General features: G+C 69.2%; 50 protein-coding genes and 2 riboswitches (2 of these 52 cut by a window edge). Of the genes, 13 read left to right on the forward strand and 37 right to left on the reverse strand.

Annotated features, from left to right (window positions below; genetic code table 11):
* The 3 genes from MWN33_RS06270 to MWN33_RS06280 form a co-directional block, all read left to right on the forward strand.
* Nucleotides 1-774: the end of a mechanosensitive ion channel family protein gene (locus tag MWN33_RS06270; RefSeq protein WP_247199565.1), read on the forward strand. It extends 1,611 nt beyond the left edge of the window; 774 of the gene's 2,385 nt are visible here — the last part of the coding sequence; its start codon lies off the left edge, out of view; its stop codon occupies nt 772-774.
* Between the two features lie 263 nt (nt 775-1,037).
* The gene (locus tag MWN33_RS06275) at nt 1,038-2,018 is read left to right on the forward strand and encodes an HlyD family secretion protein (protein WP_247199566.1); all 981 of its coding nucleotides are present in this window, start codon (nt 1,038-1,040) and stop codon (nt 2,016-2,018) included.
* Nucleotides 2,019-2,020: 2 nt separating this feature from the next.
* Complete coding sequence (locus MWN33_RS06280) at nt 2,021-3,037, forward strand: FUSC family protein (protein WP_247199567.1); 1,017 nt, start codon at nt 2,021-2,023, stop codon at nt 3,035-3,037.
* Here MWN33_RS06280 and MWN33_RS06285 read toward each other — a convergent pair whose 3' ends face one another.
* The 4 genes from MWN33_RS06285 to MWN33_RS06300 all read right to left on the reverse strand — a co-directional run bounded on the left by MWN33_RS06285 (nt 3,038) and on the right by MWN33_RS06300 (nt 8,892).
* Nucleotides 3,038-3,373 (reverse strand): (2Fe-2S) ferredoxin domain-containing protein, encoded by a 336-nt coding sequence (locus tag MWN33_RS06285; protein ID WP_247199568.1) that lies wholly within the window; start codon nt 3,371-3,373, stop codon nt 3,038-3,040.
* 141 nt (nt 3,374-3,514) lie between these two features.
* Nucleotides 3,515-6,694: an efflux RND transporter permease subunit gene (locus MWN33_RS06290; RefSeq protein WP_247199569.1), complete on the reverse strand. Its 3,180-nt coding sequence runs from the start codon at nt 6,692-6,694 to the stop codon at nt 3,515-3,517.
* Nucleotides 6,695-6,733: 39 nt separating this feature from the next.
* Complete coding sequence (locus tag MWN33_RS06295; protein ID WP_425531973.1) at nt 6,734-7,975, reverse strand: efflux RND transporter periplasmic adaptor subunit; 1,242 nt, start codon at nt 7,973-7,975, stop codon at nt 6,734-6,736.
* Between the two features lie 92 nt (nt 7,976-8,067).
* Nucleotides 8,068-8,892: an alpha/beta hydrolase gene (locus MWN33_RS06300; RefSeq protein WP_247199571.1), complete on the reverse strand. Its 825-nt coding sequence runs from the start codon at nt 8,890-8,892 to the stop codon at nt 8,068-8,070.
* Nucleotides 8,893-9,044: 152 nt separating this feature from the next.
* On the opposite strand from MWN33_RS06300, the gene MWN33_RS06305 reads away from it, so the two are divergent.
* The gene (locus MWN33_RS06305; protein WP_247199572.1) at nt 9,045-9,989 is read left to right on the forward strand and encodes a LysR family transcriptional regulator; all 945 of its coding nucleotides are present in this window, start codon (nt 9,045-9,047) and stop codon (nt 9,987-9,989) included.
* Here the strand turns inward: MWN33_RS06305 and MWN33_RS06310 are convergent.
* The 10 genes from MWN33_RS06310 to MWN33_RS06355 all read right to left on the reverse strand — a co-directional run bounded on the left by MWN33_RS06310 (nt 9,986) and on the right by MWN33_RS06355 (nt 22,512).
* The gene (locus MWN33_RS06310) at nt 9,986-10,714 is read right to left on the reverse strand and encodes an amino acid ABC transporter ATP-binding protein (protein WP_247199573.1); all 729 of its coding nucleotides are present in this window, start codon (nt 10,712-10,714) and stop codon (nt 9,986-9,988) included. The two genes, MWN33_RS06305 and MWN33_RS06310, sit on opposite strands and share 4 nt — an antisense overlap.
* A complete protein-coding gene (locus tag MWN33_RS06315) occupies nt 10,692-11,351 on the reverse strand; it encodes an amino acid ABC transporter permease (protein ID WP_247199574.1) in 660 nt (219 codons plus the stop codon). The genes MWN33_RS06310 and MWN33_RS06315 overlap by 23 nt, the downstream gene beginning before the upstream one ends.
* 10 nt (nt 11,352-11,361) lie before the next feature.
* Nucleotides 11,362-12,033: an amino acid ABC transporter permease gene (locus tag MWN33_RS06320; protein WP_247199575.1), complete on the reverse strand. Its 672-nt coding sequence runs from the start codon at nt 12,031-12,033 to the stop codon at nt 11,362-11,364.
* A gap of 212 nt (nt 12,034-12,245) precedes the next feature.
* Nucleotides 12,246-13,049, reverse strand: a complete 804-nt coding sequence (locus tag MWN33_RS06325; protein ID WP_425531957.1) for a transporter substrate-binding domain-containing protein — start codon at nt 13,047-13,049, stop codon at nt 12,246-12,248.
* Between the two features lie 4 nt (nt 13,050-13,053).
* Nucleotides 13,054-13,809 (reverse strand): GntR family transcriptional regulator, encoded by a 756-nt coding sequence (locus tag MWN33_RS06330; RefSeq protein ID WP_247199576.1) that lies wholly within the window; start codon nt 13,807-13,809, stop codon nt 13,054-13,056.
* A 657-nt stretch (nt 13,810-14,466) separates the two neighbouring features.
* Complete coding sequence (scpA, locus tag MWN33_RS06335) at nt 14,467-16,623, reverse strand: methylmalonyl-CoA mutase (protein ID WP_247199577.1); 2,157 nt, start codon at nt 16,621-16,623, stop codon at nt 14,467-14,469.
* Between the two features lie 37 nt (nt 16,624-16,660).
* Nucleotides 16,661-17,029 carry a hypothetical protein gene (locus tag MWN33_RS06340; protein ID WP_247199578.1) on the reverse strand — a complete coding sequence of 123 codons (369 nt, stop codon included), beginning with the start codon at nt 17,027-17,029 and terminating at the stop codon, nt 16,661-16,663.
* Nucleotides 17,030-17,086: 57 nt separating this feature from the next.
* Complete coding sequence (locus tag MWN33_RS06345; RefSeq protein ID WP_247199579.1) at nt 17,087-18,943, reverse strand: methylmalonyl-CoA mutase family protein; 1,857 nt, start codon at nt 18,941-18,943, stop codon at nt 17,087-17,089.
* Nucleotides 18,944-18,951: 8 nt separating this feature from the next.
* Nucleotides 18,952-20,967 (reverse strand): acetyl-CoA carboxylase biotin carboxylase subunit, encoded by a 2,016-nt coding sequence (locus tag MWN33_RS06350; protein WP_247199580.1) that lies wholly within the window; start codon nt 20,965-20,967, stop codon nt 18,952-18,954.
* 9 nt (nt 20,968-20,976) lie between these two features.
* Nucleotides 20,977-22,512: an acyl-CoA carboxylase subunit beta gene (locus MWN33_RS06355; RefSeq protein WP_247199581.1), complete on the reverse strand. Its 1,536-nt coding sequence runs from the start codon at nt 22,510-22,512 to the stop codon at nt 20,977-20,979.
* Nucleotides 22,513-22,654: 142 nt separating this feature from the next.
* Here MWN33_RS06355 and MWN33_RS06360 point away from each other — a divergent pair, with 142 nt between their 5' ends.
* Nucleotides 22,655-24,112, forward strand: coding sequence for a helix-turn-helix domain-containing protein (locus MWN33_RS06360; RefSeq protein ID WP_247199582.1), 1,458 nt, complete (start codon nt 22,655-22,657; stop codon nt 24,110-24,112).
* 6 nt (nt 24,113-24,118) lie between these two features.
* Here MWN33_RS06360 and MWN33_RS06365 read toward each other — a convergent pair whose 3' ends face one another.
* From MWN33_RS06365 to MWN33_RS06390, 6 genes are all read right to left on the reverse strand, one after another.
* Nucleotides 24,119-24,778 (reverse strand): hypothetical protein, encoded by a 660-nt coding sequence (locus tag MWN33_RS06365; protein WP_247199583.1) that lies wholly within the window; start codon nt 24,776-24,778, stop codon nt 24,119-24,121.
* 131 nt (nt 24,779-24,909) lie between these two features.
* The gene (glnT, locus tag MWN33_RS06370; RefSeq protein ID WP_247199584.1) at nt 24,910-26,214 is read right to left on the reverse strand and encodes a type III glutamate--ammonia ligase; all 1,305 of its coding nucleotides are present in this window, start codon (nt 26,212-26,214) and stop codon (nt 24,910-24,912) included.
* Between the two features lie 95 nt (nt 26,215-26,309).
* Nucleotides 26,310-27,647 (reverse strand): FMN-binding glutamate synthase family protein, encoded by a 1,338-nt coding sequence (locus MWN33_RS06375; RefSeq protein ID WP_247199585.1) that lies wholly within the window; start codon nt 27,645-27,647, stop codon nt 26,310-26,312.
* A gap of 12 nt (nt 27,648-27,659) precedes the next feature.
* A complete protein-coding gene (locus MWN33_RS06380; RefSeq protein ID WP_247199586.1) occupies nt 27,660-28,385 on the reverse strand; it encodes a GltB/FmdC/FwdC-like GXGXG domain-containing protein in 726 nt (241 codons plus the stop codon).
* Nucleotides 28,382-29,263 (reverse strand): class II glutamine amidotransferase, encoded by an 882-nt coding sequence (locus MWN33_RS06385; protein ID WP_247199587.1) that lies wholly within the window; start codon nt 29,261-29,263, stop codon nt 28,382-28,384. Before MWN33_RS06385 ends, MWN33_RS06380 begins: the two co-directional genes overlap by 4 nt.
* Before the next feature lie 104 nt (nt 29,264-29,367).
* Entirely contained in the window at nt 29,368-30,036 is a 669-nt protein-coding gene (locus MWN33_RS06390) for a helix-turn-helix domain-containing protein (RefSeq protein WP_247199588.1), read from the reverse strand.
* Between the two features lie 192 nt (nt 30,037-30,228).
* Here MWN33_RS06390 and sthA point away from each other — a divergent pair, with 192 nt between their 5' ends.
* Nucleotides 30,229-31,623: a Si-specific NAD(P)(+) transhydrogenase gene (gene sthA, locus MWN33_RS06395; protein WP_247199589.1), complete on the forward strand. Its 1,395-nt coding sequence runs from the start codon at nt 30,229-30,231 to the stop codon at nt 31,621-31,623.
* A gap of 3 nt (nt 31,624-31,626) precedes the next feature.
* Here sthA and MWN33_RS06400 read toward each other — a convergent pair whose 3' ends face one another.
* From MWN33_RS06400 to MWN33_RS06430, 8 genes are all read right to left on the reverse strand, one after another.
* Nucleotides 31,627-32,013: a type II toxin-antitoxin system death-on-curing family toxin gene (locus MWN33_RS06400; protein ID WP_247199590.1), complete on the reverse strand. Its 387-nt coding sequence runs from the start codon at nt 32,011-32,013 to the stop codon at nt 31,627-31,629.
* Nucleotides 32,010-32,144, reverse strand: a complete 135-nt coding sequence (locus MWN33_RS19005) for a hypothetical protein (protein ID WP_281493575.1) — start codon at nt 32,142-32,144, stop codon at nt 32,010-32,012. The genes MWN33_RS06400 and MWN33_RS19005 overlap by 4 nt, the downstream gene beginning before the upstream one ends.
* Nucleotides 32,145-32,247: 103 nt before the next feature.
* Nucleotides 32,248-33,123, reverse strand: coding sequence for a bifunctional methylenetetrahydrofolate dehydrogenase/methenyltetrahydrofolate cyclohydrolase FolD (folD, locus tag MWN33_RS06405; RefSeq protein ID WP_247199591.1), 876 nt, complete (start codon nt 33,121-33,123; stop codon nt 32,248-32,250).
* 10 nt (nt 33,124-33,133) lie between these two features.
* Nucleotides 33,134-34,003, reverse strand: a complete 870-nt coding sequence (gene purU / locus MWN33_RS06410) for a formyltetrahydrofolate deformylase (protein ID WP_247199592.1) — start codon at nt 34,001-34,003, stop codon at nt 33,134-33,136.
* 99 nt (nt 34,004-34,102) lie between these two features.
* Nucleotides 34,103-34,714, reverse strand: a complete 612-nt coding sequence (locus MWN33_RS19135) for a sarcosine oxidase subunit gamma (protein ID WP_247199593.1) — start codon at nt 34,712-34,714, stop codon at nt 34,103-34,105.
* Complete coding sequence (locus MWN33_RS06420) at nt 34,707-37,685, reverse strand: sarcosine oxidase subunit alpha family protein (protein WP_247199594.1); 2,979 nt, start codon at nt 37,683-37,685, stop codon at nt 34,707-34,709. The genes MWN33_RS19135 and MWN33_RS06420 overlap by 8 nt, the downstream gene beginning before the upstream one ends.
* The gene (locus tag MWN33_RS06425) at nt 37,682-37,975 is read right to left on the reverse strand and encodes a sarcosine oxidase subunit delta (RefSeq protein ID WP_247199595.1); all 294 of its coding nucleotides are present in this window, start codon (nt 37,973-37,975) and stop codon (nt 37,682-37,684) included. The genes MWN33_RS06420 and MWN33_RS06425 overlap by 4 nt, the downstream gene beginning before the upstream one ends.
* A 208-nt stretch (nt 37,976-38,183) precedes the next feature.
* Entirely contained in the window at nt 38,184-39,434 is a 1,251-nt protein-coding gene (locus MWN33_RS06430; RefSeq protein WP_247199596.1) for a sarcosine oxidase subunit beta family protein, read from the reverse strand.
* 194 nt (nt 39,435-39,628) lie between these two features.
* On the opposite strand from MWN33_RS06430, the gene MWN33_RS06435 reads away from it, so the two are divergent.
* The 3 genes from MWN33_RS06435 to dcd all read left to right on the forward strand — a co-directional run bounded on the left by MWN33_RS06435 (nt 39,629) and on the right by dcd (nt 41,547).
* Nucleotides 39,629-40,633, forward strand: coding sequence for a LysR family transcriptional regulator (locus MWN33_RS06435; protein WP_247199804.1), 1,005 nt, complete (start codon nt 39,629-39,631; stop codon nt 40,631-40,633).
* A 99-nt stretch (nt 40,634-40,732) separates the two neighbouring features.
* Complete coding sequence (locus MWN33_RS06440; RefSeq protein ID WP_247199597.1) at nt 40,733-40,990, forward strand: hypothetical protein; 258 nt, start codon at nt 40,733-40,735, stop codon at nt 40,988-40,990.
* Nucleotides 40,987-41,547: a dCTP deaminase gene (gene dcd / locus MWN33_RS06445; RefSeq protein WP_247199598.1), complete on the forward strand. Its 561-nt coding sequence runs from the start codon at nt 40,987-40,989 to the stop codon at nt 41,545-41,547. The genes MWN33_RS06440 and dcd overlap by 4 nt, the downstream gene beginning before the upstream one ends.
* Before the next feature lie 29 nt (nt 41,548-41,576).
* On the opposite strand, the gene MWN33_RS06450 is transcribed toward dcd, so the two are convergent.
* From MWN33_RS06450 to MWN33_RS06465, 4 genes are all read right to left on the reverse strand, one after another.
* On the reverse strand, nt 41,577-42,788 hold the full coding sequence (locus MWN33_RS06450; RefSeq protein ID WP_247199599.1) for a beta-ketoacyl-[acyl-carrier-protein] synthase family protein: 1,212 nt from the start codon (nt 42,786-42,788) through the stop codon (nt 41,577-41,579).
* The gene (locus MWN33_RS06455; protein WP_247199600.1) at nt 42,788-43,057 is read right to left on the reverse strand and encodes an acyl carrier protein; all 270 of its coding nucleotides are present in this window, start codon (nt 43,055-43,057) and stop codon (nt 42,788-42,790) included. Before MWN33_RS06455 ends, MWN33_RS06450 begins: the two co-directional genes overlap by 1 nt.
* Before the next feature lie 144 nt (nt 43,058-43,201).
* On the reverse strand, nt 43,202-44,659 hold the full coding sequence (locus MWN33_RS06460; protein ID WP_247199601.1) for a GH1 family beta-glucosidase: 1,458 nt from the start codon (nt 44,657-44,659) through the stop codon (nt 43,202-43,204).
* Between the two features lie 19 nt (nt 44,660-44,678).
* Entirely contained in the window at nt 44,679-46,013 is a 1,335-nt protein-coding gene (locus tag MWN33_RS06465) for a GntT/GntP/DsdX family permease (RefSeq protein WP_247199602.1), read from the reverse strand.
* 225 nt (nt 46,014-46,238) lie between these two features.
* Between MWN33_RS06465 and MWN33_RS06470 the strand changes: the two genes are divergently transcribed.
* Genes MWN33_RS06470 through MWN33_RS06480 form a run of 3 tightly spaced genes read left to right on the forward strand, consistent with a single transcriptional unit; the run spans nt 46,239 to nt 49,812 of the window.
* A complete protein-coding gene (locus tag MWN33_RS06470; RefSeq protein WP_247199603.1) occupies nt 46,239-47,627 on the forward strand; it encodes a glycoside hydrolase family 5 protein in 1,389 nt (462 codons plus the stop codon).
* Nucleotides 47,624-49,138 carry a malonate--CoA ligase gene (locus MWN33_RS06475; protein WP_247199604.1) on the forward strand — a complete coding sequence of 505 codons (1,515 nt, stop codon included), beginning with the start codon at nt 47,624-47,626 and terminating at the stop codon, nt 49,136-49,138. The genes MWN33_RS06470 and MWN33_RS06475 overlap by 4 nt, the downstream gene beginning before the upstream one ends.
* A gap of 38 nt (nt 49,139-49,176) precedes the next feature.
* Entirely contained in the window at nt 49,177-49,812 is a 636-nt protein-coding gene (locus MWN33_RS06480) for a LysE family translocator (RefSeq protein ID WP_247199605.1), read from the forward strand.
* 6 nt (nt 49,813-49,818) lie between these two features.
* Here MWN33_RS06480 and MWN33_RS06485 read toward each other — a convergent pair whose 3' ends face one another.
* Nucleotides 49,819-50,094 (reverse strand): metal-sensitive transcriptional regulator, encoded by a 276-nt coding sequence (locus MWN33_RS06485; protein ID WP_247199606.1) that lies wholly within the window; start codon nt 50,092-50,094, stop codon nt 49,819-49,821.
* A 72-nt stretch (nt 50,095-50,166) separates the two neighbouring features.
* Between MWN33_RS06485 and MWN33_RS06490 the strand changes: the two genes are divergently transcribed.
* Nucleotides 50,167-52,611 (forward strand): heavy metal translocating P-type ATPase, encoded by a 2,445-nt coding sequence (locus tag MWN33_RS06490; protein ID WP_281493576.1) that lies wholly within the window; start codon nt 50,167-50,169, stop codon nt 52,609-52,611.
* On the opposite strand, the gene MWN33_RS06495 is transcribed toward MWN33_RS06490, so the two are convergent.
* The 4 genes from MWN33_RS06495 to MWN33_RS06510 form a co-directional block, all read right to left on the reverse strand.
* Entirely contained in the window at nt 52,608-53,075 is a 468-nt protein-coding gene (locus tag MWN33_RS06495; protein WP_247199607.1) for an HD domain-containing protein, read from the reverse strand. The genes MWN33_RS06490 and MWN33_RS06495 overlap by 4 nt on opposite strands.
* A 154-nt stretch (nt 53,076-53,229) precedes the next feature.
* Nucleotides 53,230-54,525: a D-amino acid dehydrogenase gene (locus tag MWN33_RS06500; protein WP_247199608.1), complete on the reverse strand. Its 1,296-nt coding sequence runs from the start codon at nt 54,523-54,525 to the stop codon at nt 53,230-53,232.
* 73 nt (nt 54,526-54,598) lie between these two features.
* A riboswitch (glycine riboswitch) is annotated at nt 54,599-54,719 on the reverse strand.
* Nucleotide 54,720: 1 nt separating this feature from the next.
* Nucleotides 54,721-54,822, reverse strand: a riboswitch (glycine riboswitch).
* 272 nt (nt 54,823-55,094) lie between these two features.
* Complete coding sequence (gene nadC, locus MWN33_RS06505) at nt 55,095-55,952, reverse strand: carboxylating nicotinate-nucleotide diphosphorylase (protein WP_247199609.1); 858 nt, start codon at nt 55,950-55,952, stop codon at nt 55,095-55,097.
* Between the two features lie 48 nt (nt 55,953-56,000).
* Nucleotides 56,001-56,597 carry the 3' end of an L-aspartate oxidase gene (locus MWN33_RS06510; RefSeq protein ID WP_247199610.1) on the reverse strand. The gene runs 918 nt beyond the window's last position, so the window shows 597 of its 1,515 coding nt (coding positions 919-1,515); the start codon falls outside the window, past its right edge; it ends in the stop codon at nt 56,001-56,003.

The raw sequence follows: 56,597 nt of genomic DNA on the forward strand, positions 1-56,597 counted from the left end.
ATCGCCCCGCTGCTGGCCGGTGCCGGCGTGCTGGGCCTCGCCGTCGGCTTCGGCGCGCAGACGCTGGTGAAGGACGTCATCACCGGCGTGTTCATCCTGATGGAAGACACCATCTCGGTGGGCGACGTGGTGGAGGTCGGCGCCCATGCCGGCCTCGTCGAGAAGATCACCATCCGCACCGTCCACATGCGCGACTTCGACGGCAATGTGCATTCCATCCCGTTCGGCGAGGTGCAGACGGTGAAGAACATGTCGAAGGACTTCGCCTATGCCGTTGTCGACGTGCGCGTGGCCTATCGCGAGAACATCGACGAGGCGCTGGCGCTGATGGCCGAGGTCGCCGCCGACATGGTGGCCACGGGGCCGCTGGCGGAGACCATCACCGAGCCCTTCGAGGTGGTCGGCGTCGAGGCGCTGGACCCCTCGCACATCCAGCTGCGCGGCCGCTTCAAGACCCGTCCGCTCGGCCAGTGGAACGTGCGCCGCGAGTTCTACCGCCGCATCAAGGCGGCCTTCGACGCGCGCGGCATCGAGATGCCCTATCCGCACCAGACGGTCTATCTCGGCACCGACCGCAAGGGCATGGCGCCGCCGCTGCGCGTGGTGAACCAGAGCACTGACGCCGCCGCCGCGCCCCAGCGCGCGCGCCGCAGCGAGGCCGCCCGCGCCGCCCGCACGCCCGGCCCGATGATCGAGGAGCACCCCGGCGCCCGCGAGCGCAGCGAGGAGGACGAGGAGGCCATGCTGCCGGCCATTGAGGAACGCCGCCACTGAGAGCGAGGGACATTCCTGGGAGTCCGTCATCCCGGCCGGAGCCGAAGGCGGAGAGCCGGGATCGTCTGCGGCGTCTCGTTGCGATCCCGGACAGGGCCTGCGGTCCTTCCGGGATGACGTGGCTGGAGGGTGGGCGCTAACCATAGTCGGCATTCGCGACGCATTCCGCCCGCTCCGGTAGCCGGGGAGGATTGAGCGCGGGCGGCAAAGCCGCGATGATGCCGCCTCCCCGTTCCCCGGCTGCCGTGGAGCCTCGCCCCCTCATGCTCAGCCGCCTGCTGCGACATCCCGTGCTCCTGATCGTGGGGACGGTGGTCGGCCTGTTCGCCCTCTACGAGATCAGCGTGCGCTTCGTCGCCTATACGGGCGACGCCTATGTGATGAGCGACATCGTGGTCATCTCCTCGGAGATCGAGGGGCCGGTCTCGCGCCTCGCGGTGCAGAACAACCAGTCGGTGGCGGCGAACCAGCTCCTGTTCGAGATCGAGCGCACGCCCTATGCGCTGAAGGCGCAGGAGGCGCAGGCCGCGCTGGCGCAGGCGAAGGCCGACCTCGACCTCGCCAATGACGAGGTGGCCGCTGCCCGCGCCAACCTCACCTCCGCCCTCGCCGTGCAGACCAATGCCCAGGACCAGCTCAACCGCGTGAAGACGCTGGAGAAGGAGGGCTATTCGCCCGAGGCGACGCTCGACATCGCCACCCGCGACGTCGCCACCGCCGGCGCCAATGTCGCGGCGGCGGAGGCGCAGCTCAGCGTCGCCACCCGCCGCGTGGCGGTGGCCGGCGCGGTCATCGGCTCGGCTGAGGCCGCGCTCGGCAAGGCGCAGTACGACCTCTCCAAGACGGTGATGAGCGCGCCCGAGGCCGGCCGCATCACCCCCTTCACCGTCCGGCAGGGCGACTATCTGCGCACCGGCACGCCGGTGCTCGCCATCGTCACCGACCGCCGCCGCCGCGTCGTGGCGAATGTGAGCGAACGCCATCTCGCCCGCATCCGCATCGGCCAGCGCGTGCTGCTGACGCTCGGTTCGGACCCGTGGGCGGTGCATCTGGGCCGCGTGAGCGGCATTGCCGGGGGCGTCTCGCGCTCGCCGGACAATCCGCAGGTCGTGCCCTATGTCGAGCCGACCACCGACTGGGTGCGCCTGCCCCGGCGCTTCCCCGTCGAGGTGACGCTGGACGACTGGCCGGAGGGTCTCGGCCTGTTCAACGGCGCCGACGCCCGCGTGCTGATCCGGTTCTAGCCATGGCGGAGGCGCAGGCGGCACCGGCGGGCATCAGCGACATCGACCGTCAGGCCTTCGCCACCGCCTGCGGCGTGCTCGCCGCCGTTTCCATCGCGCTTCTCATGGGGCTGCAGGAACCCTACTGGGCGGCGCTGAGCGTGATGATCATCGCCAATGTCGACCGCGAGGCGCTGTTCACCAAGGGCGTGCTGCGCGTCACCGGCACCTTCGTCGGCGTGCTCGGGGGCTATTACATCGGCCAGTGGGCCGAGGGCTTCGCGGCGATGCAGCTCGCCCTCGTGACCATCGCCGCCGCCGTCGGCACCTATGGCCGGCAGCGCAGCGCCTATGGCTATGCCTGGTTCTACGGCGCGCTCACCTTCATGCTGGTGCTGCTCTACACCATGACGCAGCCCGCCCAGCTCTACGGCTTCGCGCATTACCGCTGCTACGAGATCGTCATCGGCGTCGTGTGCGCCACGCTGGCGAGCTGGGCGCTGGGGCCCAACGCCGGCGAGCTGCACGCCCGGCTGAAGGCGCAGGCCGCCGCCACCAGCGCGCTGAACGCCGAGCACCAGGCGCTGATCGCCGGGCTGGGCGCCTTCACCATCGTGATCATCTGGTTGCTGTTCGACCTGCCGCAGCTGCCGCAGGTGCTGATCTCCAGCCTGATCGTGATCGACAGCGACCCGATCGCCACCCGCCATCGCGGCGCGCAGCGCATCTTCGGCTGCATCATCGGCGGCACGGTGGGGCTTATCGTCATCTTCATCGACGCCACGCATATCTGGTGGTGGGCTGCGATGCTGTTCCTCGGCGTGTTCTCCTTCGCCCGCATCCATCTGGGCACGTCGGCGCAGGCCTATATCGGCACGCAGTCGGCCATCGCCTATCTGGTGACGCTGGTCGGCGCCGGTCCGCCGACCTCGCTCTACCCGCCCGTCGAGCGGCTGGTGGGCATCGTCATCGGGGTGAGCCTCATGACCGTGCTGGTCTGGGCGTTCAATCCGCCCAAAGCCGCCGCCAGCGCAACCTGATCATTCCCCGGCGCGCGGCGGGGCGATCTCGTCGAGCAGCGCGCCGAGGTCCGCCCCGCGCGGCACGGTGCGCCAATGGCCGGGCCGGCCGGCGGGGATCACCACTGCGGCGTTCTTCGGGCAGATGTCGAGGCAGGGAACTTCGACGACGGCGACGCGGGCGCCCTTGCGGCGCGGCTTCTTCATCGGCCTGCCGCCTTCGCGCCGGGCGATCTCGGCCCGCAGCGCCTTGGCGAGCGGCGCTTCGCCGTCGGGGCCGAAGCCGCCGTCCAGCTTCTTCGCGCATTTGCGGCAGACGAGGACCACGTCGGTCCAGTCGGAACGTATCGGCTTCATCGGCGGGGGCGTCCTTTGGCGCTGCATGTGGCATCGCCGGGGCGCTTTGTCGATGCGGGAGCCGGCCGGGAAGCGTAAGGTCGCTGTGTCGAGGGGGCAGAACGACACCTCGACCGGCGGCTTCCCGGCCGGCGACGGGGCTCACTCCGCGGGAAGAGACGCGGGGTGGGCCTCGCCGTGCTGGCGAAGGGCTCGGTTGCCCGTGAGCCTGCGCAGCAGCACGTAGAAGACGGGCGTGAGGAACAGCCCGAAGAAGGTGACGCCGATCATGCCGGAGAACACCGCCACGCCCATGGCGTGGCGCATCTCGGCGCCCGCGCCGGTGGAGAGCACCAGCGGCAGCACGCCCATGATGAAGGCGAAGGACGTCATCAGGATCGGCCGCAGACGCAGCCGGCTCGCCTCGATCGCCGCCTCCACCGGGTTGCGCCCGGCGAATTCCAGCTCGCGGGCGAATTCCACGATCAGGATCGCGTTCTTCGCCGACAGGCCGACCAGCACGACGAGGCCGATCTGGGTGAAGATGTTGTTGTCGCCCCCGCCCATCCACACGCCGAACAGCGCCGCCAGCAGGCCCATGGGCACGATCATGATGATCGCGATGGGCAGTGTCAGGCTCTCATACTGGGCCGCCAGCACGAGGAAGACGAGCAGGATGGACAGCGGGAACACCAGCACCGCCGAATTGCCGGCAAGGATCTCCTGATAGGTCAGGTCGGTCCATTCGTAGTCGAAGCCGGGCGGCAGCACTTCTGCAGCGATCCGCATCGCCGCCTCCTGCGCCTGGCCGGACGAATAGCCCGGCGCCGGGCCGGCATTGATGTCGGCGGTGAGGAAGCCGTTGTAGCGCTGGGCGCGCTCCGGCCCCGCCGTCGTCTCGACCTTCAGCAGCGCGGCGAGCGGGATCATCTCGCCGCTGTCCGAGCGCACCTTCAGCTTGCCGATGTCCTCGGGCCGGGCGCGGTAGGGCGCGTCCGCCTGCACACGCACCGAGTAGGTACGGCCGAACTTGTTGAAGTCGTTGACGTAGAGCGAGCCGAGATAGACCTGCAGCGTCTCGAACACCGCGCGGATCGGCACGCCGAGCTGGCGGGCCTTGGTGCGGTCCACATCGGCGAAGATCTGCGGCACGTTGATCTGGAAGGTGGAGAACTGCCCGGTCAGCTCCGGCGCCGCCATGGCCTTGGCCATGAAGGCGTTCGTCACCTCGGCCAGCGCCTCGTAGCCGCGGCCAGCCCGATCCTCGATCTGCAGCTTGAAGCCGCCGACGACGCCGAGGCCCTGCACCGGCGGGGGCGGGAACATGACGATGTAGGCGTCCTTGATCACCCCGTATTTCTGGTTCAGCGAGGCGGCGATGGCGGCCGCGCTGAGCTCGGGCGACTTGCGCTCCTCGAAGGGGTCGAGCACCGAGAAGACGATGCCGGCGCTCGACGAGTTGGAGAAGCCGGCGATCGAGAGGCCGGGGAAGGCGACGGCGCTGGAGACGCCCGGCTCGGCGAGGGTGATCTCGCTCATGCGGCGGATCACGTCTTCCGTGCGGTCGAGCGTGGCGCCGTCCGGGAGCTGGGCGAAGCCGACCAGATACTGCTTGTCCTGCGCCGGCACGAAGCCGGACGGCACGGCCTGGAACAGCCACCAGGTGGCGCCGAGCATGACGGCGTAGAACACCATCACGACGCTCTTGACCTTCAGCGTGCCGCGCACGCCGCCGCCATAGCCGCGCGAGCCGCGCGCAAACACCCAGTTGAAGCCGCGGAAGAACCAGCCGAACAACGCGTTGATCGCCCGCTGGAGCATGTCGGGCTTGGCGTCGTGGCCGCGCAGCAGCAGCGCCGCCAGCGCCGGCGACAGGGTCAGCGAGTTGATCGCCGAGATCACCGTCGAGATGGCGATGGTGAGCGCGAACTGCCGGTAGAACTGGCCGGACAGGCCCGAGATGAACGCCAGCGGCACGAACACCGCCACCAGCACCAGCGCGATGGCGATGATCGGCCCCGACACCTCGGCCATCGCCTGATAGGCGGCGGCGCGCGGGGAGAGCCCGTTCTCGATGTTTCGCTCGACGTTTTCCACCACGACGATGGCGTCGTCGACCACGATGCCGATGGCCAGCACCAGGCCGAACAGGCTGAGCGCGTTGATCGAGAAGCCGAAGATGTACATCACCGCGAAGGTGCCGACGATGGACACCGGCACGGCGAGCAGCGGGATGATCGAGGCGCGCCAGGTCTGCAGGAACACCACGACGACGATGACGACCAGCAGCACCGCTTCGAACAGCGTGTGCACCACCGCCTCGATGGAGGCGTCGACGAAACGCGTCGTGTCGTAGACGATGTCGTAGCTGACGCCTTCCGGCATCGTCTTCTTCACTTCCTCCATCGTGGCGCGCACGTTCTCGGCGATCTCCAGCGCGTTGGAGCCGGGGGCCTGGAACACGCCGATGCCGACCGCCGCCTTGTTGTCGAGCAGCGAGCGCAGCGCGTAGTCGGCGGCGCCCAGCTCGATGCGGGCGAGGTCGCGCAGGCGCACCACCTGCCCGTCGGCGCCGGTCTTCACCACGATGTCGCCGAACTCCTCCTCGGTTTCGAGGCGGCCCTGCGCGTTGATCGAGAGCTGGAGGTCGATGTCGGGCCCGCCCGGCGAGGCGCCGACCATGCCGGCGGCGGCCTGGACGTTCTGGGCGCGGATCTCGTTCACGACGTCGCTGGCGGAAAGCCCGTGCTCAGCCACCTTCTGCGGGTCGAGCCAGATGCGCATCGAATAGTCGCCGGCGCCGAAGATGTCGATCTGGCCGACGCCGGAGAGGCGCGCCAGCCGGTCCTTCACGTTGAGCACGGCGTAGTTGCGCAGATAGGTGATGTCGTAGCGGTCGTTCGGCGAGATCAGGTGCACGACCATCAGGAAGGTCGGCGAGCTCTTCGCCGTGGTGACGCCGAGGCTGCGCACCTCTTCCGGCAGGCGCGGCTCGGCCTGCGAAACGCGGTTCTGCACGAGCTGGGTCGCCTTGTCCGGGTCGGTGCCCAGCTTGAAGGTGACGGTCAGCGTCATCACGCCGTCGGTGGTGGCCTGCGAGGACATGTAGAGCATGTCCTCGACGCCATTGATCGATTCCTCGATGGGCGTCGCCACCGTGGCGGCGATGACCTTCGGGTTGGCGCCGGGATAGGTGGCGCGCACGATGACCTGCGGCGGCACGACCTCGGGATATTCCGAGATCGGCATCACCCGCAGGGCCAGCAGCCCCGCGAGGAAGATCAGCACGGAGAGGACGCCGGCGAAGATCGGGCGGTCGATGAAGAACTTGGACAGATTCATGGCGTCCTCCCCCAAGGAGGCGATGCGTCGGGGCTGCGGTCAGCGCGCGGCGACGGAGGTGGTCGGGTCCTTCGCGTCGGCGGAGGCGGTGGTTTCCATGGGCACGACTTCCGGGGCGAGCAGGACGCCCGGACGCACGCGCTGCAGGCCGTTGACGACGATGCGCTCGCCCTCCTTCAGCCCGTCGGTGACGACGCGCAGCCCCTCGCTCGGCGGACCGAGCGTGACCTTGCGCCAGACCGCCTTGTTGTCGTCGCCGACCACGAAGACGAACTTCTTGTCCTGGTCGGTGCCGACGGCGCGCTCGTTGATCACCAGCGCCGGCTCGGTCTTGGCGCGGCCCATGCGCACGCGGGCGAACTGGCCCGGCACGAGGCGGCTGTCCTTGTTGTCGAACACGGCGCGCAGCCTGAACGTGCCGGTCGCCGCGTCGACCTGGTTGTCGACGAGCTGGAGATGGCCGCGCACGGTGTTGCCCTGGGTGGTCGAGGTGACGATCTCGACCGGGATGCGGTCGATCTCGTTCAGCGCTTCGTCATGGGCGCCAAGCGTGGCGAGCGCCTCGGCGACAGCGCCCTCGTCGGCGTCGAAATTGACATAGATCGGGTCGACCGAGACCAGCGAGGTGAGCACGGGCGAGGCCGGGCCGGCGGCGACGAGGTTGCCCACCGTCACCTCGATGCGGCCGATGCGCCCGTCGACCGGCGCGCGCACCTCGGTGTAGTCGAGGTCGAGCTGGGCGGTCTGCACGGCGGCTTCCGCCGCGCGCAGATTGGCCTCGGCCTCGCGGAAGGCGTTGGTGCGCTGGTCGAGGTCGCGCACCGAGACGACGCGGTTGTCGACGAGCTGCTTGCCGCGCTCCAGCTCGCTGCGGGTCAGCTCGACGCGCGCGGCGGCCGCCTCGCGCAGCGATTCGGCCCGGCTCAGCGCCGCCTTGAAGGGCTCGGGGTCGATGGAGACCAGGAGGTCGCCCTGTTTGACCAGCGCGCCCTCGCGGAAATGGATCTTGTCGACGGCGCCGGAGACGCGCGGGCGCAGCTCCACCACCTCGACCGCGCGCAGGCGTCCGGAGAACTCGTTCCACTTCATCGTGTCGCGCGCCTTGAGCACCGCCACCGAGACCGGCATGGCCATGGGCGCGGCGGCCTCGGCCGGCGGATCGGTCGCCAGCGCCTGGCTGCTGGGCCAGGCGAGGAAGACGGCGGTGCCGGTGGCGAGGGCGGCGAGGGTGAGGGCGAGGCCCGCTTCCCGCCAGCCGCGCCGGGCGGGGCGCCCCGCCACGGTTGAATCGTGGCCGACTGCGGCGTGCGCGAGGTTTCCGGTTGCGGCGTCGGTGCCGTTTGCTTCATGCGTCATGGCGAATCTCCCGGCCCTCAGGCCCGAACAGTGCGAACAGGTGCGGCGGAGTTCTCCGCCAGGAATTTCCGGAAAAGGTCCCGCAGGACCGTCTCCCAATGCGGATCGGCCTCGATGGCGGCGTCCATGCCGAGGCTCGCGTCATCCGCGTCCTCCAGCATGTGGCTTTCCACCACGACGCCGCAGTCGCGCAGGCGGCGCGCATAGGCGAAGCTCTCGTCGCGCATCGGGCAGTCGTCCGAGGTGACGATCAGCGCCGGCGCCAGCCCGCCCAGCCGGCGCGAGCCGAGCGGCGCCGCATAGGGATGGGCCGCGTGCTCGGCGCCGCCCAGATAGAGGTGCCAGCCGTCGACCCATTTGCAGTGCGCCGCGCCGGCCACCGCCGCGTGGATCGACTGCGTGCACAGGCTGGCGTCGACCATGGGCGAGAGCAGGATCTGCCCGGCGACGGGCGGGGCCTGCTGGTCGCGCGCCATCAGCGTCAGCGCGGTGGCGAGGTTGGCGCCCGCCTCCTCACCGGCGACGAACAGGCGCGCGCCGCGTCCGGCCCATTTGCCGCGCTCGGCATAGAGCCGGCCGAGGGCGGCGAAGGAAAGGTTGAGCGCGGCGGGGAAAGGGTGCTCGGGCGCCAGCGGATAGTCGATGGAGACCACCACCGCGCCCGCTTCCGTCATCAGCCGGCAGACACAGGCGCTGCAGTCGAGATCGCCGTCGGTGAAGGCGCCGCCATGCAGGTGCAGCACCAGCGCCGCCGGGCGCAGAGGCGCGCCGGGACGATAGACGCGCGCGCTGAGCGCGGTGCCCCCGATCTCCAGCTTTTCCTCGGTCCACAAAGCGGTCATAGCGCCCACCATCAGGCTGCGGATGCGATCCGCCACCCGATCCCGTCATCGGTACGTGCTGCAATGCGGCGAAACCTAGGACCGTTTTTTCCTCGGAAAAATAGCCAAATTGGCATAACATTATTCACGAATGGAAATAATGAAGCGGTAGCATGGACCAGATCGCCGCGATGCGCGCCTTCGTCCGGGTGGTCGAGGCCGGCAATTTCAGCCGCGCTTCCGATCTCCTCGACATGCCCAAGCCCACCGTCACCAAGCTGATCCAGCAGCTTGAGGCGCATCTGCGCACGCGCCTGCTCAACCGCACCACGCGCCGGGTCGGCGTGACGCCGGACGGGGCGGCCTATTACGAGCGTGCAGTGGCGCTGCTCTCCGACCTCGACGAGATCGACGCCTCGATGGCTCGCTCGCAATCGAGCCCCTCCGGCCGGCTGCGCGTCGACGTGCCCTCCTCGCTGGCGCTCTATTCCCTCATTCCCGCCTTGCCGGACTTCTTCGCCCGCTATCCCGACATCCGCCTCGACCTCGGCGTCTCCGACCGGCCGGTCGACCTGCTGGCGGAGAATGTCGACTGCGCCATTCGCGGCGGCGACCTCCTCGACCCGACGCTGATCGCCCGCCGGGTCGGCGAGGTGCGGCTGATGCTGTGCGCGACGCCCGGCTATCTCCAGACCTACGGCACGCCGCTGCATCCGCGTGATCTTGAGGCCGGCCACCGCGTCATCGGCTATTTCAGCGCCCGCACGGGCCGGCGCGTGGCCTTCGACATGGAGCGCGGCGAGGAGCGCCACGAGCTCGACCTGCCCTATTTCGTGGCGGTGAACGATTCCACCGCCTATCTCGCCGCCGGGCTGGCTGGACTCGGCATCACCCAGACCATCGAGCCGATGGTGACGCCCTATATCGAAAGCGGCGCGCTGGTGCGCGTGCTGCCGGACTGGCACAGCGCGCCCATCGTGCTGCATGTCGTCTATTCGCCCAACCGGCATCTGAGCAGCCGGCTGCGCGTCTTCGTCGACTGGGTGGCCGAGCGCTTCGCCGGCGGCGGCGCCTACCGCCCCGGCCAGGGCGCGATCCAGCTTCCCGTGCAGCCCTAATGGGTGACGCCGAGGAACTGCTGCAGTTCCGGCGTCTTCGGGCTGGCGAACACCTCCTCCGGCGGGCCGATCTCGTGCACGCGGCCCTGATGCATGAAGACGACGCGCGAGCAGACGTCGCGCGCGAAGCGCATCTCGTGCGTCACCATCATCAGCGTCATGCCTTCGCCCGCCAGTTCCTTCACCACGGCGAGCACCTCGCTGACCAGCTCGGGGTCGAGCGCGGAGGTGATCTCGTCGCACAGCAGCGCAATGGGCTGCATGGCGAGCGCGCGGGCGATGGCGACGCGCTGCTGCTGGCCGCCGGAGAGCTGGTCGGGATAGGCGTCGAACTTGTGCGCGAGCCCGACCCGCTCCAGCTGGCGGCGCGCCATCGCCTCGGCCTCGGCTTTCGGCGTCTTCTTCACCACCATCTGCGAGAGCATCACATTGCGCCCCGCCGTGAGGTGGGGGAACAGGTTGAAGCCCTGGAAGATCATCCCGACCTTGAGGCGCAGCGCCTTGAGGTGCAGTTCGTCCGGCAGGAGCTGGGCGCCCGCCACCGAGATCGAGCCCTCGTCGATCGTCTCCAGCCCGTTGATGCAGCGCAGCAGCGTCGACTTGCCGGAGCCCGACTTGCCGATGACGGCGATCACCTCGCCCGGCGCCACGTCGATATTGATGCCCTTGAGCACTTCGTTGTTGCCGAAGCGCTTCTTCACCTCAGTGATTTCGATGAGCGACATTGAGCTTCCTCTCCAGGATCTGGGAAGACTTGGACAGCGGCCAGCACAGGCAGAAATAGATGAGGGCGACGAGCCCGTAGACCTTGAAGGGCTCGAAGGTGGCATTCGTCACCACCGTCCCCGCCTTGGACAGTTCGACGAAGCCGATGATCGAGGTGAGCGCCGTGCCCTTCACCACCTGCACGGAAAAGCCGACGGTGGGCGGCACGGCGATGCGCAGCGCCTGCGGCAGGATCACGTGGCGCATCTGCTGGATGTAGCCCATGCCGAGGCTGGAGGAGGCCTCCCACTGGCCGCGCGCGATGGCTTCCACGCAGCCGCGCCAGATTTCGGTGAGGAAGGCGGCGCTCCACAGGATCAGCGCCAGCCCCGCCGCGAGCCAGGCCGGCACGTCGATGCCGAACAGGCCGAGGCCGAAGAAGGCGAGGAAAAGCTGCATCAGCAGCGGCGTGCCCTGGAACAGCTCGACATAGGTCTTCACGAAGATCTGCCCGAGACGGCGCTTGCCGATGCGGGCGAACAGCAGGGCGGCGCCGACGAGGCCGCCGCCGATGAAGGAGACAATGGAGAGCAGGATGGTCCAGCGCGCCGCCAGCAGCAGGTTCCGCACGATGTCCCAGGTGGTGAATTCGCTCATGGTTTGCTCCTCACCGTGCCGTGCGTTTTGGGAAAAGCGTCCAGCCGAGGCCGCGCAGCCCCTGCCGCAGCGCGATGGCGAGGGCGAGGTAGATCAACGTGGCGACGAAATAGGTCTCGAAGGCGCGGAAGGTGCGCGACTGGATGAAGTTCGCCGCGAAGGTGAGGTCCTCCGCCGCGATCTGCGACACCGCCGCCGAGCCCAGCATGACGATGACGATCTGCGAGGAGAGCGCCGGCCAGATGCGCTGGAGCGCGGGGATCAGCACCACGTACCAGAAGGTCTGTATGCGGCTCATGCCGAGCGAGGCGCCGGCCTCGAACTGGCCCTTCGGCGTCGCCTGTATGCCCGCCCGCACGATCTCGCAGCCATAGGCGCCGAGATTGATCACCATGGCGAGGTTGGCCGCTTCCAGCTCGCCCATGCGCACGCCGAGCGCGGGCAGGCCGAAGAAGATGAAGAAGAGCTGGATCAGGAACGGCGTGTTGCGGATCAATTCGACATAGGCGGCGACGACCGGGCGCAGCCAGCCCGGCCCGAGCGCGCGCGCCCAGGCGCAGGCGACGCCCAGCGACACGCCGAGCACCCCGCCGACCAGCGTGAGCTCAAGCGTGACCGCGATGCCCTTCACGAGGACCGGCCAGTAGTCGAGGAGCCAGCCGAAATCGAACGCGTAGTTCATGCCCGTGAACTCCCGCTGATAAGAGGGGGATGGACGCCTTTTCCCCGGACAAGCCACGCGAAACGTGGCGCCGATCCGGGGTCCAGGAGAGAAGCGGCGAAGCCTCTAGAACCCTTCGAGGAAGCGCCTTCGGCGGTTCCTTGTGCTGGATCCCGGCTCTGCGCTTCGCCTATGGCTCCGCTGGGCCGGGACACATATTCAGCGCGCTCCGCTCACAGATCCGCCGGCAGGCCGGCGCCGAGCCACTTCTGCGAGATGGCGTCGAGCGCGCCGTCCTTCTTGGCCGCGCCGATGATGGCGTCGACCTTGGCGAGCAGCGCCGGCTCGTTCTTGTTGAGGCCGATGAAGCAGGGCGAGTTCTTGATGAGGAACTTGATCTCCGGCTTCTTCGGCGGGTTGCGCGCGAGGATGGCGGCCGCCACCACGTTGCCGGTGGCGATGACGTCGACCTGGCCCGAGAGGAAGGCCGAGATGGTGCCGTTATTGTCCTCGTAGCGCTTGATGGTGGTGTCGGCGGGAGCGATCTTGGTCAGCTCCAGGTCCTCCACCGCGCCGCGCGTGACGCCCACCGTCTTGCCGGCGAGGCCCGCCGCGTCCTTCACCGCCACATCGGCCGGGCCGAACACGCCGTTGAAGAAGGGGGCGTAGGCGACCGAGAAGTCGATCACCTTCTCGCGCTCGGGATTCTTGCCGAGCGAGGAGATGACGAGGTCGACCTTGTTGGTCTGCAGATACGGAATGCGGTTGGCGCTGGTGACGGGCACCAGCTCCAGCTTCACGCCCAGCTTGGCGGCGATGAGCTTGGCGACGTCGACGTCGTAGCCCTTGGGCTCCATGTCGGCTCCCACCGTGCCGAAGGGCGGGAAATCCTGCGGCACGGCGATGCGGATCACCTTGCTCGCCTCGATGGTGGCGAGCGCATCGGCGGCCGCCGGCAGCGGCATCTGGGTGGCGGCGAGCAGGGCGCCGGCGGCGAGGCCGAGGAAGCTGCGGCGGCGGAAGGTGCGAATGTTCATGCGATCAATCCTCTTTGGTGAGCGGATGGTCGTTGGTGTGGGGATGGCTGTGGGAATGGTGATGCGGCACGGAGGGGGCGTTGCCGGCGAAGGTCGACGGCGACAGCAATTCGCGAAGCCCGGCGAGCGGGTCGGGGCGGGCGGTCAGGTCCAGCCCGGCCTCGACCTTGCCGATGTGCTCGTCCATCAGCCGGGCGGCGAGGCTGAGGTCGCCCGCCTCCATGGCGGCGACGATGTCCTCGTGGTCGTGGCTGGATTCCTCGGCCTTCTCGGTCGGCTGGTAGAGCATCGAGATCAGCGTGGTCCGGGCGGTGAGGTCGCGGATGATCTCGGTCAGCAGCCGGTTGCCGAGCGCATCGGCGAGGTGGATGTGAAAATCGCCGAGCAGGCAGGCGCGGCTGTGGACATCGCCGGTCTCGATGGCGCGGCGCTCGATGGCGACGTGCTCCTTCAGGCTCGCCAGCACGGCGGGCGGAACCTCGCGCACGGTCTGCAGCAGGCCGGTCTCGATAACGCGCCGGGTCTGGAACGCCTCGCGGGCCTCCTCGGCCGAGGGTTCGACCACGTACCAGCCACGCCGGGCGCTGACCTGCACCACGCCGCGCGTCTCCAGCCGCATCATCGCCTCGCGCACGCGGGTGCGCGAAACGCCGAACAGGTCGGCGAGCTTCTGCTCGCCCAGCCGCGTGCCGGGGTCGATGCGGCCGGCGAGGATGGCCGAGAGGATCGCTTCCTCGATATTGGCGGTGGCCGGGTTCATCAGGCTTGCTCACAAACTTGTATACAAGCCTGTAAGCAAGTCACGTGCCAAGGCCGCGGGAGAGAGCACCGTCATGGCCGGGCTTGACCCGGCCATCCACGTCTTTCGCGCGACGCGAGGGTCGGAGAAGTCATGGATCCCCGGGTCACGCCCGGGGATGACGGTGTAGAAGCGGCCCAGCGGCTCCGAGAGAGCACCGTCATGGCCGGACTTGACCCGGCCATCCACGCCTTTCTTCGATGCGTGTGGGCAGGACATGGATCCCCGGGTCACGCCCGGGGATGACTGGGTATGGGCGGCGGCGCAGCACCCGGCGGCCGAACGCACGCGCCGCTTGCATCAAGAATGCTGCTTCTTTGACCAACAGGCTGCGGAATAGGCCCGAAAACCGATCACGGGTCTGCTTCCGGGCCAAAGCCACTAAACGATGAAATAGAGGTGGATGAGCACCGCAACTGCAAGCAGGACGCGCGCAACATCCACCACCAGGACCAGTCGGACCATCGGTCGCTCCTAATGATGATGCTGTTAAATCTGCGCGGTCAGCTTTTGATTGCTGAAACTGCTTCTGATCGCAGTCAGACCGGCTAAGGCAACTCTTTTGATCGAATCGACCTGAGTAGTCCAAGTATACAGGAATTAAGGACGCGCAACAAACTACTCCGCCGCCGCGCGGGCGTGGCCGAGACGCTCGGCCAGCTTGTCGAGGAGCTCGCCGGCGGCTTCCGCGATCACGGTGCCGGGCGGGTAGATCGCCTCGGCGCCCGCAGTTCGCACCGCGTCGTAGTCCTGCGGCGGCACCACGCCACCCACCACCACCATGATGTCGGGCCGGCCCTCGGCGGCGAGCGCCGCCTTCACCTCGGGCACCAGCGTGAGGTGGCCGGCGGCCAGCGAGGAGATGCCGATGACGTGCACGTCGTTCTCCACCGCCTGCCGGGCGGCTTCCTGCGGCGTGGCGAAGAGCGGGCCGATATCGACGTCGAAGCCGAGATCGGCGAAGGCGGAGGCGATCACCTTCTGGCCGCGGTCATGCCCGTCCTGCCCGACTTTGGCGACGAGGATGCGCGGGCGCCGGCCTTCCTCCTGTTCGAAGGTTTCCACCCGCGCGCGGATCTTGCTCACCCTGTCGCTCATCGCCCCGGCCTCCCGCCTGTAGACGCCCGACACCGCGCGGATTTCCGCCCGGTGCCGGCCGAACACGCGCTCCAGCGCGTCGGAAATCTCGCCCACCGTCGCCTTGGCGCGGGCGGCGTCGATGGCGAGCGCCAGCAGGTTAGCATTTTCGCGCGCCCCCGCTTCCAAAGCGGCGAGGGCGGCGGCGACCGCCTGCGGGTCGCGCTCGGCCTTCAGCCGCGCGAGCTTGTCGAGCTGCGCGGCGCGCACCGCCGAATTGTCCACCTTCAGCACGTCGATGGGGGTCTCGCGCGCGGGGCGGTACTTGTTGACGCCGACCACGGTCTGCCGGCCGGAATCGATGCGCGCCTGCGTGATCGCGGCGGCCTCCTCGATGCGCAGCTTGGGGATGCCGGCCTCGATGGCCTTCGCCATGCCGCCCAGTTCTTCTACCTCGGCGATATGGCCGAGAGCCCTGGCGGCGAGGTCGGCGGTCAGCCGCTCCACGAAGAAGGAGCCGCCCCACGGGTCGATGGCGCGGGTGGTGCCGCTTTCCTGCTGGAGGAGGAGCTGGGTGTTGCGGGCGATGCGGGCGGAGAAGTCGGTCGGCAGCGCCAGCGCCTCGTCAAGCGCGTTGGTGTGCAGCGACTGGGTGTGGCCCTGCGTCGCCGCCATCGCCTCCACCATGGTGCGCATCACATTGTTGAACACGTCCTGCGCCGTCAGGCTCCAGCCGGAGGTCTGCGAATGGGTGCGCAGCGGCAGCGACTTGGGATTCTGCGCGCCGAGCTCCTTCATCAGCTTGGCCCAGATCAGCCGGGCGGCGCGCAGCTTGGCGACCTCCATGAAGAAGTTCATGCCGATCGCCCAGAAGAAGGAGAGGCGCGGCGCGAAGGCGTCGATCGGCAGGCCGGCGCGCTGGCCGGCGCGCACATATTCCACGCCATCCGCCAGCGTGTAGGCGAGTTCGAGATCCTGCGTCGCCCCCGCTTCCTGCATGTGGTAGCCGGAAATCGAGATCGAGTTGAAGCGCGGCATGTTCGCCGAGGTGAAGGCGAAGATGTCGGCGATGATCCGCATCGAGGGGCCGGGCGGGTAGATATAGGTGTTGCGGACCATGAACTCCTTGAGAATGTCGTTCTGGATGGTCCCGGAGAGCTGGGCCGGCTTCACGCCCTGCTCCTCCGCCGCCACGACATAGAGCGCGAGGATCGGCAGCACCGCGCCGTTCATGGTCATCGATACGCTCATCCGGTCCAGCGGGATGCCGGAGAACAGTGTGCGCATGTCATAGATGGAATCGATCGCCACCCCGGCCATGCCGACATCGCCGGCGACGCGCGGGTGGTCGCTGTCATAGCCGCGATGGGTGGCGAGGTCGAAGGCGACCGACAGCCCCTTCTGGCCCGCCGCGAGGTTGCGGCGGTAGAAGGCGTTGGAATCTTCCGCTGTGGAGAAGCCGGCATATTGCCGGATCGTCCAGGGCTGGGTCGCGTACATGGTGGGATAGGGCCCGCGCAGGAAAGGCGCGATGCCGGGGTAGCTGTCGATGGCCGCAAGGCCGGCAACATCCGCCGGCCCGTAGAGCGGCTTCACCGCGATGCCCTCGGGCGTTTCCCAGTCTGGTGTTCTTGCAAGGGGCGCAGCGAGGCGGGGCGGGCGCCAATCCACGCCGGCGAAATCCGGGATGCGGCTCATCGGAAATCCTCCTGCGGCCCGCCAGCCGCCCGGAGTGTCAGCTCCGGTAAGCCACCCACGAGCCGGTGCAGTTCTTGGCCGGCGAAACCCATTCGCCCGAGGCCCGCTCGCCGCGCACCAGACCCTTGGCCGCGACCGTTTCCGATCCGCGCACCACCCGGATGCGGATGACGCCGAGCGCATCCACCGAGCCGCTGGCGTCGACCGGGAGATAGCCGGCATAGCTGATGCGGCCGTCCTCCACGGAAAGCGAAAATTCCTGGCGTTCCGAGCACGGGCCGGTGGCCGGCTCGGCGGCGACGCGCCAGATGCCGTCGTGCAGCCCCCCGGCGCCCCGTGCCGGCAGGCTGAGTGCAAGCGCCCCCCACGCCAGTGCGCCGCACAGGGCGACGTTCAGCGTTTTCATGGCTCTTCCCTACAGTGATCGCGGCAAAGCCGCCTGTGGGAAAACGGGCGGGCGCGCTCATGGTTCCGCTCCCGCGTTCAGACCAAGGCGGCGGTGGACGTCCTCCAGCAGCGCGAGAAGGTCGCCTCCGGCCGACAGATACAGCTCGATGCCGGCCGCGCGCCACGCGGCCTCCCGTTCGCCGGGGCGGCCGGCAAGACAGACCACCGGCGCGCCGGCCTCTTTCAGCACATGCGCGGCGTCCTCGGCCGAGGCGGCATACATCTCATCCGACGCGCACAGGCAGGCGAGGCGGGCGCCGGAGGCGCGGAAGGCGTGCGCCAGCGCGGCCGGGTCGGTGAACCCGTCACCCGAGATCGCCCTGATGCCGCCCGCCTCGAAAGCGGCGCGCGCGAAACCGTTGCGCGCGGTGAAGTCGGCCGGCGTGCCGAGATTGGCGAGGAACACGGATGGCGCCGGGCTTGCCCCGGCGGCGGCTTCGCGCAGCCGCTCGAACGGCTCGGCGAGGCGGTGCCCGCGCAGCGGCTCGCACAGCAGCGCGCCCTCCGAAGGCGCGGGGGCCGGCGCGCGGCGGGCCGGCGCCAGCACGGCGGGCACGCTTTCGCCGAGGAGCGGGAATTCCGAGGTGCCGGTGACCGGCAGCCGGCGCGTCGCGATCTCCTTCGCCCGCGCGGCGCGGGCGGTGGCGAGGCGCGCCTGCCAGGCGCCGGAGGCGAGGCTCTCCACCATGCCGCCCTCGCGCTCGATCTGGCGGAACAGCTCCCACGCGGCGGCCGCCAGCGTCTCCGTGCGCTCCTCGATGGCGCCGGCGCCCGCGGAAGGGTCGGCGACCCTGTGCACGTTGGATTCCTCGATCAGTATCGCCTGCGTGTTGCGGGCGAGACGGCGGGCATCGGCATCGGGAAGGCCCAGCGCCTGCGTGAAGGGCAGAACGGTCAGGCTGTCCGCCCCGCCGACGCCGGCGGCGAAGGCAGCGAGCGTGCCGCGCAGCAGGTTCACATAGGGGTCGTGCCGGGTCAGCGCGCGCCACGCGGTCTCCATGTGGATCGCCACCGGCAGGGAGCCTGCGCCGCACGCCTCCAGCAGCGCCGTCCAGAGCTGGCGGAAGGCGCGGGGCTTGGCCTGCGTGCCGAACTGGTCGACATCGGCCGTCAGCGTCACCTCGACGGTGGCGGCCGCTTCCTCGATGGAGAGGCCGGCCGCCTCCAGCGCGCGCAGATAGGCGAGGGCGGTCGCCAGCACGGCGGCGAGCTCCTGCGTGTCGGTGGCGCCCGCCGCGTGGTGAAGCCGCCCGTCGGCGCGCACCATCGGCGCCCTGAGGTCGCGCGCCCGCAGCGCCCCGACCGTCTGGCCGAGCCGGGCGGCGAGGGCCTCCCATTCGATGGGCGCGGCGCCGGAGGCGGCGAAGTCGCCGATGGGATCGAGCCCGAAGCGAAGGTCGAGCGTGGCCGGGTCGTGCGCCTCGTAGAGACGGGCCAGCGCCAGCGCGATGTCGCGGCCCTGGAACCGCCCCGCCTCGACGCGCAGCGTGACGAGTTCCGGCAGCACGCCCTTCAGCGTCGCCACCAGCTCCTCATGGCGCACCGGAAGGCCGAAACCGCCGGCCGAGGGCGCGGAGGCAAAGACGAGCGTCGCCCCGTCCGCGCCGCCGTCGAGGTCTTCCAGAAGCTGCGCATTGGCGCTGGCGGGGTCGTCATGGTCGATGCGGGCGACGATCTTCCACGGCGCTCCGGCCGGGCGGCCGGCGATGGGGGAGGCCTCGCGCCGCCGCTCGGGCAGCGCGTCGAGGGCGATGCCGTCCGACGTGCGCGTCACCATGCGCTTGTCGTAGGGCGCACCCTTCAGCACGCCGTCGACCAGCTTCAGCCAGTCGGCGCGGGTGGCGGGCGGGAAGCTGTCCAGATCGAGATCCATCGGCTCCCTCAGGCGAATTCGAGGATCACGGCATCGACCGCGAGACTGTCGCCCGCCTTGGCGAGCACCTTGGCGACGGTGGCGTCGCGCTCGGCGCGCAGCACGTTCTCCATCTTCATCGCCTCGACGATGGCGAGCGCCTCGCCGGCCTTCACCTCCTGCCCCTCGGAAACCGCGATGGAGACCACCAGCCCCGGCATCGGGCAGAGCAACTGCTTGCCGGCGCCCGCGTGCACCTTCACCGGCATAAGCGCGGCAAGTTCCGCCTCGCGCCGCGTGTAGACGAGCGCGTCGGCCGCCACGCCGCGATGGGCCAGCGCCACGCCGTTGAGGCGCGGCCGCACCTGCACCGCGATGGCCTCGTCGTCGAACACCCCGTTCCACACCGGTTCGCCCGGCTGCCAGCCCGAGCGCAGCTCGTGCGTGCCCGCCGGGCGGCCCTTCTCATCGAGGAAGGTGACGATGAAGCCGCCCGCCGCGCGGTCGACCTCGCAGGGCAAAGCGAGATCGCCGAGCCGCACCACGCGCTGGTGTTCGAACACGACGGGGCGCCCGGCAAGCTGGCCGGAGATTCTGCGCTTGCGCGCATTGCCCACATTGTCGATCACCGCCGCGACCGCCGCCAGCTTGCGGGCCAGCCCCTCGCTCGGCGCGGTGGCGTGGAAGCCGTCGGGGTATTCCTCGGCGATGAAGCCGGTGGAGAGCCTCCCCGCCCGCCAGCGCTCATGCGTCATCAGCGCGGAGAGGAAGGGGATGTTGTGCTGGATGCCGTCGATGGCGAAGGCGTCCAGCGCGTCGGCCTGCGCCTCGATCGCCGCCTCGCGCGTCGGCGCGTGGGTGATCAGCTTGGCGATCATCGGGTCGTAATGGAGCGAGATTTCCCCGCCCTCATAGACGCCGGTGTCGTTGCGCACGGTGATGCCTTCATTCACCCCCTCCGCCGGCGGGCGGTAGCGGGTGAGGCGGCCGATGGAGGGCAGGAAGCCGCGATAGGGGTCTTCGGCATAGACGCGCGATTCCACCGCCCAGCCGTTCAGCCTCACGTCGTCCTGACGGAGCGCGAGGGGCTCGCCGGCGGCGACGCGGATCATCTGCTCCACGAGGTCGATGCCGGTGATCAGCTCCGTCACCGGATGCTCCACCTGCAGGCGGGTGTTCATTTCGAGGAAGTAGAACGACTTGTCCTGCCCGGCGACGAATTCCACCGTGCCGGCGCTGTCATAGTTCACGGCCTTGGCCAGCGCGACGGCCTGCTCGCCCATCTTTCGGCGGGTGGCCTCGTCCAGCAGCGGCGAGGGGGCTTCCTCGACGACCTTCTGGTTGCGGCGCTGGATCGAGCATTCGCGCTCGCCGAGATAGATGACGTTGCCGTGCTTGTCGCCCAGCACCTGGATCTCGATATGGCGCGGCTGGACGATGAACTTCTCGACGAAGACACGGTCGTCGCCGAAGGAGGAGCGCGCCTCCGAGCGGGCGCGCTCGAAGCCGTCCTCCACCTCGTCGCGCGAATGGGCGATGCGCATGCCCTTGCCGCCGCCGCCGGCCGAGGCCTTTATCATCACGGGATAGCCGATCTCGTCGGCGATGCGCGCGGCGTGCGCGACATCCTCGATCACGCCGAGATGGCCCGGCACGGTCGAGACGCTGGCCGCCGCCGCCGCCTTCTTGGATTCGATCTTGTCGCCCATCGCCTCGATGGCCCCCGGATTGGGGCCGATGAAGACGAGGCCGGCCTCCTTCAGCGCGGTGGCGAAGCTCGCGCGCTCGGACAGGAAGCCGTAGCCGGGATGGACCGCCTCGGCGCCGGTGGCCTTCGCCGCCGTGATGATCTTCTCGGCGTCGAGATAGGACTGCGCGGCCGGCGCGGCGCCGATAGGCACCGCCTCGTCGGCCATCTCCACATGCAGCGCGTCCTTGTCGGCGTCGGAATAGACCGCCACCGTCGCGATGCCCATCCTGCGCGCGGTCTTGATGACCCGGCAGGCAATCTCGCCACGGTTGGCGATGAGGATTTTCCTGAACATGGCGCGATCTCAAAGCGGCAGGTTGTCGTGCTTCTTCGCCGGCGTCTCGACCTTCTTCGAGGCGAGCATGGCGAGTGCGCGGGCGATGCGTTTCCTTGTCGAGCGCGGCGTGATCACCTCGTCGATATAGCCGCGCTCGGCCGCCACGAAGGGCGAGAGGAACCGCTCCTCATATTCCTTCGTCCGTTCGGCGATCTTGGCGGGGTCGTCGATGTCGGCGCGGAAGATGATCTCCACCGCCCCCTTGGCGCCCATCACGGCGATCTGGGCGGTGGGCCAGGCATAGTTCACGTCGCCGCCGATATGCTTGGAGGCCATCACGTCATAGGCGCCGCCGAAGGCCTTGCGGGTGATGACGGTGACCAGCGGCACGGTGGCCTGCGAATAGGCGAAGAGCAGCTTGGCGCCGTGCTTGATCAGCCCGCCATATTCCTGCGCGGTGCCCGGCAGGAAGCCCGGCACGTCGACGAAGGTGAGGATCGGGATCTCGAAGGCGTCGCAGAAGCGCACGAACCTCGCAGCCTTCCGTGACGCATCAGCGTCGAGCACGCCGGCCAGCACCATCGGCTGGTTGGCGACGATGCCGACCGTCTTGCCCTCGACCCGGCCGAAGCCGGTGACGATGTTGCCGGCGAAGGCGGCCTGGATCTCGAAGAAATCGCCCTCGTCGACGACCTTTCCGATCAGCTCCTTCATGTCGTAGGGCTTGTTCGGGTTGTCCGGCACCAGCGTGTCAAGCGAGGCGTCGAGACGCTCGCCATCGTCGAAGCTCGGCCATTCCGGCACGCCGGACTGGTTGTTGGCGGGCAGGAAGTCGATCAGCCGGCGCATCTGCAGCAGGCACTCGACATCGTTCTCATAGGCGCCGTCCGCCACCGAGGACTTCGAGGTGTGCACCTTGGCGCCGCCCAGTTCCTCCGAAGTCACGGTTTCGTTGGTGACGGTCTTCACCACCTCCGGCCCGGTGACGAACATGTAGGAGGTGTCGCGCACCATGAAGATGAAGTCGGTCATCGCAGGCGAATAGACGTCGCCACCCGCGCAGGGACCCATGATGACGGAGATCTGCGGCACGACGCCGGAGGCCAGCACGTTGCGCTTGAACACCTCGCCATAGCCGCCGAGCGCGGCCACGCCCTCCTGGATGCGCGCGCCGCCGGCGTCGAACAGGCCGATGATCGGCGCGCGGGTCTTCAGCGCGAGGTCCTGGATCTTCGTGATCTTGGCCGCGTGCGCCTCCGACAGCGAGCCGCCGAACACGGTGAAGTCCTTGGCGAAGACGAAGACGCGCCGCCCGTTCACCGTGCCCCAGCCGGTGACAACGCCGTCGCCGGGGATCTTCTCGGCCCTGTCCATGCCGAAATCGGTGCACCGGTGCTGGACGAAGGTGTCGAACTCCTCGAAGGAGCCGGTGTCGAGCAGCAGTTCGATGCGCTCGCGGGCGGTGAGCTTGCCGCGCGTGTGCTGGGCGTCGATGCGCCGCTGGCCGCCGCCGCGCCGCGCGCCGGCGCGGCGCTGCTCCAGTTCGTCGAGAATGTGCTTCATGGCGTTCTCCCGGACGTTCGTCTTTGCTCGCGGTGCTCTGTAACGCTTCTAGGCCCTTGCGAGGCAAAACATAAGCTGTGAAAATGCGGATCGTGAAACTGTAAAATTTTCACAAAATCGACGAGGGAAGACGAACGCGTCCATGGCCGGCATGTCGAAGAAAGTGTTCGCCGGCCATGCGGTGCGCCATGCGCGCGAGCGGCTCGGGCTGACGCAGATGGATTTCGCCCGCCGGCTGGCGCTGTCGCCGAGCTACATCAACCAGATCGAGAGCAACCAGCGGCCGGTCACCGCCGCCGTGCTGCTCGCCATCAGCCGCACCTTCGACCTCGACATTACGCGTTTTGGCGCCGACGATCTCGACCGTATCGTCGCGGATCTGCGCGAGGCGCTGGCCGATCCGGTTTTCCGCGGGCTGGAGCCGACGCTTCAGGATCTGAAGAACGCCACCACCCACGCCCCGACCTTCGCGCACGCCTTCCTGCGCCTGCACGGCGCCATGCGCCGGCTGGAGGAGCGCCGCGCCGCGCAGGACGATGCCGTGATCTCGGTGGCGCGCGAGGTGGATGGAGGCGCGCCGCCCGACGAGGGGCGCAACCTCGCGCCCTATGAGGAGGTGCGCGACCATTTCCACTACATCGACAACTACGTGGACGGGCTCGACCGCGCGGCGGAGGAGCGCAACGCCGCGCTCGACCTGTTCGCCCGCGACGACGCGGTGGGCGTGCTGGTGCAGCACCTGCGGCAGCGCCACGACATCGTGGTCGACCTTGCCCCCGCCGACCAGCCCGATGCGCCGCTGCTGGCCTTCGACCGCCACCGCCGGGTGGCGACGCTGGCGCGCACGCTGGACCGCGCCAGCCAGGCGTTCCGCCTCGGCGCGCTGATCGCCCGTTTCGAGCAGAGCGAGGCGATCGACCAGCATGTGATCGACGCGGGCTTCCGCAGCGCGACGGCGCGCGAGGTGTGCCGGCTGTCGCTGCAGAACTACTATGCCGGCGCGCTGATCCTGCCCTATCGCCGCTTCGCGCGGCTGGCGCGCGCGAGGCGCCACGACCTCGACCTGCTGGCCGCTATGACGGGCGCCAGCGTTGAGCAGGTCTGCCACCGGCTCTCCACTCTGCAGCGGCCGGGCGAGAAGGGCGTGCCGTTCTATTTCCTGAAGGTCGACCGTGCCGGCAACGTCATCAAGCGTCACAGCGCCACGCGCTTCCAGTTCGCCCGCTATGGCGGGGCCTGCCCGGTGTGGAATGTGCACGAGGCGTTCGAGCAGCCTTCGCGCACGCTGGTGCAGCTCGGCGAGATGCCGGACGGCGTGCGTTATCTGTGCCTGGCGCGGGGAACCTCGAAGCCCGCCATCCGCTACGGCGCCCGCGAGCGCCGCTTCGCGCTCGGCATCGGCTGCGAGGTCTCCTATGCCGGCGAGCTGGTCTATGCCGACGGGCTGGACCTGAAATCCGCCACCGTCGCCCCGCTCGGCGTCAACTGCCGCATCTGCCCGCGCACGGCCTGCCCGGAGCGCGCCTTTCCCCCGCTCGACCGCGAGATCGTGCTTGATCCCGACCGGCGCGGCGTGGTGCCGTTCTCGGTGCGCGACTGAGGGGGCTCAGCCTTCGGCGTTGCGGTCGTCCGGCGTGAAGCTGTGCACCCAGTCCGGGCGCACGATCTCCTCGAAAGTGCGGGTGAAGCTGTCCAGTTCCGGCATCTTAAGGCCCCGGCCCAGCTTGGCGTGGAGATAGGCGGGGTCCTGCGTCAGGCGCGGATACCACAGGAAGGTCGTCTCGATGTCGGCGCGCACGAGATGCTCGACGAGACGGGTGAAGCGCTCGCGCAGCACCTGCGTCTGGTCGGCGGCGCGGGTGGTGTCCCACAGGCCGCCGGGAACGGCGATGCCGCCATCCTCCTGCCCCGTATTCTCCTTCTGCACATGCGCGCGGCTTGCTGCGGCGGCCTCGAAGTTGCGCACCGGCACGAAGACATGGTCGATCCGGATGGCGGGATTGGCCAGAACCTCCTCGATATAGTCGCAGATCCAGGGGCTCTTCACGACATAGGGCGCGTCGGGGCGGCGCGGATCGGTCTCGAAGCCGGCCCGCGCGATCGGGTTGAGATCGGGCACCTTCTTGCTGAAGCCGGTGTCGAAATCGAGCCGGGTCAGGAGCTGCATCAGGAACGACGTTCCCGCCCGCCCCGTGCCGGTGATGAGCACGTGGTGCCGTGGGCCGCGGTTCTTGAACAGCGGCCAGCCCTTACCGAACAGCGACACTCTTTTTCCCGATTCCGGATCTTCGAGGACGGGAAATATTCCCGGCCGCGCGTCCAGCTGGGTCCCTTACAGGCCCGCCCGGCGGGTGTCACGCAACCGGGCGTCGTCCACCGGGCGTGGTGACACCTGCGTCATATATCCAAGGTATTATCGCGCTCCCACTGGGTGAGATGGCGCGAATATGCGTTCCATTCCTCGGTCTTCAGCTTGGTGTAGCCCTCGATCAGCGGGGCGCCGAGGGCGTTGCGCAGCACCGAGGACTTCTCCAGCGCGCGGATGGCGTCCAGCAGGTTCAGCGGCAGCTTCTTGGCGCCGCGCACCTTGTGGCCGTCCGTGTACATGTTGAGGTCGAGCCGCTTGCCGGGATCGCGCTGGTTCTGGATGCCGTCGAGGCCGGCGGCGAGCACGGCGGCGGGGGCCAGATACGGGTTGGCCGCGCCGTCCGGCAGGCGCAGTTCGAGCCGCCCTGCATCGGGGATGCGGATCATGTGGGTGCGGTTGTTGCCGGTGTAGGTGACCGAGCTCGGCGACCAAGTGGCGCCGGAGACGGTGCGCGGCGCGTTGATGCGCTTGTAGGAGTTCACCGTCGGGTTGGTGAAGGCGCACAGCGCCTCGGCATTGTGGATCAGCCCGCCGATGAAATTGTAGCCGATGTCGGACAGGCCGAGCTCGCCGGCCTCGTCCTCGAACAGGTTGGAGCCGTCCGCTCCCCACAGAGAGGTGTGCATGTGGCAGCCCGAGCCGGTGAGGTCGATGAAGGGCTTGGGCATGAAGGTGGCGCGCAGCCCGTGCTTCTCGGCGATGGAGCGGGCCATGAACTTGAAGAAGACGTGGCGGTCGGCGGTGATCAGCGCATCGTCGAAGTCCCAGTTCATCTCGAACTGGCCGTTCGCGTCCTCATGGTCGTTCTGGTACGGCCCCCAGCCCAGCGCCAGCATGCTGTCGCAGATTTCCTTGATGACCTCGTAGCGGCGCATCAGGGCGGACTGGTCGTAGCAGGGCTTGGTGGCGTTGTCGGCGCCATCGGAGATCGCGGTGCCGTCGGGATTGGTCAGGAAGAACTCGCACTCGACGCCGGTCTTCATCTGGTAGCCGATGGAATCGGCGCCCATGATGGTGGTCTTGAGCACGTTGCGCGGGGCCTGCGCCACCAGCTCGTCATTCATCACGAGGTCGGAGGCGAGCCAGCCGATCTCCGGTTTCCAGGGAAGCTGGATCAGGCTGTCGGCATCCGGCACCGCGAACAGGTCCGGGTCGGCCGGCGTCATGTCGAGCCAGGTGGCAAAGCCCGCGAAACCCGCGCCGGCCTTTTGCATGCCGCTTATGGCGGCGGCAGGTACGAGCTTTGCCCGCAGCGCGCCGAACAGGTCGACATAGGAGATCAGGAAGTACTTGATGCCGAGTTCTTTGGCGGCATGCGCAAGATCGTTCGCCATGGTGCAATCCGGTTCCGTGCTGTTCCCCGGCCCGTTGGGGGCTCGTTGGTGGTCATGACGTGCAAACCCCGCGCCGAGGCGCGGGGCCGGGTCGTTCAGAGGCCTGCGTTCCTGCCGGGAATCCAGTCCGTACCGGCCAGCGGCACGTTGGCCATAGCGGCGGCCTCGATGGTGAGCGCCACCAGATCCTCCGGTTCGAGATTGTGCACGTGGCTCTTGCCGCAGGCGCGCGCGATGGTCTGGCACTCCAGCGTCAGCACGGCGAGGTAATTGGCGAGGCGCCGTCCGGCCGCCACCGGGTCGAGCCTCGCCATCAGCGCGGGGTCCTGCGTGGTGATGCCGGCGGGGTCGCGTCCCTCATGCCAATCGTCATAGGCGCCGGCCTTCGAGCCCAGCGCCTCGTACTCGGCGGCATAGCGCGGGTCGTTGTCGCCCAGCGCGACCAGCGCGGCGGTGCCGATGGCGACCGCGTCGGCGCCGAGCGCCAGCGCCTTGGCCACGTCGGCGCCGTTGCGGATGCCGCCGGAGACGACGAGCTGCACCTTGCGGTGCATGCCGAGGTCCTGCAGCGCCTTCACCGCCTGCCGCACGGCGGCCAGCGTCGGGATGCCGACATGCTCGATGAAGATTTCCTGCGTCGCCGCCGTGCCGCCCTGCATGCCGTCGACCACCACCACATCGGCGCCCGACTTCACCGCAAGCGCCGTGTCGTAATAGGGCCGGGCGGCGCCGACCTTCACATAGATCGGCTTTTCCCAGTCGGTGATCTCGCGCAGTTCCTCGATCTTGATTTCGAGGTCGTCCGGCCCGGTCCAGTCCGGGTGGCGGCAGGCCGAGCGCTGGTCGATGCCGACGGGCAGGGTGCGCATCGCCGCCACGCGCTCGGTGATCTTCTGGCCGAGCAGCATGCCGCCGCCGCCGGGCTTGGCGCCCTGGCCGACCACCACCTCGATGGCGTCGGCGCGCTTGAGGTCGTCTGGGTTCATGCCGTAGCGCGAAGGCAGATACTGGTAGACGAGCTGGGTGGAGTGCCCGCGCTCCTCGTTCGTCATGCCGCCGTCGCCCGTGGTGGTCGAGGTGCCCATGGCCGAGGCGCCGCGCCCGAGCGCTTCCTTGGCGTTGGCCGAGAGCGAGCCGAAGCTCATGCCGGCGATGGTGATCGGGATCTTCAGTTCGATCGGCTTCTTCGCGAAGCGCGTGCCGAGCACGACCTCCGTGGAGCACTTCTCGCGGTAGCCCTCCAGCGGGTAGCGCGACATGGAGGCGCCGAGGAACAGCAGGTCGTCGAAATGCGGCACCCGCCGCTTCGCCCCGCCGCCGCGGATGTCGTAGATGCCGGTCGCCGCCGCGCGGCGGATTTCCGAGAGCGTGTACTCGTCGAAGGTGGCGGAGGCGCGGGGCGTGGTGCGCGGAATATTGTTGTGGTCGGTCATCTCGCCGCGCCCTCAGTAGCTCGACACGTTGTCGACGTGGAAATGATAGAGCGTGCGGGCCGAGCCGTAGCGGCGGAATTCGGAGATATCGACTTCGCCGAGAATGCCGGCCGCTTCCAGCTTGGCCGCGAGCAGCGCGCGGTGCTCCTCGCGCATCTCCTTCTCGATGCAGTCGGCCCCCAGCGAGGCGACCGAGCCGCGCACGAACAGCTTCGCCTCATAGAGGCTGTCGCCCAGCGCCTCGCCGGCGTCGCCCAGCACGGTGAGGGTGCCGGCCTGCGCCATGAAGGCGCTCATATGGCCGATCGAACCCTTAACCACGATGTCGATGCCCTTCATCGAGATGCCGCAGCGGGCCGAGGCGTTGCCGTCGATCACCAGCAGCCCGCCATGGGCGGTGGCGCCGGCCGACTGGCTGGCGTCGCCCCTGACATGAATGAACCCGCTCATCATGTTCTCGCCGACGCCGACGCCGGCATTGCCGTTCACGATCACGCTCGCCTGCTTGTTCATGCCGGCGCAGTAATAGCCGACCGGCCCGTCGATCTCGACGATGACCGGCGCGTCGAGCCCGGCGGCGACGGCGTGGCGGCCGGCCGGGTTCAGCACCCGCCAGAACGTCTCGTTGGTGTCGGCGGACAGCTTGTGCAGCGCGCAGTTCAGCTCGCGCAGCGGCTGCGCGGCGAGGTCGAACACGGTTTCGCCGGTAGCGGCGACGGGCTTGATCGAGAGGCTCATGCGGCGCGGTCCCAGAAATACACCTTGGCCGGCTCCGGCTCGAAGACCCGCGCATTGCCGATCCCCGGCAGGCCGGCGAGCGCGCGATATTCCGAGCCGAAGGCGACGTAATCGTCGGTTTCCGCCATGACGGCGGGCTTGCAGGCGATGGGGTCGCGCAGCACGCCGAAGCCGCTCTCGGTGCCCACCACGAAAGTGTAGAAGCCGTCGAGATCGTCCAGCGAGTGGGTCAGCGCCTCGCCCAGCGTGTCGCCGCCGCGCATGCGGTAGGTGAGGTAGGCGGCCGCCACCTCGCTGTCGTTCTCGGTGGCCACGGGCAGGCCCTCGCGGGCCAGCAGGCGGCGCACGCCGGCATGGTTCGACAGCGAGCCATTGTGCACGAGGCACTGGTCGGGGCCGGTGGAGAAGGGATGGGCGCCGTCGGTCGTCACGGCGCTTTCGGTTGCCATGCGGGTATGGCCGATGGCGTGGGTGCCGCTCATCGCCTCCAGCTTGAAGCGCTTCGCCACATCTGCCGGCAGGCCGACCTCCTTGTAGAGCTCCATGCGGCTGCCCGCGCCGACCACGCGCAGCCCGGGGGCGAGGCGGGCGAGCGCGGCGCGCACGGCCGGCTCCTCGGCGGCGGGCACGCTCAGCACGCCATGGGTGTCGCGCGGCGTCACGCGATGGCCGATCTCGGCGCCCAGCGCCTCGAAATCGGTGCCGGCCGGGCCGCGCAGCGTGAGCTTCACGAAGCCGGGCGTGCCGGCGCCATAGACGGCGAAACCGGCCGAATCCGGCCCGCGATCGCACATGATGTCGAGCATTTCCGACAGCAGGGCGCCGAGCTCCGGCTCCAGCTTCGGCTGCTTCAGGAACAGGCCGACAATGCCGCACATGGCGGAACTCCTGGCAGGCGAGGGAGAATAACGTTCCCGCATCTTTTAGGAGCGCGGCGTTCGGGCGTCAATCGACTATGAATAATATTTTCGTCGGAGGAAAATCAGCGTTCCGGCTCGCGGGGGTAGATGATGATCGACAGATAGCTCATCGGCCGCACCAGCAGTTCCTCCGGCCCGTGGCTGGCGGCGCTGTCGAACAGCAGGGAATCGCCGGGCTTGAGGTGATAGGTGCGCTCGCCGTGGCGGTAGACCACCTCGCCCGAAAGCATGTGGATGAACTCCACGCCGTCATGCCGGAAGCCGGTATAGGGCACCGCCTCCTCGCTCAGCGTGATGAGATAGGGCTCGACCGCCACCTCCCCGCCCACGGCATGGCCGAGCAGCTCGTAGAGGTGCCCGACCTTGGTGCCGCGCCGCTCGATGCGCACGCCGCCGCCCGCCTGCACATAGGAGCAGTCGCGCTTCTCCTCGAAGCTGGTGAACAGCGAGGAGATCGGCACGTTGAGCACGGTCGAGATCGCCTGCAGCGTCGCCAGCGAGGGCGAGATCAGCCCGTTCTCGATCTTGGACAGCGTGCCCACCGAGATGCCCGCCGCGCTGGCGAGATCGGACACGGTGAGATCGAGATCGCGGCGCAGCGTCCGCACGTGCTGGCCGAGCGCCTGTTCCAGCGTGCGCTCGCGCGGCTGCGGGGCGCCCGAGCCGGTGGTCAGATCCTCGACGGGCTCCTGCGCCGTCCCGCCCGTCCTGCGCCGTCCGCTGTTCGCCACTCTCGTCGTCTCCGCTGCCCGTCGTGAGGGAACACGCCTTGCGCCGGCAAAAGCAAGCCCGGCGACAGCCCGCGCCGACAGTGTTGCGACGACAGGCTTGCGACAGCCCGGCGCGCCGTCATGCAGGCTTGGCATTCATCGTGCATTGATGGCGGTAGCTTCGTGCCGCCAGCAGAACGGTCCCGCGTCTCCATGTACGATTACGACATGATTGTCATCGGCAGCGGCCCCTCCGGCCGCCGCGCCGCCGTCCAGTCCGCCAAGATCGGCAAGTCGGTTCTGGTGATCGAGAAGGGCCGCCGCGTCGGCGGCGTCTCGGTGCACACCGGCACCATCCCCTCCAAGACGCTGCGCGAGACGGTGCTGAACCTCTCCGGCTGGCGCGAGCGCGGCTTCTACGGGCGCTCCTACCGGGTCAAGCAGGACATCGGCGCCGCCGACCTGATGGCACGCCTGCACAAGACGCTCGACCACGAGGTCGACGTGCTGGAGCACCAGTTCGCCCGCAACGGGGTGAAGACCGCGCGCGGCGAGGCGCGCTTTCTCGACCCGCACACCATCGAGATCACCGGCGAGGCCGGCGAGGTCGAGAAGGTCTCCGGCGCCCATGTGCTGATTGCGGTCGGCACGCGCCCCTTCCGGCCGGACTACGTGCCCTTCAACGGCATGAGCGTGTTCGACAGCGACGAGATCGTCGACCTGCCCAAGCTGCCGCGCAGCCTCGCGGTGATCGGCGCCGGCGTCATCGGCGTCGAATACGCCTCGATCTTCTCCGCCCTCGACGTGGCGGTGACGCTGATCGAACCCCGCAACAGCTTCCTCGACTTCATCGACAAGGAGCTGATCGAGGAATTCACCCACGAGCTGCGCGACCGCAATGTCGGCCTGCGGTTCGGCGCCAAGGTGACCGAGATCACGCTCGGGCCGGACGAGCGGCCGAGCTGCAAGCTGGGCGACGGGCGTGTCGTCACCGCCGACATGCTGCTCTTCGCCGCCGGGCGCGTGGGCGCGACCGATCGGCTGAATCTGGAGGCCGCCGGGCTCGCGGTCGATCATCGCGGACGGCTGGGCGTCGACCCCAAGACGCTGCAGACCTCGGTGCCGCACATCTACGCCGCCGGCGACGTGATCGGTTTCCCCAGCCTTGCCTCGACCTCGATGGAGCAGGGCCGCCTCGCCGCCTGCCACGCCTTCGGGCTGGAGCCGCCGCCGCCGCCCGAGTTCTTTCCCTATGGCATCTACGCGGTGCCGGAAATCTCCACCGTCGGCATGAGCGAGGAGGAGGTGCGCAAGCGCGAGATCCCTTACGAATGCGGCATCGCCCGCTTCCGCGAGACCTCGCGCGGCCACATCATGGGGCTGAACAACGGGATGATGAAGATGATCTTCTCGGTGAAGACCCGCCGCCTGCTGGGCGTACACATCGTCGGCGAGGGCGCAACCGAGCTGATCCACATCGGCCAGGCGGTGCTCAACCTGAAGGGCACGATCGATTATTTCATCGAGAACACGTTCAACTACCCGACGCTGGCCGAAGCCTACAAGATCGCCGGCCTCGACGCCTGGAACCGCATGTCGCGGGGGTGAGGGTCACGCCTCCGCGATAATCATCGCTTCGAGGAGGCGTTCGGCCGGCAAATCCCCGGTCAGAACAGCAATGAACGCCTCGGCGTGACGCGTGTCGTCCTCGTTCAGCATCGCGACGCCGTTCATCGCGAAGAAGGCGAGCATCGCCGCCCATGCGGTGCGCTTATTGCCCTGTCCGAAGGGATGGTTCCGGGCGACGGCCACGGCAAGGCTGAGCCCGAGCAGACCGATGTCATCGACCTGCTCGTAGTGCCATCGATTCTGGGGCACGGCGAGGGCGGATTCGAGCAGCCCCTCGTCGCGCAGAAGGAAGGGCTCGCCGGAAAACTCGACCAGCCGCCGATTGAGTTCTATGGCGAACGCCGATGCAATCCAGCGCGGCTCGATCACTCGCCAAGCTTCTTCATCACCTTGGGCCAGCGCGCCATGGCCGCCTCGGCGAAGGCGCGGGCGTCGAACTCGCCGGCCTCATCCACCTTCACCGCGAAGCCGCCGGCCTCCAGCGCGGCCTGCACGCGCACGGCCCGCTCAGGGAGAGTGCCCGCGACAGGCGTCGGCTGGCTGGGACGTTTGGCTCGGCTATTGGTGCTCATGCCGAGAATATAGGCCTCTGCGCGCGGTTACTCAATCGGCCCCCACCTGCCGCTTCGCCGCCGTCAGCGTGTTGGCGAGCAGGCAGGCGATGGTCATCGGGCCGACGCCGCCCGGCACCGGGGTGATGGCGCCGGCAATGCCTTGCGCCTCGTCGAACGCCACATCGCCGACCAGCCGGGCCTTGCCGTCCACTCCCGCCACCCGGTTGATGCCGACGTCGATCACCGTGGCGCCCGGCTTGATCCAGTCGCCGCGGATCATCTCCGGCCGGCCGACGGCGCCGATGAGGATATCGGCGCGCCGGCACACGCCGGGCAGGTCGCGCGTGCGCGAATGGGCGATGGTGACGGTGGCGTCCTCGCGCAGCAGGAGCTGCGCCAGCGGCTTGCCGACGATGTTGGAGCGCCCGACGACCACCGCCTCCAGCCCGGCGAGCGAGCCGAGCACGTCCTTCAGCAGCATCACGCAGCCGAGCGGCGTGCAGGGCACCAGCGCGTCGAGACCGACCGCGAGGCGGCCGGCATTCACCACATGGAAGCCGTCGACGTCCTTGGCCGGATCGATGGTGGCGAGCACCGCCTGCGCGTCGATAGAAGCGGGCAGGGGAAGCTGCACGAGGATGCCGTGCACGCTGGAATCGGCGTTGAGCGCCCGCACCAGCGCCAGCACCTCGTCCTGCGGCGTGTCGGCGGGCAGCTTGTGCTCCAGCGAGGCCATGCCGGCCTCGACCGTCTGCTTGCCCTTGTTGCGGACATAGACCGCGCTGGCGGGGTCCTCTCCCACCAGAACGACCGCGAGGCCGGGCGTCACGCCGGTCTCGCGCACGAAGGCGGCGACGTCCTCCTTCAGCCGGGCGCGCATGCCCTCGGCGAAGGCCTTGCCGTCGATCAGGCGGGTCTCGACCATCGGGGCCTCCTCAGTCGCGGAAGACGACGGTGCGGTGGCCGTTCAGCAGCACGCGGTCGTCGAGATGCCAGGCGAGCGCGCGGGCGAGCACGCGGCGCTCGATGTCGCGGCCCTTGCGCACGAGGTCCTCGGGCGAATCCTGATGGCTGATGCGCTCGACGTCCTGCTCGATGATCGGACCCTCGTCGAGGTCGGAGGTCACGTAATGCGCCGTGGCGCCGATCAGCTTTACGCCGCGCTCATGCGCCTGATGGTAGGGCTTGGCGCCCTTGAAGCCGGGCAGGAAGGAATGGTGGATGTTGATGCAGCGCCCGGACAGCTTGGCCGACAGCCCGTCGGACAGCACCTGCATGTAGCGGGCGAGCACCGCCACCTCGGCGCCGCAGGACTGGAACAGCTCCCAGAGCTGGGCCTCCTGCTCCATCTTGGTCGCCTTGCTGACCGGCAAATAGTGGAACGGGATGCCGTCGAAATCGAGATGGGCGTAGGTCTCTCGCGGATAGTTGGCGGCGATGGCGGCGATCTCCATCGGGATTTCGCCGATGCGCCAGCGATAGAGCAGGTCGGCGAGGCAATGGTCGAACTTGGAGACCAGCAGCATCACCTTCGGCTTGCGATTGCGCGGCCGCAGGCGCCAGTCGAGCGCGAACTTGCCCGCCACCGCCTCGAAATCGCTCTTCAGCGCCTCCAGCGGGCCGGAGCCGGCGGCGCGGTCGAACATCACCCGCATGAAGAAGCGGCCGCTTTCCGTGTCGTCGAACTGCTGGGCCTCGAGGATGTTGCCGCCCTGCTCGAACAGGAAGCCGGCGACGCCGGCGACGATGCCGGGCCGGTCCGGGCAGGAGAGGGTGAGGACGTAGGGATCGCGGGTGTCGGTCATGTCAGGTCTCGTCGAAACGCCGGTCGCGGCGTTGAGAATGCGCGCCGACAGGCTTCTAGGGGAGATGAGGCGACGGGGGAAGCGCGCGGCGCGCCGCCATCAACCTCGGCCCTCCAGACGAAGGCCGTATTCGGCTCCGGCACCGAGGAGGAAGCGGGTGAAGCTCGCCTCGAAGCTGCGCGCCACCAGCACGCGCCATCCCGTCTCGCCGCTGCGCCACAGGGTGGCGCCGATATGGGCGACGAGCGTGGTCGCCGCGTCGCCGACAGGGAATACACGCGGGTCGAGATCGACCGGCGCGCCCTTAGCGAGAAGGTCCGGCACGCGGGCGCCGGAGAGATCGAAAAGCACGAAGGCGTCGCTCTGCCCGGTGATGGCGGCCTCCGTCCCCAGCACCGCGCGCAGCGTGCCGGGAAGATCCGCCTCCGCGCGCGACAGCACGAGAAAGCGCCCCGGCCCGATGCCGACCACCGTGCTGCCGGAGCCGAAGCCGGCATGCGGGCGGTCGAGGCCCGGCCCGCCGAAGGCGCGGCCCAGCCGCTCGGCGACGCTGGCACCGAAGCCGTTGCGGGCGGCCACCAGCGCGATGAAGGGCTCCTCGGCGGTGGAGACGACGATGCCCGGTTCACCGGTGACGCCATAGGCGCCGGCAGGCGGAACGCGGTCGAAGGCGATACCCGCGAGCGGGTCGTGAGGCGAACGGTCAGCCACGCAGACGCTCCCCTTCCGGGTCGATGAAGCCGGGCGCGCAGATTTCTACTTCGAACTCCTCGCCGCGCACCGGGTCATAGGCGCGCACCCGCTCGCCGATGCGCTCCGGCCCGCGCACGATCAGGCCGAGGCCGATCCAGTGGCCGAGATGCGGGGAATAGGCGACCGAGGTCATGTAGCCCTCGTCATTGGCCGTCTCCGGCCTGGCGCCGAGGGGCAGGAAATGGGCGCCCGCCCGCAGCCGGCTGGAGCCGTTCACCGGGCGGAAACCGGCGAGGCAGGGTCGTGCGGGGTCGACGAGGCCGGGACGGCTGGCCATCACCCGGCCGATATAGTCCTTCTTCGTCGAGGCCATGCGGCCGAGGCCGAGGTCGCGCGCGGTGGTCTGGCCGGAGAGTTCGTTGCCCGACACATGGCCCTTCTCGATGCGCATCACGCCGAGCGCCTCGACGCCATAGGGCGTGATGGCGAATTCCTCGCCGGCCTGCATCAGCGCCTCGGCCAGTGCCGCACCCGAGCGGGCGGGCACCGCGATCTCATAGCCGAGCTCGCCGGAGAAGGAGAGGCGGAACAGCCGCGCCTCTACCCCGCCCATCACCCGTGCCTCCACGGCGCCCATGAAGGGCAGGCCCTCATTGGTCACGTCGACGCCGGTATCGACGATCTTCGCCAGCACCTGCCGGGAGCGCGGCCCGGCAATGGCGATCTGCGCCCATTGCTCGGAGACCGAGGCGAGGCTCACATCGAGCTCCGGCCACAGAACCTGCAGGCAGAATTCGAGATGCTGGTAGACCTTGGCGGCGTTCGCCGTCGTGGTCGTCATCACGTAATGCTCGGGGGCGACCCGCGCCGTGGTGCCGTCGTCCATCACGAAGCCGTCCTCGCGCAGCATCACGCCGTAGCGCGCCTTGCCGACGGCGAGGGTGGAGAAGGTGTTGATGTACACCCGGTCGAGCAGCGTGCCGGCATCCGGCCCCTGCAGGTCGATCTTGCCGAAGGTCGAGACGTCGATCAGCCCCACCGAGGCGCGCACCGCCTTCACCTCGCGCGAGACGGTTTCCAGCCAGTCGCGCTCGCCCTTGCGGGGGAAATATTGCGCGCGCAGCCACGCCCCGGTCTCAACGAACACGGCGCCCTGCGCCCGCGCCCATTCATGCGTCGGGGTAAGGCGCACCGGGCGGAAATCCTTGCCCCGGTGATGGCCGGCCAGCGCGCCGAGTGCGACCGGCGAATAAGGTGGGCGGAAGATCGTCGTGCCCGTCTCGGGAATGGAGGCGCCAGTGAGGCTCGCCATGATGGCAAGGCCGGTGACGTTGGAGGTGCGCCCCTGATCGGTCGCCATGCCGAGCGTGGTGTAGCGCTTGAGGTGCTCGACCGAGCGGAAGCCCTCGGCATGGGCGATGCCGACATCCTTGGCGGTAACGTCGTTCTGGAGATCCACGAAGGCGGGCCCGCGCGATTCACCCACATGCCAGAACGGGGTCAGCGCGAAGGGCGCGTCCTCGACCTGCGGCACGTCGAGCGGCGGCACCGGGAAGCCGAGCGCCCCGGCCGCCTCGGCGCCCTTGCCGGCGCCCTCCCGCAAGGCCGCGCCGAGGCCGAACGTGCCATTGGCGGCGCCCGCCACGGCGAGGCCCGGCGGGGTCGCTCCGGGTACGAAGGCCGCAAGAGCCTCGTTCCACGCCGGCTTGCCGCCATGGTGGCAGGTGAGGTGGACGCACGGCGACCAGCCGCCGGAGACGGCGAGCGTGTCGGCGGCGAGGCGCTCGCGTCCGCCGGGGGAGAGCACGTCGAAGCTGCGCAGCGTGCGCCCCTGCGTGGCGATCACCCGCGCCTCGGTGAAGACGCGGATGCCGCGCGCGCGGGCCGCCTCGACGAGTTCCGGCGCCACGTTCGGACGCACATCGACGACGGTCTCGACATTGGCGCCGGTGGCGGCGGCGTCCAGCATCTCGCGCCAGGCGCCGTCATTATTGGCGAACAGCGCGACGTGCCGGCCCGGCAGCACGGCATGGCGCTGCACATAGGTGCCGACCGCGCCGGCCAGCATCACGCCCGGCCGGTCGTTGCCGCCGAACACGATGGGCCGCTCGGTGGCGCCGGCCGCCAGCAAGGCGCGGCGCGCCACGATCCGCCACAGGCGCTGGCGCGGCTGGAAGGGCGCGGGAACGGCGAGATGATCGGCGACGCGCTCCAGCGCGCCATAGGTGCCCCCGTCATAGACGCCGAACACGGTGGTGCGGGTCATCAGCCGCACATTGGGCAGGCTCGCCAGCTCGGCGGCGACATGGGCGGCGAAGGCGGCGGCCGGCTGGCCGTGAACCTCGCCGGCCATGGTGTTGAGCCGCCCGCCCGGCAGGAAGTCTTCATCGGCGAGGATCACCCGCGCGCCGCTGCGCCCCGCCGCCAGCGCCGCCATAAGCCCGGCCGGGCCGGCGCCGATCACCAGCACGTCGCAGAAGGCAGTCGCCTTCTCGTAATGGTCGGGGTCGGCCTCCCGAGCGGCGCGCCCGAGGCCGGCGGCGCGGCGGATCACCGGCTCGTACAGCTTCTCCCAGAAGGCGGCCGGCCACATGAAGGTCTTGTAGTAGAAGCCCGCGCCGAGGAAGGGCGCGAGGAAGCGGTTGAGGCTGAGCAGGTCCAGCCCGAGCGAGGGCCAGCGGTTCTGGCTGGTCGCTTCCAGCCCGTCGAACAGCTCGGTCACGGTGGCGCGGCTGTTGGGCTCGCGCCTTGCGTCGGCGCGCAGCTCGACCAGCGCGTTCGGCTCCTCCGCCCCGGCCGAGAAGATGCCGCGCGGGCGGTGATATTTGAACGAGCGGCCGACCAACCGCACGCCATTCGCCAGCAGCGCGGAGGCGAGCGTGTCGCCGGCATAGCCGTGGTAGCGATGGCCGTCGAAGACGAAATCGAGCGGACGGGCGCGGTCGATCAGTCCGCCGGCCTCCAGCCGGTTGCGGTTGAGCCGGCTCATGATGCGGCTCCGGGCATATCCGCCTGCGTGGCGTCCCGGCGCGCCGGTTCGGCGGCCTCGATGGCGTGGGTGCGGGTGTCGCGCGTCAGGCGCAGCCACTGGCGGCAGCCATTGGCGTGGTACCACCATTCCTGATGCCGCCCGGCCGGGTTGTCGCGCAGATAGACGTAATCGTGGAACCGATCCGCAGCGTCGGCCGCCGCCGGGTCGGGGCGCGTGAGCGTGGCGTCGCCGAGATAGGCGAACTCATGGGCGTCGCGCGCGCCGCAATAGGGGCAGGGAATGCGCATCAGGCGGCACCTTCGGAAAGGCGGAGGGAAGAGGCAGGGACGCTGCGCGGGGTTTTATGCTGGGTCCCGGATCGGCGCTGCGCCTTGCGCAGCTTGTCCGGGAAACAGGCGATTCGTGTCCCGGGCGAGCGGAGGCGCAGCCGGAGCGAAGATCCGGGATCCAGCAGAGGCTCCGCCGCAGGCGTCGATATCGTAACAACCAGCCCCGTCAATGCAGGTTCGGCTGCGCGCCGACTCCCTTCTCGTCGATGAGGTGGCCGGTGCGGAAGCGGTCCAGCCGGAAGGCGCCGGCGGTCTCGTGCGGTGCGCCTGTCGCGATCAGATGGGCGAAGCACCAGCCCGAGGCCGGCGTCGCCTTGAAGCCGCCATAGCACCAGCCGGCGTTGAGGTAGAGCCCGGGCAGCGGCGTGCGGTCGATGATCGGCGAGCCGTCCATCGACATGTCCATGATGCCGCCCCACATGCGCAGCAGCCGCAGCCGGCCGATGCGCGGCATCAACGCCATGCCGCCCTCGGCGACATCCTCCACCACGGGCAGGTTGCCGCGCTGGGCGTAGGAGTTGTAGCCGTCTATGTCGCCGCCGAAGACCAGCCCGCCCTTGTCGGACTGCGAGATGTAGAAATGCCCGGCGCCGAAGGTGATCACCCCGTCGATCACCGGCTTCAGCCCCTCCGAGACGAAGGCTTGCAGCACGTGGCTTTCGATCGGCAGGCGCAGCCCGGCGAGCGCGGCGACGCGCGAGGAGTTGCCCGCCACGGCCAGCGCCACCTTGCCGGCGCGAATCGTGCCGCGCGTGGTCTCGACGCCGACGATGGCGTCGCCCTCGCGCAGGAAGCCCGTCACCTCGCAGTTCTGCACGATGTCGACGCCGCGCGTGTCGGCGCCCCGCGCGTAGCCCCACACCACGGCGTCGTGGCGGGCGGTGCCGGCGCGGCGCTGCAGCAGCCCGCCCTGAATGGGGAAGCGCGCATTGTCGAAGTCGAGGAACGGGTACATGGCCCGCACGCGGCGCCTGTCGAGCAGCTCGGAATCGACGCCGGCGAGCCGCATGGCGTTGCCGCGCCGGGCATAGGCATCGCGCTGGGCGTCGGAATGGAACAGATTGAGGATACCGCGCTGGCTCACCATCGCGTTGTAGTTCAGCTCCTGCTCCAGCCCTTCCCAGAGCTTCATCGACCACTCGTAGAACGGCTCGTTGCCCGGCAGCAGGTAGTTGGAGCGGATGATGGTGGTGTTCCGCCCGGCATTGCCCGAGCCGATATAGCTCTTCTCGATCACCGCGACATTGGTGATGCCGTGCACCTTGGCGAGGTAATAGGCGGTCGCCAGCCCATGCCCGCCGCCGCCGACGATGATCACGTCATAGGCGGGCTTCGGCGCGGCGTCGCGCCAGGCCGGCGTCCAGCCCTTCTGGCCGGTCAGCCCGTTGGCGAGGAGGCTCAGGAAGGAATAGCGCATGAAGGGCTCGCTGGCGGATACGGCAGAAAGCTATAGATCACCGCCGATCCGGTGATAATATAAGTTTTGGTTATATAGAGCCGTACATTGTCATGGCCGGGCTTGACCCGGCCATCCACGTCCTCGCCGGCAACATCGTGGATGCCCGGCTCAAGGCCGGGCATGACGAAAGTTTTCATTGGATCGCCGCCCGCATGCCCCCCGCCGACACGCTGCCCTTCGACCTGCGCGCGCTGGAGCTGTTCCTCGCGGTGTGCGACGCCGGCACCATGGCGCAGGCGGCGCGCCGGCTGGGGCTGACCCAGCCCGCCGTCTCCCAGTCCATCGCCGACATGGAGCGGCGCATCGGCATCGCGCTGTTCGACCGCCGCGCCCGCCCGCTCGCGCTCACCGCCGCCGGCGGCGCGCTGCGCCAGCGGGCGAGCGCGCTGCTCTCGGAAGCCCGCCAGATCGCCCCGCTGCTGCGCGAGGCCGGCCATGCCCGGCTGCCGCTGCTGCGCGCCGGCCTCGTCGATTCGCTCTCGCGCGTGCTGATGGCGCCGCTCGCCCGCGCGCTCGGCGAGCGGGCCGATCAGGTCTCGCTGCTCTCGGGGCTGACCGCCTCGCATGCCGGGGCGCTGCTGACCCGCCAGCTCGACCTGCTGGTCGGCGCCGACGACCTCGACGAGATCGAGGGGCTGGAGCGCTGGCCGCTCGTCACCGAGCCCTATGTGCTGCTGCTGCCCGCCGCGCTGCCCGCCCCGGCGCGGGTGGCGGACCTCGCCGAACTCGCCCGTCAGGCGCCGCTGGTGCGCTTTTCCGCCCGCTCCAAGACTGGCATGGAGGTGGAGCGGCATCTGCGCCGGCTGCGGCTTGACCTGCCGCGCCCGCTGGAATTCGACACGCCCTATGGCGTCACCAGCGCGGTGGCGGACGGGGCGGGCTTTGCCGTGACCACGCCGCTCTGCCTGCTGGAGGCCGGCCTGCCGCTCGACGGCCTCGCCTGCCATGCGCTGCCCGGGCCGGGGCTGACCCGCCATCTCACCCTGATCGCCCGCCGGCAGGAGCTCGGCCGCCTGCCGCGCGAGGTCGCCGCCTTCTGCCGCGCCCGGCTGGAGGCGCAGCGCCCCGCGCTCGCCGCGCGGGTCGGCGGCGAGCTGGCGGGCGAGTTCCGGGTGGAGGGGGCACAACTGAGCCTGTCTCATGAAACAAAAAATTAACTGTATGTTCATGTTTTGTTCCGTATGTTAACGATCTTTCAACCAAGAGAATGCGTTGATTACGTATCGATTCGATCAGCGCTATAGGGAGACACGGCGATGCAACTCAAGGTGCATGAAGTTGGTGCCGGACTTCACCCGAGTGAGGTAATCATTGCGGTGGAAACTGTGGAGGGAACGCGACGCCTGATTGTATCGAGGCGCTCTATCGAGCAAGAGTATATTGATGTCGGTCTGATTCGTTCGCGTGGTCAAGATGAGCTTCTCATCGAGTTGCCTCGCGAAACACAGAACGGCGAATGGCGTGTTTGGGTGCGTAAGGGACAGGTTCGAAATTTAGAGAAAGTTTCAGCGTGATTCTGACAGATCGCGAAATCCAGATTGCTCTCCAAAAGGGCTTGATCACTATCAACCCGGCGCCGAAGCTCGATGAAGCATTTAGTTCAACGAGTGTAGATTTGCGGCTTGGAGAGCATCTGATTTTGTTCCGAGATACAAAGCCGTATCTGGGAAATAACGCGATCGATCCAACGCATCCTAGTTACGATTACGCAACTGCTCTCTCCGAAATCTCGGATAGGCAGAGTATTCCAGTAGATGGCTTTAATCTCAACCCAGGCAAGTTGATATTGGGTTGGACCGTCGAAGAAATTGATCTGCCGATTACAAGCCGTGTCGCAGCCCGCGTTGAAGGAAAAAGCTCGTTGGCACGCTTGGGTCTCTGCGTGCATATGACGGCGCCGACTATCCATGCGGGATTTCAGGGCTATATCCAGCTTGAAATTGTCAATCAGGGGCCCCGTCCAATCACTCTCAAGGCTGGCATGCGAATTTGTCAGCTGATCTTTGAGACAACCTTGGGCACTCCCTCAAAAGGTTATGATGGCCAATTCATTGGTCAGGCGGCTGTTTAGTCCGCATTTTTTTCCGTTTAGTAGCTAGCCTAATCGTAGCGCTTCAGCGCCAGCACGGCGTTGAGCCCGCCGAAGGCGAAGCTGGACGAGATGGCCGCCTCGATCCGGGCCTCGCGCGCGGCGTTCGGCACGCAGTCGAGGTCGCAGTCGGGGTCGAATTCGCGGAAGCCCATGGTCGGCGGCAGGAAGCCCTCGCGCAGCGCCAGCACCGTGGTCACGAAGTCGAGCGCGCCCGAGGCGTTCATCGTGTGGCCGTATTGCGACTTCGACGAGGAGACCGGCAGCTTGGTCAGATGCGCGCCGAAGACGTGGCGCAGCGCCGCCGTCTCGGTCCTGTCGTTCAGCGCGGTGGCGGTGCCGTGGGCGCTGACATAGCCGACCTGCTCTGGCGCAAGGCCCGCGTCCTCCAGCGCGAAGGCCATCGCCGCCGCCGCGCTCGCCATGTCGGGAGCGGTGATGTCCATGCCGTCGGCGCTCATGCCGAAGCCGACCAGCTCGGCATGGATGGTGGCGCCCCGGGCGCGCGCCCGCTCCAGGTTCTCCAGCACCACGGCGCCGGCGCCCTCGCCGATGACGAGGCCGGCGCGGTCCTTCGAGAACGGGCGGCAGCCGTCGGGGGAGAGCACGCGCAGCGCCTCCCAGCTCTTGAGCATGCCGTAGGTGAGCTGCGATTCCGCCCCGCCCGAGATGGCGACGTCCAGCATGCCGGCCCGCACCATGTGGAAGGCGGTGCCGATGGCGTGCGCCGCCGAGGAGCAGGCCGAGGCGATGGCGAAGGCGGGGCCGTGAATGCCCAGATCCATGGTGATGTGGCTCACCTGCCCGCTCGGCATGGCGCGCGGCACGGTGAAGGGATGCGGGCGCGGGGCGCCTTCGGCGTAGAGCTTGCGGTAGCTGTCGTCGACGGCGTGCGAGCCGACCGAGGCGGCGAAGATGGCGCCGACGCGGTGGCGCGCCGCGCCCTCCAGCACCGGGCCGGCATCGGCCAGTGCCTGCCGGGCGGCGACGACGGCGAATTGCGAGGTGCGGTCGACGAGGCCGAGCTGGCGCGGGTCGAAATGGGCCTCCGGCACGAAGCCGCGCACCTCGGCGGAGATCTTCGTCTTCATCGAGGAGACGTCGACGCCCTGCGTCTCGCCGATGCCGACCGTTCCGGCACGCAGGCCCGCCAGATGCGCCGCCACGTCGTTGCCGAGCGCGGAGAGCGAGCCCAGCCCTGTTACCGCCACCCGCGCGGTCATCAGGCGATCTTGGCCTTCTGCGCGGCGAGCAGGTCGGCAACGTGGTCGACCAGCGTGCCGACGGTCACGTCGTTGCCGTTCAGCGGGCCGTCATTGGGGATCTCGATGCCGAAGCGGGTTTCCAGCTTGAAGATGGTCTCGATCAGGTCGAGCGAGGAGATGCCGAGCTCGGCGACCGGCGTGTCCGGCGTCAGCAGGCTCGAATCGACCCCGACCTCGCCGGAGATGAAGTCGACGATTTCGGCGACGGCGGGATCGTTGGTCTGCATGGTCTGCTCTGTCTCAATGGGCGGCGCGAGGCCGGGAATGCCCTTGGCTGCCGCTATAGAAAGGCGCTTCGGACCGCTGCGTCAAATGACCGACATATGTGTAGGGCGCATGTCACCCGCGTGACCGGCGCGGCCCCGTCCCTCTCACGGCTGCGCGCCGGCGGCATGCGCCTTGATGAGTTGGGAGAGATAGAGGGCGGAGGATTTCGGCGTGCGCTTCTGGGTGGCGAAGTCGACATTGACCACCCCGAAGCGGCGACGCTCGCCCTCCGCCCATTCGAAATTGTCGAGCAGCGACCATGCGAAATAGCCGTTCAGCGCGCAGCCCTGCGCGATCGCCTGGCTCGCGGCCACCAGATGGGCGCGGATATATTCGGTGCGCTCGGGATCGTGCACCAGCCCGGCGGCGGGGGCGGGGTCCTCGTAGCAGGCGCCGTTCTCGGTGACGAAGACCGGCGGGTTGCCGTAGCTGTCGCGCAGCCGCGCCAGCACCTCGACCAGCCCCTGCGCGAGGATCGGCCAGCCCAGCAGCGTGCGCGGCGTGCCCTCCGGCACCGCGCCGTAGCCGGCCTGCGCGAGGAAGGCGGCGGGGTCGTGCTTGATCCAGGAGGGGCCGTAATAGTTCACGCCGAGGAAATCCACCGGCACGCGGATCTGCTCCATGTCGCCGCCCTTCACGAGCTGGGCGAACACGCCGTCGAAGGGCGCGGGGTAGCGGCCGTGGAACAGCGGGTCGAGGTTGATGGTGTTCCAGCAGGCGTCGAAGCGCTGGGCGGCGGCGATGTCGGCCGGGTCCTGCGAGGAGGGGTAGATGGGCTGCAGCGAGAACACTGTGCCGAGCTTGAGGTCGCTCCGGATGGCGCGGATGGCGCGGATGCCGGCGCCCTGCGCCAGATTCTGGTTGTGCTGCGCCATCACATAGCTCGGCCAGCCGGTGAGCCCCGGCGCGTGGTTGCCGAAGCCGTGGCCGAAGATGGCGTGCACCGAGGGCTCGTTCAGCATGGCCCAGGGCTTCACCCGGTCGCCCAGCTTGTTGACCGCCGCCACCGCGTAGTCGGCGAACCACCCGGCCATGTCGCGATTGTGCCAGCCGCCGCGATCCTGCAGCGCCTGCGGCAGGTCCCAGTGATAGAGGCAGGCCATGGGCAGGATGCCGCGCGCCAGCAGCTTGTCGACGAGACGGTCGTAGAAATCGAGACCGGCCGGGTTCACCGGGCCGGTGCCGTCCGGCATCACGCGCGGCCAGGCGATGGAGAAGCGGTAGGCCTGCAGGCCCAGCCGCGCCATCAGGTCGACGTCCTCGGCGTAGCGGTTGTAGTGGTCGCAGGCGACGTCGCCATTGGTGCCGTCGGCGATGCGGCCGGGCGTGTGCGAGAAGGTGTCCCAGATGGAGGGCTTGCGCCCGCCTTCCGTCACCGCGCCCTCGATCTGGTAGGACGAGGTCGAGGCGCCCCACACGAAGCCGCGCGGCAGGCGCGGCGTGCCGGCGGGTTCCAGCGGCGTCACGCCTGTCGGGGCGTCCTGCGCGGCGGCGAGGCCCGGCAGCACGGGAAGCGCGGCGGCGGCCGCGGCGGAAGCGAGGAAGTCTCGGCGGCGAAGCATCGGCGCGGTCCTTCGGTCCTCAGGCGGTGGCGAGGCGCACGGCGATCAGCACGGCGAGCGCGAGAACGCCCTGCGCCAGCGCGCCGAGCGACAGGCGGGCCAGCGTGCCGCCCGGCGAGAAGCGCCCCGCCCGCGTCACCAGCCAGAACAGGGCGTCATTGATCTGCGGCAGCGTCATGGCGCCCGCCCCGACCGCCAGCGCGGCGAGCGTGCGGCCCATCGCGTCGCCGAGGCCGAGCGGCTCGACGAGCTCCATCATCATGCCGGCGCTCGTGATCGAGGCCACCAGCGAGGAGCCTTGCAGCGTCTTGATGATCGCGGCGAGCGCGAAGGGCACCAGCAGAACCAGCGGACCGGCGGTGGGAACGTAGTCCAGCGCCCATTCCGCCATCATCTCGGCCGTGCCGGTCTCCTGCACCACCTTGGAGAGTCCGGCGGCGGCGCCGACCACGAGGAGGAGAGGGGCGGCCTTGGCGAGCGCGCGGGCGGCCCAGCCGCCTTCGCCCAGCCCGCCCGGCTCCCAGCTCCAGCTCAGGAGGACGAGCAGCAGCGGGCCGATCGCCAGCAGCAGCGCCGGGGCGCCGAGCGCGAGGATGAAATGGCGGTCATTGCCGCCGCCGAAGGGTTCGGAGGCGATGTCGCCGAGCGACTGCACGATGAGCAGCCCCACCAGCACGAGGCTGACCAGCAGCAGCGCCAGCGCCCCGCGCCCCGGCGCGACAAGCGTGCCGCCGTCGATGGTGGCGGCGGTGTCCGGCGGGTTGGGCGCCCCGCTCGCGGTGAGGCGGGCGAAGAAGGCGCCGAGCAGCACGGAAAGCACCGCCGCCGGCAGGCCGACCGCCACCGCCAGACCCCAGTCGGCCTTCAATATGGTGAGGCTCGCCAGCACGACCGGGGCCGGGATCAGCAGCCCGTGCGCCGCCGAGAGCGAGAGGCCGAGCGTCAGCGCCGAGCGCGGGCTGTCGCCGCCGATGCCGCGCCGCAGCGGATTGAGCACGGCGAAGACGGCGGCCGGGTTCGAGCCCATGCCGCCGATCAGGCCGAGCAGGGCCAGCGGCGGCGCCCGCCAGCGCCAGCCGCGCGCCATCTGCTGCAGCCGCGCCGTGGCGCCGGTGCCGTCGGCGATCTCCGCCATCAGCGCGCCGGCGATAATGAGAAGCCCGAGCCCGGCCAGAGACTGGCTGAAGCCGAGGCCGAAATTCTTCACCACATAGCTCAGCGACCAGCCGATGCCGGCATTGAAGGCGAAGGCGGCGGCCAGCAAGGCGAGGAAGGGATGCACCCGCCCGCGCGCCGTGACCAGCGCGAAAACGGCCACGACGGCAAGGAAGATGGCGGCGTAGTTCAGATACATGGCGGCTTCGGGATGGCGCTGGGGCGGGGGCGGGAGGGTATTTCGACGGTAGCTGCACGCTTAGCCTGCCCCGGGCGCGCTGTCACCGTGGCAGAGGGGCGAAGACGCTCGCATTTCCGTTAGGTCATCGTCGTATCGTCGCCCGCCGCATCACGGCTGGGCGAGCGGCGCGAAGGGCCGCGTTCCGCCATTGCCGCGCGGCGCGCGCTTTAATAGGTTCCCGGCATGATCGCCCGCCTCGCTCCCCCCGCCGCCCTCGTCGTCGCCCTTCTGGCCCTCGCGTTTGCCGCCGCGCCGCCGGCGTGCGCGCAGACGCCCGATGCCGCCGCCCCGACATCCGCCGCCCCGACATCCGCCGCCCCGACGTCCGCCGCCCCGACGTCAGCCTCCCCCGCGCCCGGCTTCGTGCGCGCCGAGGGCACGCGCTTCGTCCGCCCGGACGGCTCGACCTTCCTCATCAAGGGCATGAGCTTCGGCAACTGGCTGCTGCCGGAAGGCTACATGTTCAAGTTCACGGTCCAGCGCTCGCCGCAGGACATCGAGGACGTGATCGAGTACCTCGCCGGCCCGGAGGAGGCCGCGCGCTTCTGGAAGGATTTTCGCAACGCGTATATTCAGGAGGAGGACGTCGCCTTCCTCTCGGCGGCCGGCTTCACCACGGTGCGCGTGCCGCTGCACTGGAAGTTCTTCCTCGACCCGGCCAATCCCGACAAGGTGGACCCGAACGGCGAGGGCTGGGCGCTGATCGACCGGCTGGTCGGCTGGGCCAAGGCGCACGACATCAAGCTGATCCTCGACATCCACGCCGCCCCCGGCGGGCAGACCGGCGTGAACCATGACGACGGCGTCGGCTATCCGCTCACCTTCTACGTGCCGGAGTTCAAGCGCCGCACCATCACAATGTGGCGGGCCATCGCCGAGCGCTACCGGGACGAGACCGCCGTGCTCGGCTACGACCTGCTCAATGAGCCGATCACGCCCTATCACGACACGGATTTCCTGAATTCGCGGCTGGAGCCGTTTTACCGCGATCTCGTCACCGCGATCCGCGAGGTCGACCCCAACCACCCGATCATGCTGGCGGGCGCCCAGTGGAGCACGAATTTCGACGTGTTCGGCCCGCCCTTCGCGGAAAACCTCGGCTACACCTACCACATGTTCTGGGCCGCCCCGCAGCGCAGCTCGATCCAGAAATACGTCAACTTCGCCAATCGCTGGCAGGTGCCGATCTTCATCGGCGAGACCGGCGAATTGAACGACGAATGGAATGCGCAGTTCCGCGCGCTCAACGAGCGCCTCGGCCTCGGCTGGAGCTTCTGGACCTACAAGAACCTCGACACGCCCTCCACCGTCTCCTCCATCACCCGACCGGCGGGCTGGGACGCCATCGCCCTGTTCGGCAGCGTGCCGAAGAGCCAGTGGCCCTCCATGGAGAAGCCCCCGCGCGAGGAGGTGGTGGCGACGCTGCGCCGCTACATCGAGAATGCGCGCTTCGCCAACACCACGATACGCGGCGGCTACATCGCCTCGCTCGGCCTCAAGGTGCCCTGCGTGAAGGTGGCCGCCATCGAGACGCCCGCCGGGATTTCCGCCACGGACACCGCCTGCCCATGACCAATCACCTCATCGACACGCTCCGCGCCCGCCGGGGCGATTCTTCGCGCCTGTTCATCGAGACGGCGGACGGCGCGCGCCTTACCTATGCCGACGCCGAGCGCCGTTCCGCGCAATACGCCAACGCCTTCGTGGCGCTGGGGCTGAAGCCTGGCGACCGGCTGGTGCTGCAGGCGGAGAAGAGCGTCGAGGCGGTGTTCGCCTATCTCGGCGCGGTGCGCGCGGGCGGCGTGTTCCTGCCACTCAACACCGCCTATACGCCGCCGGAGGTGGAGTATTTCCTCGGCGACGCGCAGGCGGCCATCTTCGTCTGCGATCCCGCCAGCGAGGCCGCACTGGCGCCAATCGCCGCGGCGCAGGGCTGCCCCCGTGTGCTGACGCTGGACGCGCAGGGCGAGGGCACCCTGCGTGACGCGGCGGATGCCGCCGGGACGGATTTCGCCGACGTGCCGCGCGGGCCGGACGACCTCGCCGCGCTGCTCTACACCTCCGGCACGACGGGCCGCTCCAAGGGTGCGATGCTCACCCACGACAACCTCGCCTCCAACGCGCTGGCCCTCGTCGAGACCTGGCGCTTCACGCCGGACGACGTGCTGATCCACGCGCTGCCGATCTTCCACACGCATGGGCTGTTCGTCGCCATCAACGTGACGCTGGCGGCCGGCTCGTCGATGATCTTCCTGCCGAAGTTCGATCCAGAGCTGGTTCTGAAGCTGATGGCGCGCGCCAGCGTGCTGATGGGCGTTCCGACCTTCTATGTCCGGCTGCTGAAATCGCCCGGTCTCACCCCCGAGGCGGCCGCGCGCATGCGCCTGTTCATCTCCGGCTCGGCGCCACTGCTGGCCGAGACGCACCGCGAATGGCGGGCGCGCACAAACCACGCCATTCTCGAACGCTACGGCATGACCGAGACCGGCATGAACACCTCAAACCCCTATGAGGGCGAGCGCATCGCCGGCACGGTCGGTTTCCCCCTGCCGGGGGTGAGCCTGCGCGTCGTCGCGCCGGAGAGCGGGGAAGAGCTGGGCGCCGGCGAGATCGGCATGATCGAGGTGAAGGGCCCGAACGTCTTTAGCGGCTACTGGCGCCTGCCGGAGAAGACGGCGGCCGAGTTCCACGACGGCTGGTTCATCACCGGCGACCTCGGGCTGATCGGGCCGGATGGCTATGTGCAGATCGTCGGGCGCGGCAAGGACCTCGTGATTTCGGGCGGCTACAACGTCTACCCCAAGGAGATCGAGACCGAGATCGACGCGCTGCCCGGCGTGATCGAGAGCGCGGTGATCGGGATCGCCCATCCCGATTTCGGCGAGGGCGTCACCGCCGTCGTGGTCGCCCGCCCGGACGCGACGCTCGACGAGAAATCGGTGATCGACGCGCTGGAGGGCCGCCTCGCCCGCTACAAATGCCCCAAGCGCGTGATCTTCCTCGACGACCTGCCCCGCAACACCATGGGCAAGGTGCAGAAGAACCTGCTGCGCGAGCAGTACAAGGGGCTGTACGGTAGCTGAATGGGCGCCACCGAGGGCGCCTGCGAGGGGAGGGCGGCATGCCGCGCACCGAACTGTTCCTGGCCTTCCTCGCCACGGCGGGCCTTTTCGCCTGCATTCCCGGCCCGGCCATGCTGTACACGGCGGCGCAGACGCTGGCGCGCGGCCGTCTGTCCGGCCTGACGGCGGTGCTCGGCCTGCATCTGGGCTGCTACGGCCATGTGGTGGCCGCCGCCGCCGGCCTCTCCGTCCTGTTCCACGCGGTGCCGCTGCTCTACACGGGCGTGAAGCTGGCGGGCGCCGCCTATCTGGTGTGGCTCGGCATCGGCATGTTCCGCTCCCGCGGGCAGGGCACGGAGGCCGCCGTGCCGGCGCCCGTCGCCAAGTCGGCCCGTCGCGCCTTTCTCGAGAGCGTGGCGGTCGAGCTGCTGAATCCCAAGACGGCGCTGTTCTTCGTGGCGCTGCTGCCGCAGTTCATCGATCCGGCGGCCAGCCTGCCGGTCTGGGCGCAGTTTCTCGTGCTCGGAACGATCGTGAATGTGATGTTCACCTCCGCCGATCTCGTCTGCGTGCTGCTGGCGGGGGCGCTGGTCGAGAGGCTGCGCCGCTCGGGCCGTGCGCAACGCCTCATGCGGCGGGCCGGCGGGGCGGTGCTGGTCGGCCTCGGCACGCATCTCGCCCTGCAGCGAAACTGACCCGCCTCAGCCCTTGAGCTTGCCGAGCACCTCGATCAGCTCGGAGACCTTGGCGCGCTGCTGGTCGGCGTCGCCGGACTGTATCGCGTGCTCGACGCAATGGCCGACATGGTCGCGCAGCACCTGCTCCTCGACCTTCTTCAGCGCCGCCCGCACCGCCGCGACCTGCGTCACGATGTCGATGCAGTAGCGGTTGTCCTCGACCATGCGGGAGAGGCCACGCACCTGTCCCTCGATCCGGCTCAGGCGCTTCAGGCAGGCGGTGCGGGTGTCGTTCTGCATGCTTGCCATATACCCTGTCGGGGTATATATCGCAAGGGTCAGATACCTCATAGGGGTATGCAGGAGGGCGCCATGACGCAGAAGGATCACGATCACGCGGCGCAGGGCCCGAAGGCGGCCGGCGGCTCCTGCTGCGGCGGCGCCCATGATGACGGCGCCCACGGCCACGCCCATTCGCACGATCACGGACATGGTCACGCCCCCGCGGCGACCCCCGCCGCCGGGGCGCACATGGCGAAGGACCCCGTCTGCGGCATGGAGGTCGACCCGCACACCGCGACGCTGAAGGCCGAGCACAAGGGCCTCACCTATTATTTCTGCGCCCCGGGCTGCCGGACCAAGTTCATCGCCAACCCGGAAAAATATCTCGGCGACAGGGCGCCGGCCGAGCCGGTGCCGGAGGGCACGGAATATACCTGTCCCATGCACCCGGAGATCCGCCAGATCGGTCCCGGTAGCTGCCCGATCTGCGGCATGGCGCTGGAACCCTTGCTGGTCAGCCTCGATTCCGGGCCGAACCACGAACTGATCGACATGACGCGCCGGTTCTGGATCGGCCTCGCGCTCACCGTCCCGGTCTTCGCGTTGGAAATGGGCGCCCATCTGGTGCCGGCGCTGCACCATCTCGTGCCGCCGGGCGTATCGAGCATCATCCAGCTCGCTCTGGCCACGCCCGTGGTGCTGTGGGCCGGTTGGCCTTTTTTCGTGCGTGGGTGGCAGTCGCTCGTCACGCGCAATCTCAACATGTTCACGCTGATCGCCATCGGCACCGGCGTCGCCTATCTCTACAGCCTCGTCGCGGTCTTTGCGCCGGGCCTGTTCCCGGCCGCCTTCCGGGGGGCGGACGGCACGGTGGCGGTCTATTTCGAGGCCGCCGCCGTCATCACCGTGCTGGTGTTGCTCGGCCAGGTGCTGGAGCTGCGCGCCCGCGAGCAGACCTCCGGCGCCATCCGGGCGCTGCTCGACCTCGCGCCGAAGACGGCGCTGCGCATCAATGCCGACGAGAGCGAGGAGGAGATCGCGCTCGATCAGGTCGGCGTCGGCGACCGGCTGCGCGTGCGGCCGGGCGAGAAGGTGCCGGCGGACGGCATTGTGGTGGAGGGCCGTTCGGCGGTGGACGAATCCCTCGTCACCGGCGAATCCATGCCCGTCACCAAGGGCGAGGGCGACGGCGTGATCGGCGGCACGCTCAACCGCTCCGGCGGCCTCGTCATCCGCGCCGAGAAGATCGGCCGCGACACCATGCTCGCGCGCATCGTGCAGATGGTCTCGCAGGCGCAGCGCTCGCGCGCGCCGATCCAGCGCCTCGCCGACCGTATCGCCGGCTGGTTCGTCCCGATGGTGGTCGCCTGCGCGGTACTCGCCTTCCTTGCCTGGGCGGTATTCGGGCCGGAACCGCGCCTCGCCCATGCGCTCATCGCGGCGGTGGCGGTGCTCATCATCGCCTGCCCCTGCGCGCTCGGCCTCGCCACGCCGATGTCGATCATGGTCGGCGTCGGGCGCGGCGCGCAGATGGGCGTGCTCATCCGCGACGCCGAGGCGCTGGAGCGGCTGGAGAAGGTCGACACGCTGGTGGTCGACAAGACCGGCACGCTCACCGAGGGCGCGCCCTCCGTCACCGCCATCGTCACCGCCGAGGGGTTCGAGGACGCCGGGGCGCTACGCCTTGCGGCCGCCGTCGAACGTCTCTCCGAGCATCCGCTGGCGCGCGCCATCGTTACGGCGGCGCAGGAGCGGGGCATCGACCTTCCCAAGGTGCGGGGCTTCGACAGCCCCGTCGGCAAGGGCGCCTACGGCCTCGTCGAAGGCAAGCGCGTGGTCATCGGCAGTGCGGCCTTCCTCAAGGAGCTGGGCATCGATGCGGCGCCGCTCGAAGGCCGCGCCGACGAGCTGCGCCGCGAGGGCGCCAGCGCGATCTTCCTCGCGGTGAACGGCACGCCCGCTGCCGCCATCGCCATCGCCGATCCGGTGAAGGCGACGACGCCGCAGGCGCTGGCCGATCTCGCGGCCGAGGGCATCCGCGTCGTCATGCTCACGGGCGACAATCGCACCACGGCGCAGGCGGTGGCCCGCCGGCTCGGCATCGGTGAGGTCGAGGCGGAGGTCGCCCCGGACGAGAAGGCCGCCGTGGTGGCGCGCCTGAAGCGCGAGGGCCGCGTCGTCGCCATGGCCGGCGACGGGGTGAACGACGCCCCCGCGCTCGCCAGCGCCGATGTCGGCATCGCCATGGGCACGGGCACCGATGTCGCCATCGAGAGCGCCGGGGTAACGCTGCTGCGTGGCGACCTCACCGGCATCGTCACGGCGCGCCGGCTGTCGCAGGCGACGATGCGCAACATCCGGCAGAACCTGTTCTTCGCCTTCCTCTACAACGGCGCCGGCGTGCCCATCGCGGCGGGCGTGCTCTATCCCGTCTTCGGCCTGCTGCTCTCGCCCATGGTGGCGGCGCTCGCCATGGCGCTGTCCTCGGTCAGCGTGATCGGCAACGCCCTGCGCCTGCGCGCGGTGAAGCTCTAGGCGCGGGCGTCGCAGGCGGCGAGCCCGGCTTCCAGCAGGAGCCGGGCGGGCTCGTAGCGCGCGGCGAGGCGCTGCGGCCCGTCGGCCAGCGCGGCGACGCGTTCGGGTGCGCGGTTGTCCTCATTGTCGGCCAGCTTCACCCGGATCACCGCGCGGTCGCCGCTGCGCGCCAGCTCGCCGATCCAGTCGAGATAGTCCGAACCCGCCGGGCGCGTCACCGCCGCCACGATGCGGCAGGTCTCTTCCGGCACGCCGAGCGCGCGCAAATCCTGTTCCGTCACGCCGCAATCCTCGATGGCGTCGTGCAACCACGCGGCGGCGATCTCCTCGGCGCCGGCATCCGGCCAGCGGCGGCGCAGATTGGCGGCGACGCTCCGGAGATGGCCGATATAGGGCTGGCCGGCCTTGTCGAACTGGCCTTCGTGCAGCCGGCGCGCCAGCGCGGCGGCGTCCGCCTCGTTCATCCCGCTTCTCCCCAGGGAATGCCGGCACTGTGCGGCACCGCCCCTCGAAAAGCAAAACCCCCGCCCCCGGCGCGAGCCGGGGACGGGGGATGGAGCCGGAAGGGATCGGCTCGGACCCGGACGGCGGGGGCGTCCGGGTGGGGGGCAGGCGGACCTATTCGGCGGCGATGCGCAGCATCGGGGCCGGGGTCTCGATCGGCATGGCATCGGCGACCGTCTCGGCGATGATCTGCGCGGTGGCGCAGGAGAGCGTCCAGCCGAGATGCCCGTGGCCGGTGTTGTAGAACACGCCCGGCCGCTTGCCGGCGGCCACGCGCGGCATCATGTCCGGCAGCATCGGGCGCAGGCCGGCCCAGGGCACCACCTTCTCGGTCGAGACGCCGGGGAACAGCCGGCGCGTCCAGTCCACCAGCGGGCGGATGCGGTCGGCGCGGATGTCGCGGTTCTCGCCGTTGAACTCGGCGGTGCCCGCCACGCGGAAGCGGTCGCGGCCGAGGCGCGAGGTGACGATCTTGGTCTTGTCGTCCAGTAGGCTGACCCACGGCGCGCCGTTCTGGCTCTGCTCGTCGTCCAGCATCACGGTGATCGAATAGCCCTTGACCGGATAGATGTTCACCCGGTCGCCGAGGCCGGCGGCGATGGCGCGCGAGCCGATGCCCGCGCACACCACCACGCCGTCGAAGCGCAGCGTCTCGCGCACCGGCGGCCGGTCCTCGGCGTCGGGCGCCACGGTGAAGGTCACCTCGACGCCGGTGCCGTCCGACCCCTTGCCGTCATGGCGCACGCTTTCCACGCTCGCCTCGCTGACGAAACGCACGCGCCGGCGCCGGCAGACTTCCGCGAGGCCGAAGGTGAATTGGTGGATGTCGCCGGTGGAATCGGAGGGAGTGAAGAAGCCGCCATAGAAGTCGCCGTGCAGCGTCGGCTCGATGGCGCGGATTTCGGCCGGCGTCACCTCGCGGCGCTCCAGCCCGCCCTGCGCGTAGAGCGCGGAGACCTTGCGGGCATTATCCTGGGCGGCCTTGTCGCGGTAGACGTGCAGGATGCCGCGCTTTTCGAGGTTGAAGTCGATGCCCTCGCGCGCGGCGATGTCGAACATGTAGTCGCGCGCCTTGATGGCGAGGCGCGTGGTCTCGACCGTGTTCGCCGTGTAGTTCGGGATGTTGCCGAGGAATTCGGCCATCCAGGAATATTTGTGCCAGGAGGGCTTGGGGTTCATCAGCAGCGGGGCGTCCGGCGTGAACATCCATTTGATGCCCTTGAGCACGGTCGCCCAGGAATTCCACACCTCGGCATTGGAGGCGGAGAGCTGGCCGCCATTGGCGAAGGAGGTTTCCATCGCGGCATAGCGCTGGCGGTCGATGACGGTGACGTCGTAGCCCTTCTCGTTGAGGGCGTAGGCAGTGGTGATTCCGGTGATACCGGCACCGATAACGGCAATCTGGCGCATGGGAGGCTCCCGCGCTTGAGGACCACAAGGCGTGAGCGCGGGCGTTTCCGCAAAGCGCTCAGCCGGCTGTCCCCAATCTGTCGCGGTACCTGAGAGCTCGCCCCGAGACGAAGCGGCGATGCCGCCTTCCCGGGCTTCCCCTTCGGTGGACGTCCTGACGCCTGTGACGGGCGTCGACGCCTCTCTCCAGATTGTCCTGATTATGCGGTCCGTGGTGCCTGAGAGTTTCCTGGGGGGTTGCTCCGTCGGCGCCGACACATGTCCGGGAGGACTGTCGGTCTCTCCCGCATAACCATTAGCAGACGCTTATATGCATCGCACAAAAGCATGCCTCATTCAAGGGCAGCGACCCGCGCGCGCGGCATGGCGGGCCTGCTACCTTGGCAGGGGGGCGTCGTATCCCGGACGCCTGTAGCGTCGTCGGAAGGCGAGCCGGGACCCGCCGGAAAACGCTTCGCCGAACATGCTTATGGCGCGGTTGGAGGAGGCGAGGTATCGCCGAAGTGTTTCTCCTGGGTCCCGGCTCCACGCGCCGGCTGCGCCGCCGCCTGGCCGGGACACCGTGCCGCTTACACGCTCGCCGCGTCGAGCCCGAGATCGAGGATCGGGGCGGAGTGGGTGATCCAGCCGACCGAGATGAGGTCCACCCCGCTCGCCGCGATGGGCCCGACCGTCTCGCGCGACACCCGGCCCGAGGCTTCCGTCAGCGCCCGGCCATTCACCAGCGCGACCGCCTTGGCGAGGGTGGCCGGGTCCATATTGTCGAGCAGCACCGCGTCGACGCCTTCGGCCAGCGCGGCGTCGAGCTGCGCCAGCGTGTCGACCTCGACCTCGATCTTCACCATGTGGCCGGCATGGGCCTTCGCCGCGCGGATGGCCGGGGCAACGCCGCCGGCGACGGCGATGTGGTTGTCCTTGATCAGCACCGCATCGTCGAGGCCGAAGCGGTGATTGGAGCCGCCGCCCGCCTTCACCGCGTGCTTTTCCAGCGCCCGCAGCCCCGGCGTCGTCTTGCGCGTGCAGACGATCTGCGCGTTGCCATGCGCGCGGGCGATCTCGACGAGGCCGGCGGTGGCGGTGGCGATGCCGGACATGCGGCAGGCGATGTTGAGCGCCACCCGCTCTCCCGTGAGGATGGAGCGGGCCGGGCCGGAAAGCCGCATCACCACGTCGCCCGGCGCCACCGACGCGCCGTCGCCGCGCACGATTTCGGCCTTCACCGAGGGGTCGACCAGCGCGAAGGCGATCACCGCCGCGTCGAGGCCGGCGACGACGCCCGGCTGGCGCGAGGCGATCACCGCCTCGAAACGGGCCTCGGCGGGTATGACGGCACCGCTCGTCACGTCGCCGGCGCGGCCGAGATCTTCCAGCAGCGCGGCGCGCACGATCGGCTCGACCAGCAGGCGGGGCAGGGGGGAGAGGGTCATGGTGTCACTCGCAATCGGTTTCCGTCCGCGTTCGCGGTCGACGTGGCGTCACGCCACGCGCCGCTCCTGTGCGGCGTCGCAGGACCGGATGTCGGCCAGCAGGGTCTGCGAATGGCTGGCCTGCGCGGCGGGGGCGGGATGGTCGGCGCGGAAATGGCCGCCCCGGCTTTCCTCCCGGCGCAGCGCCGCCTCGGTGATGGCCAGCGCCACCAGCGAGAGGTCGTCGCCGGTGGCGTCGGCCAGCTCGCCGAGCCGGCCGGCGGCCTCCTCCAGCCCCTGCGCGTCGCGCACTACGCCCACCTTCAGGTCCATCAGCGCGCGGATTTCGGCGCGTGCCGGCGAGAGCGGGCGCGGCGCCGGCGCCGCGAGACCGGGTGCGCACGTCGGCATGGGCGCGCCGGCGATGTCCTCGGCGATCCAGCGTCCATAGGCGAGCGCTTCCAGCAGCGAATTGCTGGCGAGCCGGTTCGCCCCGTGCAGCCCGGTGGAGGCCACCTCGCCGCAGGCCCACAGGCCCGCAACGCTGGCGCGCCCGGCATCGTCCACCTTGACGCCGCCCATGTGGTAATGCGCCGCCGGCCGCACCGGGATCGGCTCGCGCGCGGGGTCGAGCCCGTTGGCCCGGCACAGCGCGACGACGCCGGG

This window comes from Ancylobacter koreensis (assembly GCF_023016525.1).
GTDB lineage: Bacteria > Pseudomonadota > Alphaproteobacteria > Rhizobiales > Xanthobacteraceae > Ancylobacter > Ancylobacter koreensis.

Bases quoted from the DNA above. Each gene is read 5' to 3' on its own strand.
- MWN33_RS06325 (WP_425531957.1), bottom strand. From the start codon at position 13,049: ATGAACATTCGCACCTTCCGCCGCCGCAGCTTCCTCGGCCTCGCCGCC.
- sthA (WP_247199589.1), top strand. From the start codon at position 30,229: ATGTACGATTACGACATGATTGTCATCGGCAGCGGCCCCTCCGGCCGC.
- MWN33_RS06290 (WP_247199569.1), bottom strand. From the start codon at position 6,694: ATGAATCTGTCCAAGTTCTTCATCGACCGCCCGATCTTCGCCGGCGTC.
- MWN33_RS06320 (WP_247199575.1), bottom strand. From the start codon at position 12,033: ATGAACTACGCGTTCGATTTCGGCTGGCTCCTCGACTACTGGCCGGTC.
- MWN33_RS06375 (WP_247199585.1), bottom strand. From the start codon at position 27,647: ATGACCGACCACAACAATATTCCGCGCACCACGCCCCGCGCCTCCGCC.
- MWN33_RS06450 (WP_247199599.1), bottom strand. From the start codon at position 42,788: ATGACCGCGCGGGTGGCGGTAACAGGGCTGGGCTCGCTCTCCGCGCTC.
- purU (WP_247199592.1), bottom strand. From the start codon at position 34,003: ATGACCGACACCCGCGATCCCTACGTCCTCACCCTCTCCTGCCCGGAC.
- MWN33_RS06500 (WP_247199608.1), bottom strand. From the start codon at position 54,525: ATGCGCCAGATTGCCGTTATCGGTGCCGGTATCACCGGAATCACCACT.
- MWN33_RS06345 (WP_247199579.1), bottom strand. From the start codon at position 18,943: ATGGATCTCGATCTGGACAGCTTCCCGCCCGCCACCCGCGCCGACTGG.
- scpA (WP_247199577.1), bottom strand. From the start codon at position 16,623: ATGAGCCGCATCCCGGATTTCGCCGGCGTGGATTGGCGCCCGCCCCGC.
- MWN33_RS06385 (WP_247199587.1), bottom strand. From the start codon at position 29,263: ATGTGCGGCATTGTCGGCCTGTTCCTGAAGCAGCCGAAGCTGGAGCCG.
- MWN33_RS06425 (WP_247199595.1), bottom strand. From the start codon at position 37,975: ATGCGCATTCCCTGCCCCTATTGCGGCGCGCGCGACGCCCATGAGTTC.
- MWN33_RS06355 (WP_247199581.1), bottom strand. From the start codon at position 22,512: ATGAAGCACATTCTCGACGAACTGGAGCAGCGCCGCGCCGGCGCGCGG.
- MWN33_RS06305 (WP_247199572.1), top strand. From the start codon at position 9,045: ATGGACCAGATCGCCGCGATGCGCGCCTTCGTCCGGGTGGTCGAGGCC.
- folD (WP_247199591.1), bottom strand. From the start codon at position 33,123: ATGGTCGAGACCCGCCTGATCGACGGCAAGGCCTTCGCCGAGGGCATG.
- MWN33_RS06490 (WP_281493576.1), top strand. From the start codon at position 50,167: ATGACGCAGAAGGATCACGATCACGCGGCGCAGGGCCCGAAGGCGGCC.
- glnT (WP_247199584.1), bottom strand. From the start codon at position 26,214: ATGGCGAACGATCTTGCGCATGCCGCCAAAGAACTCGGCATCAAGTAC.
- MWN33_RS06480 (WP_247199605.1), top strand. From the start codon at position 49,177: ATGCCGCGCACCGAACTGTTCCTGGCCTTCCTCGCCACGGCGGGCCTT.
- MWN33_RS06315 (WP_247199574.1), bottom strand. From the start codon at position 11,351: ATGAGCGAATTCACCACCTGGGACATCGTGCGGAACCTGCTGCTGGCG.
- MWN33_RS06455 (WP_247199600.1), bottom strand. From the start codon at position 43,057: ATGCAGACCAACGATCCCGCCGTCGCCGAAATCGTCGACTTCATCTCC.
- MWN33_RS06440 (WP_247199597.1), top strand. From the start codon at position 40,733: ATGCAACTCAAGGTGCATGAAGTTGGTGCCGGACTTCACCCGAGTGAG.
- MWN33_RS06330 (WP_247199576.1), bottom strand. From the start codon at position 13,809: ATGAACCCGGCCACCGCCAATATCGAGGAAGCGATCCTCTCGGCCATC.
- MWN33_RS06340 (WP_247199578.1), bottom strand. From the start codon at position 17,029: ATGAAAACGCTGAACGTCGCCCTGTGCGGCGCACTGGCGTGGGGGGCG.
- MWN33_RS06495 (WP_247199607.1), bottom strand. From the start codon at position 53,075: ATGAACGAGGCGGACGCCGCCGCGCTGGCGCGCCGGCTGCACGAAGGC.
- MWN33_RS06460 (WP_247199601.1), bottom strand. From the start codon at position 44,659: ATGCTTCGCCGCCGAGACTTCCTCGCTTCCGCCGCGGCCGCCGCCGCG.
- MWN33_RS06430 (WP_247199596.1), bottom strand. From the start codon at position 39,434: ATGCGCTATTCCTTCCTGAGCCTCCTCGCCAACGGGCTGACCGGCCAG.
- MWN33_RS06300 (WP_247199571.1), bottom strand. From the start codon at position 8,892: ATGACCGCTTTGTGGACCGAGGAAAAGCTGGAGATCGGGGGCACCGCG.
- MWN33_RS06465 (WP_247199602.1), bottom strand. From the start codon at position 46,013: ATGTATCTGAACTACGCCGCCATCTTCCTTGCCGTCGTGGCCGTTTTC.
- MWN33_RS06380 (WP_247199586.1), bottom strand. From the start codon at position 28,385: ATGAGCCTCTCGATCAAGCCCGTCGCCGCTACCGGCGAAACCGTGTTC.
- MWN33_RS06350 (WP_247199580.1), bottom strand. From the start codon at position 20,967: ATGTTCAGGAAAATCCTCATCGCCAACCGTGGCGAGATTGCCTGCCGG.
- MWN33_RS06280 (WP_247199567.1), top strand. From the start codon at position 2,021: ATGGCGGAGGCGCAGGCGGCACCGGCGGGCATCAGCGACATCGACCGT.
- MWN33_RS06275 (WP_247199566.1), top strand. From the start codon at position 1,038: ATGCTCAGCCGCCTGCTGCGACATCCCGTGCTCCTGATCGTGGGGACG.
- MWN33_RS06470 (WP_247199603.1), top strand. From the start codon at position 46,239: ATGATCGCCCGCCTCGCTCCCCCCGCCGCCCTCGTCGTCGCCCTTCTG.
- MWN33_RS06435 (WP_247199804.1), top strand. From the start codon at position 39,629: ATGCCCCCCGCCGACACGCTGCCCTTCGACCTGCGCGCGCTGGAGCTG.
- MWN33_RS06310 (WP_247199573.1), bottom strand. From the start codon at position 10,714: ATGTCGCTCATCGAAATCACTGAGGTGAAGAAGCGCTTCGGCAACAAC.
- MWN33_RS06420 (WP_247199594.1), bottom strand. From the start codon at position 37,685: ATGAGCCGGCTCAACCGCAACCGGCTGGAGGCCGGCGGACTGATCGAC.
- MWN33_RS06285 (WP_247199568.1), bottom strand. From the start codon at position 3,373: ATGAAGCCGATACGTTCCGACTGGACCGACGTGGTCCTCGTCTGCCGC.
- MWN33_RS06475 (WP_247199604.1), top strand. From the start codon at position 47,624: ATGACCAATCACCTCATCGACACGCTCCGCGCCCGCCGGGGCGATTCT.
- MWN33_RS06360 (WP_247199582.1), top strand. From the start codon at position 22,655: ATGGCCGGCATGTCGAAGAAAGTGTTCGCCGGCCATGCGGTGCGCCAT.
- MWN33_RS06485 (WP_247199606.1), bottom strand. From the start codon at position 50,094: ATGCAGAACGACACCCGCACCGCCTGCCTGAAGCGCCTGAGCCGGATC.
- nadC (WP_247199609.1), bottom strand. From the start codon at position 55,952: ATGACCCTCTCCCCCCTGCCCCGCCTGCTGGTCGAGCCGATCGTGCGC.